The sequence below is a fragment of the Streptomyces dioscori genome, assembly GCF_003024195.1.
Taxonomy (GTDB): domain Bacteria; phylum Actinomycetota; class Actinomycetes; order Streptomycetales; family Streptomycetaceae; genus Streptomyces; species Streptomyces dioscori.
The window spans coordinates 1-56700 of sequence record NZ_KZ679058.1; the positions used below are offsets into that span (position 1 = coordinate 1).

Here is a 56700-nt window from a genome sequence, read left to right on the forward strand (position 1 = left end):
GGGGGCGGGGCAGTCATGGTGTGCGAGTGTCGACGAGAGAGGGAGTACGGGGATGGCGACCCAAGCCGGTGCGGGCCGCACCAACCAGAAGCAGCGCACGCGGACGGCGATCCTGGCGGCCGCACGGGAGGTGATCGACGCGGGCACCGAGGTGACCATGCCCGCGATCGCCCGCGCCGCCCTCGTCTCCGAGGCCACTGCCTACCGGTACTTTCCCGACCTTCCCTCGCTGATCAGCGAGGCGCTGGCCGGCGCCTGGCCGCCTCCCGCGGAGGCACTCGCCCCGGTGGCCGACTCCGCCGATCCCGTCGAGCGCATCGCGTTCGCCTGTGACTATCTGCTCCGCGGAATCCTCGCCAGGCAGGGCTCGGTGCGCGCGATGATCGCGGCCACCGTCACCCGCCCCGAGACGGTGGCCGCCCGTCCCGGCATCCGCTTCGGGCTCATCGACCAGGCGCTCCTCCCGCTGGAGGACACGCTCGGTGCGACCGACCCGGAGGCGCTCGCCCAGCTCAAACGCGGTCTGGCGGTCGTGGTGAGCGCCGAGGCCCTCTTCGTACTCACGGACCTGTGCGGGCTCGAAGCGGACGAGGCCGTCGCCAGTGCCGTGCGGACCGCGGTCTCACTCACCCGCGCCGCGACCCACTCGGTGGAGTGACGACCAGGCCGTTCAGTGGCGCACGACGCCATACCTGCCGCGCTCAGCCCTCAGTCCTCGGCGCGCGGCCCCGCATACCCCACCGTCCCGAGGCTGAGCAGCACATGCCGCTCGGCGACCTCCTCGGCGGTCAACGGGCCGTCCGCGCGGTACCAGTTGGCCACGCCCTGGCACATGATGAGGATCGCCCGCACCGCGTCGGCCGGGATCGGCGTGGTGAACGCGCCCTCGCGGATGCCGGCGCGGACGGTGTCCAGCAGCATGTGCTGCAGATAGTCGCGCAGCGCCACGTACCGGGCGCGGTTCTCGGGCTCCAGGCTGCGGATCTCCGTGTCCAGGAAGGCCATGCCCTTGCGGTTGGCCATGTAGAGCACGATCGACTCCACCATGCCCCGGAAACGTGACAGCGGATCGTCGCCCGCCTCGGCCGCCGCGGCCCGGCAGCGGTCCAGGACGTCCTTCATGGACGTCTCCAGGAGCGTGGTGAGCAGGGCCTGCTTGTTCTCGTAGTGGTAGTACAGCGCGGGCACGGTGACGCCGACCCGGGTGGCTATGTCACGCACCGAAGTGCCGTGATAGCCGTGCTCGTTGAAGGCCTCCATGGCGTGCAGGAGGATGGGGTGCAGATCGAGCGGACCGTACGAGCGCCAGTGCTGCGCGGGGGCGACGGTGGCCCGGCTCGGTTCGCTGCTCAACTGTGCTCCTCGCTCAACTGCGCTCCTCGGGCGGCCCGGTGGCGAAAGACATCGTATGTCGGCGGGATGCCGTGCGCGGGGAACGGCCGCTTATCGATCGATCAGTGGGAGAGACTGCGGAGAGGTCGGAGGGAATCCCGGGGAGGGGCCAGTGAGGGGCCAGGGGGAGGTCGGAGAGAGGTCGAGAGGGGCCGAAGAGGCCGTATATCGAGGATGGTCGCTCCCGAGGCGTTGACCGTTCCCTCCGCTCCTCCTACTGTCTTAGCGAACGCTCAGTAAGTTCTGGGTCTGGTTGAACCGGAGACCGTGTCGACCCCGCAGCCAAGGACGTCAACTGATGCATCTGTCCACACCCTTGACCTACGCCGGGGATCCGCGCGCCGCCGCGGACCGGGCCGCCGCCCTGGAGGCGGCCGGCCTGGACGCGGTCTGGGTCGCCGAGGCCTACGGCAACGAGGCGGAGGCCGCCGTCCCGGCCGAACTGTGCGAACTGGTCAGCCTGGCCGGACCCGAGAGCTGTGTACGGGACCGTGTCGAGGCGTTCCGGGAGTCGGGCGTCACCATGCTCAATGTGACGCCCGTGGGACCCGAACCCGCCCGTCTGGTGGAGCGCGTCAAGGAGTGGCTGTGACAACCGAACTGCCGGCACAACCCCCCGCCGAATCAGCACAATCTCTCACCGAACAGGTGCAATCCCCCACCGGACTGACCCTGCCGCTGCTGCTGGAACGCAACGCGCGTCTGTACGCCGAACTGCCCGCCCTCTCCTGGCAGGGACCGGGCGGAACCGGCCTGGATGACACCGGCCTGGACGGCGCTGAACCGGACAGTGCCGGGCCGGACAGCGCCGGACCGGACAGCGCCGGGCCGGACAGCGCCGGACCGGACACCGCCGGACCGGAGAACACCGGGCCGGACGACGGCGGCTGGGTGACGCTTACCTGGGCGCAGGTCAGGGAGCACACCACCCGCCTCGCGTCGGGCTACGCGGCGCTCGGCGTCGGCCGCGGCGACCACGTGCTGCTCATGATGGCCAACCGGCCCGAACACTGGCTCTCCGACCTGGCGTTGGTGCGTCTAGGTGCCGTACCCGTCACCGTCTACGGCACCTCCGCCCCCGAGCAGGTCGCCCACATCGCCCGCAACTGCCGGGCGCGGGTCGCCGTCGTCGAGGGGGCCGCTCAAGTCGCGCTCTGGGAGCCGCTGTTGGCGGACGGCGATGTCCCGCTGGACCGGATCGTCGTGGTGGAGGCCGGCGCGGAGGGCAGTCACTTCCCCTACGCCGCCCTGGGCCGTGAGGCGGTCCGGGAGCGGTTCGCGAAGACCCTGGACGCCGCACGGCCCGAAGACCCGCTGACGGTCGTCTACACCTCGGGCACCACCGGCGAACCCAAGGGTGTCGTCCTCAACCACCGCCATGTGCTGGCCAACGCGGCGGCACTGGACGAGGTGGTCGAACTGCCGCCGCACGTCGAGCACATCTGCTACCTCCCCTTCGCGCACATCGCCGAACGGATGCTCGGCATCTACCTGCCCTGTCACCGCGCCTCGCACGTCCATCTGTGCGCCGACCCGACGGGCGTGGCCGCGATCGTGCGCAAGGTGCGACCGGCCCAGTTCTTCGGCGTGCCACGTGTCTGGGAGAAGCTCGCCGCCGCCGTCCGGGCCGTACTGTCGCTGCTGCCGGCGGAACAGCGGGCGGCCATCGAGGAAGCCAACCGGGTGGCCCGGGAGCATGTCGGGCACCGGGAGCGGGGCGAGCGACCGCCCGCCGAACTGGCGGAGGCCTACGCCCGGCAACGGGCCGAGGTGCTGCTGCCGTTGCTGGCCGCGGGCGGACTGGACCGGATCAGCTGGGCGGCCAGCGCCTCGGCTCCCATGTCGATCGACGTGGTGCGGTTCTGGGCCGGATTCGGCATCGTGATCATGGACGCGTGGGGGCTCACGGAGACCACCGGAGTGGCGACCACCAACAGCCCGCGCACCGGTTTCCGGCTGGGTTCGGTGGGGCGCCCCGTCTCGTCCGTGGAGGTCCGCGTCGCAGGGGACGGCGAGATAGAGGTGCGCGGCTCGACCGTGTTCTCCGGCTATCTGCGCGAGGACGGCACGGTGGGGCCGGAGGTGGACGAGGAGGGCTGGCTGCGGACCGGTGACATCGGCCGGCTCGACGACGACGGCTATCTGTGGCTCACCGACCGCAAGAAGGAAATGATCGTCACGTCGACGGGCAAGAACGTCTCTCCGGCGCTGGTGGAGAACGCCCTCAAGGAGCACCCGCTGATCGGTCAGGCCCTGGTGCACGGCGACAACCGCTCCTACCTCGTGGCCCTGCTGGTGCTCGACGCGGAGACGGCCCCCGCCTGGGCCGAGGCCCATGGCATCGCCAAGGACACCGGCCTTGACGCCCTGGAGTCCCTGGCGGCGCATCCGCTCGTACGGGAGGAGGTGGACCGGGCCGTGACGGCGGCCAACGCGCGCCTGAACCGCACCGAGCAGGTCAAGCGGTACCGGCTGCTCGCGGAGGAGTGGGGCCCGGCCACCGGGGAGCTGACCCCGTCGCTGAAGATGAAACGGCGGGTCATCCGCGACAAGTACGCCGTCGCGCTGGGGGAGTTGTACGAGGACTGAGCTTGTTCTTCATGGTCCGAGCCTTCCGACTACAGGCCGTAGGTCTTGCCGATGATGTCCCGCTGGATCTCGCTCGTCCCGCCGTAGACGGTGGAGACGACCGCGGCGCGCAGGTGGCGTTCCATGTCGTACTCGGTGGCGTAGCCGTAGCCGCCCATCATCTGCATGCCTTCGAGGGCCGCTCGCTTGGCGGTCTCGGTTGCCTTGAGCTTGGCCATGGACGCCTCGCGCGGGAACAGCCGCTCCGGTTCGGCGTCGCAGTCCAGGGCCACCTCGCGCACCAGCAGCCGGGTGCACTCGATCTCCGTGGCGAGGTCGGCGATCCGGTGGCGCAGGGCCTGGAACGAGCCGACGGGGCGGCCGAACTGCTCACGCTCGCGTACGTAGCCGACGGCGTCGTCGAACGCGCGGCGGGCCAGACCGAGCATGGAGGCGGCCAGGAAGAGCCGCTCGTGGTTGAGGCCGGCCATCAACTGCCGCCAGCCGTCGTCGACCTCCCCGACGACGGCGTCGGCGGGCAGCCGGACCTCGGTGAGGTGGACGTCGTTCACCTCGCGCCCGCCCATGGTCTCGATGCCCCGGATCTCCACGCCGGGTGTGTCCGCCGGGACGTGGAACATGGTGAGCCCCGCGTGCCTGTCCCCGGAGGTCCGGGCCACGAGGAGGATGCTGTCCGCGATATGGGCGTTGGAGATCCACGTCTTCTGACCGTCGATCACCCAGTCCCCGCCGGGACCGCGCCGCGCGCGGCACGTGAGCGCCCCCACGTCGGAACCGGCGCCGGGCTCGGACATCGCGATCGCGAGGACCTGGCCCCGCCCGACCCCCGAGAGCACCTCCCGCTTCTGCCGTTCGGTGCCGAACCGTTCGTACGCCTTGGCGGTGATGACGCTGGTGACGAAACCGCCCGCCGGGACCATTCCGTACGACGTCTCCTCAAGGAACAGGCAGGCGTCGGCCAGTCCGCCGCCCGAACCGCCGTACTCCTCGGGCAGGCACACCCCGAGCCAGCCGAGTCCGGCGAGCCTGTCGTAGAGACCGGGGTGGTGCCGGTCGTGGCCGCCTCCGGTCAGCGCGTCCCGTTGCTCACGTGTGCCGCACTCGCGTTTGGCGAAGTCGCGGACCGCCGCGACGAAGTCGGACTGTTCCGGGGTGAGTCGACTGCCCATGAGATCCTCCGGGTTCCGGCTGGTTACAAAGAGATGGTAGTTGTTTCACAGTCTCTTCGGTGGATCTCGGCGGGTATCGTGAGCAGCACCATGACGACTTCTGCGAACGACTCCCTGCTCGCCCGGGCCATCGCCCGGCCCGAGACGGAGGAAAAGGTGGCGCGGCGCATCCTGGACGCCGCTCTGGAGCAGTTCACGACGTTCGGTCTGCGCCGCTCCTCCATGGACGACGTCGCCAAACGGGCCGGGGTCTCCAGGGTCACCGTCCACCGCCGCTTCCGGACCAAGGACGGACTGGTCGAGGCCTGCCTGTTGCGCGAGGGCAGCAGGTTCTTCCAGAAACTCGACACCGCGGTGGCGGGCCTGCCGACCATGGAGGAACGGGTCGTGGAGGGCTTCGTGGTGGCCCTGCGGTACACCAGGGCGCACCCTCTCTTCGGCGGTCTGCTGCGCCTCGAACCCGAGGTGGTGCTGCCCTATCTGACCGTCCAGGGAGGCCCCTCGCTGGAGGCCACCTGCGACTATCTGACGGCACATCTGCTCCGTGCCCAGCAGGTGGAGGGGCGCGGCGACTCCGATCCCCGGCCGGTCGCCGAACTCATGGTCCGCGTCGCCGTCTCCTTCCTGCTGAACCCGTCGAGCTGCATCGAGATGGAGGACGAGGACCAGGCCCGCGCCTTCGCCCGCCGCTACCTCGCCCCGCTCCTGAACGCCTGACGCCGCACGTCGCCCGGACCCGCTGGGCCGTCAGCGGTGCCGGTGCCGGTACCGGTGCCGGTACCGGTGCAGGCCCAGCCCCTCCGGGCCCTCAGTGGTGCCGGTGCAGCCACCTCGCCGCCGCGACCGCGCGTTCCCGGGCGGCGGCGGGAGTGCTGAAGGAGGTCAGGTTCACCGGCGGGGCGAAGCGCTGCACGGTGACCGACTGGGGCGCGGTGAACGCCCGGAGTCCGTCCGCGCCGTGGATGCGTCCGAAGCCGGACTCCCCGGAGCCGCCGAACGGCAGGGCCGGGACACCGGCGAAGCCGAGCACGGAGTTCACGGACACCGCTCCGGCCCGCAGCCGCGCGGCGATCGCGGCACCGGCCCGCCTGTCACGACTGAACACCGAGGCGGCCAGCGCGTAGGGCGAGGCATTGGCACGCCGCACGGCCTCGTCCACGCTCGCCACCGCGTTGATCGCCACGACCGGCCCGAACGTCTCCTCGGTCATCGCCGGCGAGTCCTCCGGCACGTCGGCGAGGACGACCGGCGTGACGAACGCACCCGAGGCCGGAATCGACGCCGAGTCACCCAGCAGGGCACGCGCACCGTCCGCCAGCGCCTGCTCCACATGCCGCCGCACGACGGCCGTCTGGGCGGACATCGTCATCGGACCGTAGACGGCGTCCGGTACGGGGCCGGTCCGCAGCGCACCGGCCCGCTCGACCACCTTGCGGCACAGCGAGGCGTGCACCTCCCGTACGGCGTAGACGCGTTCGACGCCCGCGCAGGTCTGGCCGGCGTTGCTCAGCGCGCCCCACACGACGGCGTCGGCCGCCGCGTCGAGGTCGGCGTCGGCCGTCACGATCGTCGCGTCCTTGCCGCCGCACTCGGCGAGGAGCGGCGTCAGTGACCGCGCGCACACGGCCATGACCTTGCGTGCGGTCCCGGGCGACCCGGTGAACGCCACCTTGTCGACGCCCGAGCGGGCCAGCGCCTCGCCCGTCGCCGCCGCACCGGTCACCGTGGTGAGCAGACCGGCGTGTTCGGGAACGGCCGAAGCCAGGAGTTCGGCCAGCAGTACGCCCGTACCGGGGGTGTGCTCGGAGGGCTTGAACACCACGGCGTTGCCGGCGGCCAGCGCGTAACCGATCGAACCCATCGGGGTGTAGAGGGGGTAGTTCCACGGTCCGATCACCCCGATCACGCCGAGCGGTCGATGGACCACGGAGGACCGCTGGTTGGCCGCGAGAAGGCCGCTGCGTACGCGGCGCCGTCGCAGCACGCGGTCGGCGTTGCGGGCGGCCCAGTTCAGGTGCTCCAGAGTGAGGACGACCTCCAGTACCGCGTCGCCGTGCGGCTTGCCCGTCTCCGCCGCGATCGTCTTCGCGACGGCGTCGAGCGAGGAGGCGAGTGCGTGCTTCCACCGCAGCAGGTGTGCGCGTCGGTGTCCCGCGGGGAGCGCGGCCCACCCGGCCGCGGCGGTCCGGGCCCGTTCCACGGCGCGGGCCACCTCCTCCAGGCCGTGGACCGGGTGCTCGCCGACGGGATCACCGGTGGCGGGGGAGCGGACGGTGAAGGTGGCGGGGCGGGTCGCCGCGTCCTGGTCCGTGCCGGTCATCGGAGCTCCTGGTGTGTGGGACCGCCACCGGCCGGTGGGGTGTGGTGTCCGTTCGTGTCGCAGGAGGGCCGGCCTGCGTCCTCGTCCGGCAGCGGCCGCAGCGGCCTGGAGTGGGCCCAGTGCGGACCGAGGTCGTCCAGCGTCCAGCCGAAGGGGTACGTACGGGCCTTGGGCCGGTACGGGTGCCAGGCGGGCCGGGGTGGCAGCCGGCGCACCAGGGCGGCCCGGGCCCGTAACGCGCGGTGCGTCGCGGTCCGCACCCGGCGCGGCTGCGGAGGGAAGCCCAGCGCGGTGAGCAACGGGTCGTCGAGTACGGCGAGGGAGGCGCGCGCCACCAACGGCCGCAGCCAGTTCGGGTACCACTGGGTGACGACCCTCAACGTGGCTGTCGCGACCCGCCTGTTGGCCGGGTCGTACGTGAACATCCGCTGCTCGTAGGAGTCGTGGAGGCGGGCGAACTCCGCGTAGTCGGCGGGCAGTTCGGCGATGCCCATCATCTCGCCCAGGCGCCGGCCGACGAGTGCGAGACTCTCGGTCTCGTGCGGTGACAACGGCCGCCAGCCGAATCGGTCGATCCAGCGCTTGGGCCCGACGACGGTGGTGGCCAGGACGTAGAGGTAGTCCTCGTTGGCTATGCGGTAGCGGCCGTGGATGCGGTTGAGGTGGCGAGCCGCTGCCCTGCCGTGCTCGGAGTCCATGCCGTCGCGCACGATCTCGTGGGCGATCAGCACGGTGTCGTCGTACCGCTTCTGTCCGGCGCGCTCGAACTCCTGCGTGTGGTCGAGGAGTCGGGAGATGCGGGGTACGCCGTAGTCGCGCAGGAAGGCGACCGAGACGCCCTGGAGGTAGTCCCAGGGGAACTCGTACGCGGTGATGAGGCGGAAGATCTCTTCGTAGTCCTGTTGCGGGTCCATCTGCTCGATGCGGTGGAGCCGGCTGTAGCGGCCCATGGGGAGTCCCTTTCGCCGGGCCTCGCGACGGTGAGTCGAAGATACAAAAACTATCGACTTGTTTCACGAGGCGCGTCAATACTCCCGACACGCCTACCGGGCGAACCACCGCCGCAGCAGCGCGGTTCAGATCAGTCCGGCCCGGATCGCATAGGACACGGCGTGCGCGCGGTTACGGGTCCGGGTGCGCTTCATGGCCCCGTACAGGATGTAGCGCACCGTGCGTTCGGAGTAGGAGAGCTCGACCGCGATCTCGTCGCACTGCTTTCCCTCCGCGATGAGACGCAGCACGTCCACCTCGCGGGAGTTCAGCCTGGGTGCCTGCACGGGTGTGGGAGCGCTCCCGTCTCCGGCCGCCACCGCCCGCACGGTCCGGGCGAAGACGTCGGGGCTGCAGAAGTCCCACCACACGACGGCGCGTACGCCCCGCTCCCGGGCCGCTGACAGGTCGGCCCCCCACCGCTTGCCCACGACCACGAGGAAGCGTGCGTCGGGTTCGTCGCTCAGGCGGGGAAGCAGGTCCAGGGCGGAGGCGTCCGCCGTCTCCACCGCGACCACGATCGCGTCGGCCTCACGGATCCTGTCCCGCGGCAGCTCGTGCAGACGGGGGTCCAGGGCGACGAAACCGGCCAGTCCGGCACGTACCAAGGGCGCGGGCGCGTGGATCGCCACGCCCACGGTCCCGGTGAGTACCTGCCGGGGCATGGGCCCTCCCGCCTCGCGCCTGTGGCCGCCCATGAGGAACGTGGTCGTCCAGATGGTTCCGGGGCTGATGCTGCCACCTGCGGAGATCGGACAGCCGTACCGAAGGCCCCTCGGCCCACAACCGAGGGAAACCTGGCGCGAGCACCCGGTGCGGGACGGCTCCGTGCAAGGCGGCTCGGCCGAAGGCGCGCAAGAACTTCCTGTACGGAACGGCAAGGTTCGCGAGGACGGCTTCACCCGGGCAGCCGGCCGCACGACGATGGGGTGAGAGCGCGTTCCGACGCACTCCGGTTGCCGGAGCGTGCGTACGGGATGCCGTGCGGCCCGTGACCACCCCTGGCCGCTCCGGGCAACTCCCGGCGGCGCCCCGCAACTTCTGGCACTTCTAGCAACAAAGGTAGCCCCATGATCGTGTCCCTTGTCCTGTTCGTGGTGCTCGGCCTGGTGCTGCTCGGGGCCGCCGCCGCACTCACCCGGCGGAAACTCGGTTCCTCCTCCGGACAGGCCCGTACCGCGGGGCCGGGCGCCGACCGGAAGGTACTGGAGACCGTCGCCCTGGGGTTGCAGGTACTTGCCGAGGGACGCGTGCGGGACGCGCGCCGACTGCCCGAGGTGCAGTCGGTCGTCCACTCGGGGCAGCGGCTCACCGTGCAGCTCGCGCAGGCCGACGCGGCGGCGCCCGCACCGTGGACGTCGGACGTCTCGGGCAAGGAGTGGTCGCTGGACCCCGCGAGCCTGCGGGCGGCCGGCACCTCCGGCGGCGGGCCCACACACCCGTACTCCCTGACCGTCACCCTCGGCCTGCACAGGGGGGACCGGGTGCTGGTCGACCTCGCGCAGTTGCCGGGGCCGATCGCGCTGACGGGTGACGACCACGAGGTGCTGCGGCTGGCGCAGGCCCTCATCACCGAGGTCGTCTCGGGGCCGGTCGGGCACCTCGCCACGGTCGTCCTGGTGGGTTCCGCGACCACCCCTCCGGTGACCGACGGACTGGGCACGCGGTCGGCCCGGCTGTATCCCGCGGCCACCCGGAAGGAGGCCCTGGCTCACAAGGAGGCGCCGGCCGACAAGGACAGCGGGAGATCCGCGGGGGCGTCCCGCCGGCTCTTCGTGGTCACCGCCGCCCAGTTCCGCGACGAGAGATGGGCCGACGCCCCGCTGCGCGAGACCGACGCGCTCCTGGTACTCGGCTGGATCACCGACGCGGAATGGCACATCGCGGTGCACACGGACGGCTCCCTGGACACCGGCCGCCTGGGTGTCCCCGTCGACACCCACACGGCCCGCTTCTCCTGACCCGTCCGGCCTGTTCGAAGCATCCTGCCCTCCGGTCAGCGGGTGGTGCCGGGCACTCCGTCCGGCACCAGGCCGCGGTCGGCGAGGCTGCCGTCCAGCCAGGCCGCGGCCAGCTCCGCCCGGGAGCGGCACCCGGTGCGCTGGAACAACTGCGTCAGCCGCCGCTCCACGGTCTTCTCGCTCGACGCCAGCCGCGCCGCGATCTGCCGGTTGGTCGCCCCGTCGCTGACCAGCACCGTCAGCCGGACGTCCGCCTCGCTCAGCCGGTCCCTGGCCGGCCGCAGCCTCGGCAGGACGAGACTCCGCCGCCGCGCCATGTGCCCGAGTGTCGTACGGGTCGCGCGCCCGATCCCCAGCGACTGCGCGAGGTAAGAGGCCTCGGCCAGCCGCCGGTCGGAGTCGTCGCCGATCTCCACCAGGATCAGCCGGCAGAGCAGGCCCAAGTACGCGTCACCCCGCCCTTCCACCGACCGCAGGGCGGCCCGCGCCCCGTCCGTCTCTCCGTGCACCAGGCCCCGGCCCAGCAACACGGTCTCGTACGTCATGGCGGAGCCCACTTCCTCGTGCAGCGCCTCCAGTTCGCCCAGCGTCCGGCGCATGGCCTGCGGCATGCCTTCCAGCAGGGCGTACGACAGGTACCGCAGCAGCACCTTCTCGATGCCCGACAGCAGACCGTCCCGGCGAGCCCGCCGTACGTCCTCGCGCGCTCCCTCCAGCGCCTGGGCCGCCTGCCCCGACCAGTACCGCAGGCTCATCCTGGCCCAGGCGACGAGCGGGTGGGTCACCGAGTCGGGAATCAGCTCCAGCCAGGTCCGGGCATGGCCCAACTCCCCGCGTGCGCAGTGAATCTCGGCCGCCAGCGCGCGGGCGCACTGTGCGGTGCCGGCCTCCGTGCCACGGGTCCGGCTGCGTGCCTCGATCCGGCGGGCGGCCGCGAGAGCCCGGTCCCAGTCGCCCTCCAGATAGGAGCGCACCAGGGCGTGGTGGAGCGCGGCGGTGCTGTCCCCCGCGCCCGAGTAGCGGTCGCCGAGCACGGCGGCCAGGGCGTCGGCGAGGTCCGCGTGGGTGGCCGCGTGCCGCAGCCGGTCCACGGTGTGCGCGGCGTTCGCCTCCGGCGGCAGGGCGCCCAGTGCCTCCAGCAGCTCGGCCCGCCCGCCCGAGGCGGCGGCCAGCAGCCGTAGTTCCGCGGGCGAGGGGAGCGGCCCGGAGCCGGGCCGGTGGCCGGCTGCCGGGTGGCGCGCGGCCGGGCGGGCCTCGCCCGCGGGAGGGCGTACGACCCGGCCGATCCCGTACGGACCGGCCAGCGCCGCGAATCCCTCCGCGGCGGCCAGGTGTTCCGGAGCACCGGTGTCCTGAACATCGGTGTCCTGAGCTCCGGAGCCGCCGGTGTACGGCAGTCGGTGTTCGTGCAAGGCCGCCAGCGCCCACACTTCGGTGACGTACGCCAGACGGTCCCGGTCCTGATCCGCGTCCCGGCCCCGGCCCCGGTCCCGGTCCCGGCCCCGGCCCCGGCCCCGGTCCCGATTCAGATCCGTGGCCCGATTCCCGTGCCGGCCGTCGCCTTCGTTCTCGGCTTCGCCTTCGTTCTCGGCTTCGCGTCCGTCCCGGCTATCGCGTCCGTCTCCGGTGGGGCGCTCGGTGGGTGGTGGGGGCAGGCAGGCGAGCAGGGGGGCGCCCAGGGCCAGCGCGCCGGGGTGGTCGGCGTGGCGCAGGCTCAGTTCGGCGGACTCGTACAGCACGCCGGGCGTCCTGCGGTCGTACGAAGCCAGGCGTCCCAGTGCCGAGAAGTAGGCGCGGACCGACCGCGGCCAGTCGGATCTGGCGTCCGTACGGGCCGCCGCCAGCAGTACGTCCACCGCGAGTGCGTCGTCCAACTCGGCCCCGGCGGCGCTCACATGGTCCGCCAGGCGGGGATGGCCACCCCCCGCCGTCTCCGCGCCGAGCCGGTCGCTCAGCGATCTGGTGATCAGGGCGTGCAACGACGACACGTCGTGATGGGTGGGCAGGGCGCGCAGCGCCGCGGCGAGCGCCGGGACGGCGAACGACGCCCGGCCGTCCTCGTCCACGGTCAGGATCCCGTCCCCGACCAGCGGTGTCAGGGCCCGGTCGACGAGGCCGGCCCGCCGGGGGCCTCCCGGCTTCAGCCGGTGCAGATCGTCGAACCGTGTCTCGGCGTGTTCCAGGGCGCGGGCCACCGCGGCGGCCGCGTCCAGGTCGGCGGCGTCCGGGGGCCCGCCGGGCCAGCAGAGCCGGGTCAGCCGTGCCACGTCCGTGGTGAGCCTCAGCGCCTGCTCCGGCTCGGTCAGGCAGACATGGCCGCCGAGTTCGAGGAGGCCGCCGCGCCCCTCCATCGAGTCCAGCACCGACAGCACGGCCTCGGGTGTGCCCGCCATCGGTCCCAGCGCGCGCAGTACGGCCGTCACCAGCGCGGGCTCGACCGGGCGGCCGAGCACGCGTTCCATCAGGGCCTCGGCGTCGGCGGGGCGCAGCGGCGGCAGTTCGAGCAACCGGTCGGCCGCCGCGGCCAGTCGGGAGGCTCCGCCGTCCTGCGGGTGCACGGGTCGGCCGGCCATCACCATCGGCACACCGGCCGGGCGGAAGACACGCAGGAGCAGGCCGAGGGCGGAGGCCGTGGCCGGCGGCAGGCGCTCGACATCGTCGATCACCAGCGCGAAAGGGGTGTCACGGGCGGCGTCCGTGAGCGCCTCGCCCAGTACGGCAAGCTGACTCAACTCACCGTACCGACCTGAGGGTTGCCGCGGCGTTCGACGGGTGCCGCTGATGCGGGCCGTGCTCCGGCGGTTGTGGACCTTGGTGAGTGCGCTGTGGACGCCGTCGGCCAGGGCGGCGGCGCCGGGCGTGCTCCCGCTGTCGTGGCAGCGCAGCCGCAGGACCCTGGCACCCTCCTCGACCGCCGCTCGCCGAGCGTGTTCCAGTACGGCGGTCTTGCCCGTGCCGGCAGCGCCGACGAGCAGCAGGACGCGTGCCGGGTCACCGGTGGACAGCAGGACCCGGGTCACCTCCCGGATCTCGCCGTCCCGGCCTATGACAGGTCCGCCGTCATACACGTCCACGCCTCCTGATCCGGTGCTCGCCGGACGGAAGCGACCAGCGGAAACGGCCACATGTAAACAGCCCCTGGCACATGACCATAATGGCTGTCGCCGGCCCGAGGGCCCGGACGAAGGGCCGGCCGACGGCGCTCTCCACGCGTGGGTGCGTCACCGCCCGCCCGGCACATGTCGTCGAGGAGAGCGCGGTGGACCATGACTGCTCCGTCCGGAACCCCCTGGCTGCTGCACGGGGGCACGGCCGTGAGCCTGGACCGTTCGGCCGGTCGACTGGTCGGCCGCGAACGGCAGTTGGACGAGGTCCATGGCCGGCTGAGCGATCCGGGCGGGCCGCGTCTGGTGCTCGTCCGCGGCGAACGAGGCGTCGGGCGCACCGAGTTCGTGCACGCCGTCGGTGAACTCCTCCGGGCGCGGGGGGCGACGGTGCTCGGCGTGAACTGCGTACCCGGCGACGAGGCACAGCCGTTCCTGCTGGCGCTGCGGTTGGTCATGGCCCTGGAGGAGCACCGCCCGGCCGGGGCACACCGACGGGCGACGCGGCCGGCCACCGAGGCCCTGCGGGCGGCCGAGCAGCGGGACGGGACGGCCATGGGGGGACTGCTGCGCGCCGCTCTCACGCACCCCGGGCCCGCATCCGCATCCGCATCCGCGCCCGTGCTCGTGATGATGGACGACATCCAGCATGCCGACGCCGGTTCGCTGGCCGTGCTCCGGGAGACCGACTTCACGCGAGTGCCGGACACCGTACGGCTGTTGGCCTCGGAAGCGGGACGCGGTACGCCGAGGGGGGCCGGGCCGGAGAGCGGCTGGACCCACACGCTCGTCCTGTCCCGGCTCGGACCGGAAGAGACCACCACCGTGGTGGCACGCCGGCTGCGCGCCACGCCCGACACGACGCTGGCCCGGCGGGTGCGGGAACTCACCCTCGGGGTCCCCGGCGCGGTCGACGCGCTGCTCACCGAGTGGACGCGGCAGGGCGCGATCAGGGTGGCCGACGGCCACGCCTTCGTCGGTGCGCGCAGACCGACGCCGGTGCCGGCGGACCACGACCGGTTCATGACGGCGCTGGACGCGCTGGGCGAGCCGTGCCGCACGGTGGCCGGGGCGCTCAGCATCCTGTGGCCGCTCGGCGGTCGGGCCGCGCGGCTGATCGCGGCGTCGACCGGCCTGTCCACGGACGAGGTGAACGACGCACTCCGCGCCCTGACCGACGCGGACATCATCGAAGTCCTCCCGGCGCCGGCCGACACGGAAATGATCAGGTCTCTTCCGGCACCGGCCGACGTGGACATCGCCGAAGTCCTCCCGGCACCGGCCGACACGGTGATGACCGGGTCTCTTCCGGCACCCGCCGACACGGATGCTCCCAACCGCGTGGACGCGGCCGTCGACGCCACGGCCACTTACGCCTCGCGAGACGCCACCCTCCCCGACCCCGACCTCGACCCCGTCCCCGACGACACCACCCCGCCCGGCCGGCGGTTTCGGTTGCCGGTCGTGGCGCATGCCGTGCGGGAGCGGCTCGGGCCGTTGGAGCGCAGCCGGCTGTCCGCCGCCGCGGTGGAGGCGCTGTGGGCGGAGCAGGACGCGGTGAGCGCAGCGAGCACGGAGGGCGCGGAGGGCGCGGAGGGCGCCACCCCGCACCCGCGAAGACCGGCGCTCACGGCCCTGCCCGACGAGGCGGACGCGGTGGCCTACCTCGCGGACCGCGTCGCGGAGGCCGGATCCCTCGTCGACCTCGACCGCGCGGTCGCCGAACTGACGGCCGCCGCGCAGAGACTGCACCCCGACTCCGAAGGCAGGGGCGTGCTCCGGTGGTGCCGGGCGGCCGGCCACCTCGCGGAGCGGCCGGCCGACCGCGTCGCGGCCCTGCACCAGTACGCCAAGGCCGCCTACAACGCCGGCGACCACCACACCGCCCGGACCATCGCGGAGTCGGTCCTGCGCAACCTGGCGGACGTCCTCGGCCCCCGGGCGCTGCAGGACACCGCCAGCCTGTTCACGGCGGCGACGGCCAACGACCTGGACTGGCGGGCCCTGTCCCGGCTGGCCACGGCACGCTGGTGGGACGAGCTGCGCCTGCCCGACCTGGCCGCCGTGACCGGCCGGGCCCTGGCGCTGAGCCAGTTGGAGCGGTGGCAGGAGGTACTGGACCTGCTGGCGCGGACCGAGCACGTGTGGGCGACCGACGCCCACGCACGGGCGAAGCCCGCCTACTTCCGGGCCGTGGCGGAACTGGCACTGGGCCGGCCGGAGCGCTTCCGCGAGTCACTGGCCTTCCCGGAGGCCTCGTACCTCGACGCCGGTCATGTGCACGCGCTCGCCACCACCATGTTCGACGAGCTGCTCAGCGGCCGGGACCTGCGCGCGGCAGAAGCCCTGCTGGACGCACAGGGTCTGACAGCCGACCTGCTGGCCCCACGCAGCCTGTTCCTCTGGCGCCATCTCCAGGGCCGCTGGGACGAGGCACTGGAGTCGGCCCGCTGGATGCTGGCGAACAACCAGACGAGCACCCCCGCGGCGGACAGCCATCTGATCCCGGCGCGGACCGCCGCCGTCCTGCTGGCCCGGGGCCGCCCCACGAGCGCCCGCCGCCTCCTCGACAGTGTGCGCGGGGACGCCGCGGGCGGTCACGGGGAGAGCCCGTTGGAGTACTCCCTGGACGCCGTCGAAGCGGAGGTGCTGCGCGTCCTCGGCGATCCGGCCGGCGCGGAGAAGGCGCTGCGCCGAGGCCTGGACGCGGCGGCGCTCCGCGGACAGATCGCCGGCACCGACGAACTGTGGGCCGCGCTCGCCGAGACGCACGCGGAGGAAGGACGTCCGGGTGAGGCGGCGGCCTGTCTGCGGCACCTGCGGCTGATCTCCGACCGCACGGGTGACGCAAGGACACGGCTGAGGTATCTGCTCGCGTCGGCCCACGTCCAGCGACAGCCCGGCCAGCCCGGCCAGATCGGTCCCGGCGGGTTCGGTGGGTTCGGCACTGTTCGTGGAAACCTTCGTGAAGCAGTGCGACTGGCCCGCTCCCGCAGTCAGCCGTTCGAGACCGCGGTGACCCTCGTCGCCGCCGCGGGCGCGGGCGCCGGCCCGCCCGCCCTGCTGCACGAGGCGTACGAACTGTTCGGCGGGACCGGCGCCGCCCTGCCCCGCTTCCACACCAGGACCGCCATGCGCGAGGCCGGAACCACCGTCCCCGGCCGCCGACAGGCCACCGCCGAGAACGAGCAGCTGCTCGCGACGCTGATCGCCGAAGGACTCACCAACCGGCAGATCGCCACGGTCCTGCGGCTCAGCGAGGACGCGGTCGCCAACCGCCTGACCCGGCTGTTCGCCCGCACCGGGCTGCGGTCCCGCACCGAAGTGGTCACCGCGGTCCTCACCAACTACCGCGTGTACCGAGGAGCGGCCGAGCAGGGCTGAGCACGGACCGAGCAGGGCTGAGCACGGACCGAGCAGGACTGAGCACGGACCGAACTGGACGGAGTACGGACCGAGCAGGGCCACGCACGGACCGAACCGAACAGCGAGCGTTAGCCTTACGTGTGATCGGACACCCCATACCCGCCCGGACCTCGCGCAGCCGGACCCCGCGATGAACGCCGTCGCCTCCTCGCCCCTCGGCGCCGCCACCACCCTCGCCGAACTCACCCGGGACCCCCACGCACGACTGGCGCGCCTGCGTGCGCACGAGCCCGTGTCCTGGCTGCCCGAACTGGACGGCTGGCTGGTGACCCGCCGGGACCTCGCGATGAGCGTGATGCGGGACGCCGAGACCTTCACCGTCGACGACCCCCGGTTCTCCACCGCGCAGGTCGTCGGGCCGAGCATGCTGTCCCTGGACGGCGCTCCGCACGCCCGCCACCGGGAGCCCTTCACCGCCCCGTTCCGCCCCCGGGCGGTCCATGACGGCTTCGCCTCGTTCATCGAGGGGGAGAGCGACCGGCTCATCACCGCACTGGCCCCGGCCGGTACCGCCGACCTGCGACGCGCCTTCGCCGGTCCGCTCGCGGTCGCCGTCGTCACCGAGGCGCTCGGGCTGGTCGGCACGAGCACCGCGACGGTCCTGTCCTGGTACGACTCCATCGTGGCGGCGGTCTCGGACATCACCGCCGGACAGGCGGCGGGTCCCGCCGGCACCGCGGCCTACGCCGAGCTGCGGGCGGCCGTGGAGGCCACCGTCGCCGACCGGGACGCGGCCTCGCTGCTCGTCTCCGCCGCCGGACGGCTGACACCGGCCGAGGTGGCGTCCAACGCGGCGGTCCTGATGTTCGGCGGCATCGAGACCACCGAGGGCATGATCACCAACGCGCTGCTGCATCTGCTGAGCCACCCCGACCAGCTCGCCCTCGTCCGGACCGACCCCGACCTGCTGGACGGCGCGATCGAGGAGTCGCTGCGCCTCGAACCGGGCGCGGCCGTCGTGGACCGCTACGCCACCCGCGACACCGTCCTCGGCCCGGTCACCGTCCGCCGCGGCGACCTGGTCACCGTGTCCCTCGCCGGAGCCAACCGCGACCCCGAGGTCTTCCCCGACCCCGACAGGTTCGACGTCCGCCGCGAGAACGCGCGGCTCCAGCTGGCCTTCGCCCACGGCCCGCACTACTGCCTCGCCGCCCATCTCGCGCGCCTGGAGACCCGTATCGCCCTGAGGCAGCTGCTCGAACGCCTCCCCGCCCTGCGCCTCGACCCCGCCCACCCCACCGCCCCGTACGGACTGGTCTTCCGCAAGCCGCTCAGCCTGCAGGTGCTTTGGGGCAGCGGGGACTGACCGGCCGTCGCTCCCACCGGTCGCCGTACCCGCTGGTCAGCGGAGTGCGATCGTCCGCCGAAGTCGTGCGGCCGACCCTCCCGCGGTGCATTGCGGCCCGCCCGGAACGGTCCGATGGTGGACGCACGTGCCGGGCTGTGAGGAGGACGGGTGATGACAACTGACAGGGGCGCACCGGACGTCGAGCGGCGGCGGCTGGCCGAGGCCGACGAGGGAGTGGCGCCCTGGCGGCGCTGGGGTCCGTATCTGAGCGAGCGGCAGTGGGGGACGGTCCGCGAGGACTACAGCTCCGACGGGGAGGCCTGGGCGTACTTCACCCACGACCAGGCGCGCTCGCGCGCCTACCGCTGGGGCGAGGACGGGATCGCCGGTGTCAGCGACGACGAGCAGCGGCTGTGCTTCGCCCTGGCCCTGTGGAACGGCCGCGACCCGATCCTCAAGGAGCGGCTGTTCGGCCTGACCAACAGCGAGGGCAATCACGGCGAGGACGTCAAGGAGTACTACTTCTACCTCGACAGCACCCCCACCCACTCGTACATGAAGTTCCTCTACAAGTATCCGCAGGGGGAGTTCCCCTACGGCGACCTCGTCGCCACCAACCGGGCCCGGGGCCGCAAGGACTTCGAGTACGAGCTGCTGGACACCGGTGTCTTCGACGAGGACCGCTACTTCGACGTGTTCGTCGAGTACGCGAAGGCGGGCCCGGAGGATCTGCTGGTCGAGATCACGGCGCACAACCGCGGCCCGGACGAGGCCATGCTCCATCTGCTGCCGACCCTGTGGTTCCGGCACACCTGGTCCTGGGCCGGTGGCACCGCCGTGCCGGGTCTGCGGCGGGCGCCCGGCGGAATCCGCGCCGACCACGAGGAGTTGGGCGCCCGCCGGCTGTACTGCGACACCGACGTCCCGGCGCTGTTCACCGGGAACGAGACCAACGACGAGCGCATCTTCGGCAGCCCGAACCCCACCCCGTACGTGAAGGACGGCATCGGACGTCATGTCGTGCACGGCGACACGGCGGCCGTCGACCCCGCCGGGACCGGTACCAAGGCGGCCCTGCACAGCGTGCTCAGCGTGCCCGGCGGCGGGAGCGCGCGCATCCGTCTGCGGCTGACCGACGCCCTCGAACTCATCGACCCCTGGGGCGAGTTCGGCCAGGTGATGGCGGCCCGCCGGTCCGAGGCCGACATCTTCTACGACGGCGTCACCCCGGACGGGACGAACGAGGACGAGCGGCGGCTGGTCCGGCAGGCCCTGGCCGGGATGCTGTGGAGCAAGCAGTACTACCACCTCGACGTCGAACGCTGGCTCGCCGAGCACGGCGTCGACCCGCTCGGCGCCGATCCCCGCCTGCGCAACAGCAGTTGGTACCACATGGTCAACGACGAGATCATGTCGATGCCGGACACCTGGGAGTACCCCTGGTACGCGGCCTGGGACCTCGCCTTCCACACCCTCGCCCTCGCGATGGTCGACATCGGGTTCGCCAAGGGCCAGCTGGACCTGCTGCTGCGCCGCCTCTATCTGCATCCCAACGGCCAGATCCCCGCGTACGAATGGAACTTCGGCGACGTCAACCCGCCGGTGCACGCCTGGGCGACCCTCTTCGTCTACGAGCTGGAGAAGCAGCGCACCGGACACGGCGACCGCGCCTTCCTGGAGAACGCCTTCCTCAAGCTGATGAAGAACTTCACCTGGTGGCTCAACCGCAAGGACGTCGACGGCAACAACGTCTTCCAAGGGGGCTTCCTCGGTCTCGACAACATCGGCGTCTTCGACCGCAGCGCGCCCCTGCCCACGGGCGGCCAGCTCGACCAGGCCGACGGCACCGCCTGGATGGCGCTGTACTGCCAGAACCTCCTGGAGATCGCCATCGAACTGGCCGTCGACAACCCGGTGTACGTGGAGCAGGCGCAGACCCTGTTCGAGCACTTCGCGTGGATCGCGGTCGCCACGAACCGCCTCGGCAGGGACAACGAGAGCCTGTGGGACGAGGAGGACGGCTTCTTCTACGACGTCCTGCGGCTGCCCGACGGCGAGGCGGTCCGGCTCAGGGTGCGCTCCCTGGTCGGGCTGATCCCGCTCGCGGCGACCAGCGTGGTCGGCGGCTGGGCCGATCAGCGGTTCCCCGAACTGGTCGCGGGGGCGCAGGAGTTCATCGGCCGGCACCCCGCCGTGCAGGCCGTCGTCTCCGCACAGCAGACCGCCGGACCCGGTGTCCGCGGACGGCATCTGTTCGCCCTGTTCGGCCCGGACCGGCTCCGGCGCGTCCTGGCCCGCATGCTCGACGAGAAGGAGTTCCTCGGCCCGTACGGCATCCGCTCGCTCTCCCGCCACCACGCCGAGCACCCGTACAGCTTCCAGGTCAAGGGGCAGACGTACGGGGTCGGCTATCTGCCCGCCGAGTCCGACTCGGGCATGTTCGGCGGCAACTCCAACTGGCGCGGCCCGGTGTGGTTCCCGGTCAACATCCTGCTGATCCGGGCCCTGCTGAACCTGCACGCGTATCACGGTGAGGAGTTCACCGTGGAGTGCCCGACCGGCTCGGGGCGGCGGATGAACCTCTACGAGGTCGCCCGGGAGATCTCCGGGCGGCTCACCGCGACGTTCCTGCGCGGCCCCGACGGGCACCGCCCGGTGCACGGCGCCCAGGCCAAGTTCGCCAAGGACCCGCACTGGAAGGACCTGCTGCTCTTCTACGAGTACTTCCACGGCGACAACGGGGCGGGCCTCGGTGCCTCCCACCAGACCGGCTGGACGGGCCTGGCCGCGGTCACCGCGACTCTCTTCCACCAGGTCGGCCCCGAGGACTGGGGCGCCCTGCGCGAGGAACCCCTGTCCTGAGTCCCCTTTCCTGAGTGCGGCGGGTACCCGGCCTCACCGGCGGCCCGGGGCCCCCGCGCGCAGCCCGTCCATGACGAAGTCCAGCAGGCGGGCCGCGCGCGGCTGCCAGTCCCCGTGGGGGTCGAGCTGCCAGAGCCCGGCGATGGCGAGGAGGAAGTCGTCCTCCGTCACGCCGGGGCGGATGGTGCCCGCCTCCTCGTTCGTGCGCAGCAGGAGCAGCGCCGCGGCGGCCACCGGAGTGGGTTCCGGTTTCGCCGGGCCGCCGGGTGCGCTGGTGGCCTGCCGGATCGCGTCCGCCAGACCCGCCTTCGTCATGGCGAACCGGGCCAGGTGGTCCATCCACTCGCGCAGCGCCCGCTCCGGCTCATGGGTGTGGAGCAGCTCGCACGCGGCGTCGGCGACCTGCTGCATCTCGTGGCGGTAGATCTCCAGGACCAGCGCCTCACGGTTGGGGAAATTGCGGTAGAACGTGCCCTGCCCGACGCCCGCCTTCTTGGCGATGACACTGAGCGGGGCGTCCGCGCAGAGCGTCAGCTCGGCCACGGCCACTTCCAGGATGCGTTCGCGATTGCGCTGCGCGTCCGAGCGCAGAGGTGCGTCCTTCTTGTGCCCCACGCGTCCTCCTCGCGGGTTCGTGGCCGAATCCCGTCCTTGCTAAGCGGACAGGTGTCCACTACGTTTTCTCGTGAGCGGACAGTTGTCCGGTTAGGTACACCTTACCGGCGAGCCGTCCTGCCTGGACAGATGGCGGTGGTCGGCCGCGGTCCTTCCTGCTTGCATCATGCACGCTTCCGGCCCGCCCCCGTCGCGCGGGGCGCCATCCCCCCACCCGACACCACTCCCGGTCCGTGTTCCGACGCCTCTCGGCGTCTCTTACGTCTATAGCGTTTTTCCGTTCTCTCTGCCTGCCGGACCGTCCTTGTGGGACGGCCCGGGAATGTGAAAGAAGGCTGATCATGGCCACAGCGCCCCCGTCGACGTACAGCGCCGTCACGTTGAACATCAACGGCGAGAAGCACGCTCTGACCGTCGACCACCGCACCACCCTGCTCGACGCCCTGCGTGAGCGCCTCGATATGACCGGCACCAAAAAGGGCTGTGACCAGGGGCAATGCGGGGCGTGTACCGTCCTGGTCGACAAACGGCGGGCCGTCGCCTGCCTGACCCTGGCGGTGGCGGCCGAGGGCCGGGAGATCACCACCATCGAGGGCGTCGCCGAGGGCGACCAGCTGCACGCCGTACAGCAGGCGTTCCTCGACCTCGACGGCTACCAGTGCGGCTACTGCACACCTGGCCAGATCTGTTCGGCCGTCGCGGTCATCGAGGAGCACGCCGCCGGCTGGCCGAGCGCCGCCACCGAGGACGTACGCCCCGAAGCGGGACCGCCGCCCCTGACCCCCGAAGAGATCCGTGAACGCATGAGCGGGAACCTGTGCCGCTGCGGCGCGTACGTGTCGATCGTGCAGGCGGTCGCCCGCGCGGCCGAGGCCGACGCCGCCGCACGGGCCGCCCAGGCCGAGCAGGGCACCGAGCACGAAGGGGCAGCGGCATGAAAGAGTTCGGATACCAGAGGGCCCTCGACGTCTCCGGAGCCCTCGCGCTCCTCGACGCCGACCCGGACGCCCGGTTCCTCGGCGGCGGCACCAACCTCGTCGACCTGATGAAGACCGGCGTCGAGCGCCCCGGCCGCCTCGTCGACGTACGCGAGCTGCCGCTGGACCGCATCGAGACGACCGAGGACGGCGGGCTGCGCATCGGCGCGACCGTCAGCAACAGCGACCTGGCCGCACACCCCGACGTGCGCCGCCGCTACCCGGCCCTGACCCAGGCGGTCCTCGCCGGCGCCTCCGGGCAGCTGCGCAACATGGCGACCGTCGGCGGGAACCTGCTGCAGCGCACCCGCTGCGGCTACTTCGCCGACGTGACCAAGCCGTGCAACAAGCGCGACCCCGGCAGCGGCTGCCCCGCCATCAAGGGCGAGCACCACAACCACGCCATCCTCGGAGCCTCCGACCACTGCGTGGCCACCCACCCCTCCGACCTCGGAGTGGCGCTCACGGCCTTCGACGCCGTCGTCACCTACGAGACGGCCGACGGACCGGGCGAACTGCCCCTCGCCGACTTCTACCTGCCGGTGGGCGACACCCCGCACCTGGAGACCGCCCTGCCGCAAGGGGCACTGATCACCGGTGTCGTCCTGCCGCCCGCCCCGGTGGCCGCCAACTCCCGCTACCGCAAGGTGCGCGAGCGGGCCTCGTACGCCTTCGCGATCGGCTCGATCGCCGCCGCGCTCGACGTGCAGGACGGCGTCGTACGCGAAGTGCGCCTCGCCTTCGGGGCCGTCGCGTCCCGGCCGTGGCGGGCCCGCGCCGCCGAAGCCGCCCTGCTCGGCGGACCCGTCGACGCCGCCGCCTTCGCCGCCGCGGCCGACGCCGAACTGGCGGCCGCCCGGCCGCTGCCGCACAACGGATACAAGGTGACACTCATGCGCAACCTCGTCGTCGCCGTGCTGAGCGAACTCGCCGAGGAGGCCGCCCGATGACCACCACCACGACCGGAATCAGGGCGGTACCGGCCGTCGGCACCGCGCACACCCGTGTGGAGGGCCGCGACAAGGTCACCGGAGCGGCCCGCTACGCGGCCGAGATCCCCTTCACCGAACTGGCCCACGGCTGGCTGGTCCTGTCCACCGTCACCCGGGGCCGCGTCAGCTCGGTGGAGGACGGCCCGGTCCTGGACATGCCGGGCGTCCTGGCCGTCCTGCACCACGGGAACGCCCCGCGCGTCGACACCGACTACGTCGGCATGCTGGGCATGCCGCCGGACCCGACCATCGCCGTCTTCCAGCACGACCGGGTGCCGCACGCGGGCTGGCCGGTGGCGCTGGTCGTCGCCGAGACCTCCGAGCAGGCCCGGGAGGCCGCCGAGGCACTGGTGGTGCACTACGAGGAGGAGACGCACGACGTCACCTTCGCCGGAGAACACCCCGACGCGTACTCGGTCCCCGGCCCCGGTGGACCCGCGGTGACGGAGAAGGGCGACCTCGAAGCCGAACTGGCCGCCTCCGCCGTCGTCCTGGACGCCGAGTACACCACGCCCGAAGAGCACCACAACTCCATGGAGCCCCACGCGGCGACCGCCCTGTGGGACGGCGGCCGGCTTGAGGTCGTGGACTCCAACCAGGGCACGATCTGGGTCGCGGCCGAACTCGCCAGCCTCTTCTCGCTCGACCCGGCCTCCGTGCACGTGCGCTCCGAGCACGTCGGCGGCGGTTTCGGCAGCAAGGGCGTCCGCGCCCACCAGGTCGCCGCGGTGATGGCCGCGACGATCCTGTCGCGCCCCGTCCGGGTCGTCATGACCCGCCGCCAGATGTTCTCGCTCGCCGGCTACCGCAGCCCCACGACCCAGCGGGTCCGGCTCGGCGCCGACGCCGAGGGACGGCTGCTCGCGCTGGAGCACAGCTGTCTGAGCCTGACCTCGACCGTGCACGAGTTCATCGAGTCGGGCGCCGGTGTGGCCCGCGTGATGTACGACGCCCCCGCCCACCACACCGCCAACCGGGTCGTACGGCTCGATGTGCCGAGCCCGACGTTCATGCGCGCTCCCGGCGAGGCGCCGGGCTCGTTCGCGCTGGAGTCGGCCCTCGACGAGCTCGCCGAGAAGCTCGGCATCGACCCGATCGAGCTGCGTACGCGCAACGAACCCGCGGTGGGTCCGGTCTCCGGGCTGCCGTTCAGCACCCGCAACCTCCCCGCCTGCTTCGAGGAGGGCGCCCGCCGGTTCGGCTGGGCCGACCGGGACCCGCGTCCGGGCGTGCGCCGGGAAGGCCGCTGGCTGATCGGCACCGGCACGGCGGCGGCCTCCTTCTTCGTGGGAGCGATGCCCTCCACGGCCGCCGCGACCGCCGAGGCCGACGGCACCTTCACCGTCCGGATCAACGCGGCGGACATCGGAACGGGTGCCCGCACGGCGCTCACCCTGGTCGCCGCCGACGCCCTTGAGGTGCCGACCGACCGGGTGCACGTGCGGATCGGCGACAGCGACTTCGGTCCGGCGATGATCGCCGGCGGGTCGATGGGCACCCGCTCCTGGGCCTGGGCGGTCACGGCCGCGGCCGCCGAACTGCGGGAGCGGCTCGCCCTGAGCGACGGCATCCCGCCGGAGGGCATCACCGTCCGGTCGGACACCACCGCCGCCGTCGGAGCCCTCGCGCAGAAGGAACGGCACTCCTTCGGGGCGCAGTTCGCCGAGGTCGCCGTGGACGTGAGCACCGGCGAGGTGCGGGTGCGCCGCATGCTCGGCATGTTCGCCGCCGGGCGGATCATCAACCCGCTCACGGCCCGCGGCCAGTTCACCGGCGGAATGATCTGGGGCATCTCCATGGCGCTGCACGAGGAGGCGGTCCGGGACCGGAACACCGGAGCCCTGTACGGCGCCGACCTCGCGGGCTACCACGTCGCCAGCAACGCCGACGTACCGCTCGTCGAGGCGGACTGGGTGGACGACTCGGACCCGGACGACCCGGTCGGGATCAAGGGCATCGGCGAGATCGGCATCGTGGGCGCCGCGGCGGCGATCGCCAACGCCGTCTGGCACGCGACCGGTGTCCGCCACCGCAACCTGCCGATCCGGCCGGACCGCGTCATCACGGCGGGCCCGCATGTTTGACATCGCCGACGAGCTGACCCGCTGGGTCGAGGAGGGCCGTGAGTTCGCCGTGGCCACGGTGGTGGCCGTCGGCGGCAGCGCACCGCGCGGTCCTGGCGCGGCCCTCGCCGTCGACAGCGAGGGCACGGTCATCGGCTCGGTCTCCGGCGGTTGCGTGGAAGGAGCGGTGTACGACCTGTGCGTACAGGCGCTCCAGGACGGCGAGAGCGTCCTCGAACGGTTCGGCTACAGCGACGAGGACGCCTTCGCGGTCGGTCTGACCTGCGGCGGGGTGCTCGACATCATGATCACCCCGGTCGGGGCTCAGGCACCGGTCCGTGAGGTGTTCCGCTCGGCGCTGTCGGCCGTCACCTCGGGCGAACCCAGGGCACTCGCCCGGGTCGTCCGGGGCCCGGCCGAACTCCTCGGCAGGGCCCTGCTGGTGCACCCCGACGGGACGTACGAGGGGTCGTACGGCAACGGCTCCGCGGAGCTGGACCGGACGGCGGCGGCCGAGGCGCGGGCGATGCTGGACGGCGGACGCACCGGCACCCTCGACCTCTCGGAGGACGGCAGCAACTGCCCCGGCGGGCTCACCCTGCTCGTCGAGTCGAACGTGCCGCCCCCGCGGATGATCGTGTTCGGTGCGATCGACTTCGCCGCGGCGCTCGTACGGGCCGGCAAGTTCCTCGGCTACCACGTGACGGTCTGCGACGCCCGTCCCGTGTTCGCCACCCGGGCCCGCTTCCCCGAGGCCGACGACCTGGTCGTCGACTGGCCGCACCGCTATCTGCGGGGCACCGCCACCGACGGGCGCACGGTGCTGTGCGTGCTCACCCACGACGCCAAGTTCGACATCCCGCTGCTGGAGCAGGCCCTGCGGATGCCGGTCGCGTTCGTCGGGGCGATGGGCTCGCGCCGCACCCACGCGGACCGTGACCGGCGGCTGCGCGAAGTCGGCCTCACCGAGGCCGAGCTGGCACGGCTGCGGTCGCCGATCGGCCTCGACCTCGGCGCCCGTACGCCCGAGGAGACCGCCCTGTCCATCGCGGCGGAGATCGTCGCGGCCCGGCGCGGCGGAACGGGCGCGCCCCTCACGGGGACGCACACCCCGATCCACCGCGACGGCGTGCGGCGGGAGGCGACGGAGGCCGCGGAGGCCGCCTGAAGGCCATGGGCCCGGGCCCGGCCGTCGATCACGACGGCCGGGCCCGGTGCCGGTTCAGGGCACGTCAGACGCGGTCGGCCACGATGAGCAGGTACTGGAAACTGCCGTTCCTGTACGCGTTCAGGAACGTTTCCTCGATGCCCGTGACCAGATGTCCGGCCTCCTGGCGCAGCTCCCAGTAGGGGATCGTGTCGGCGGTGAGGTCCTCCACGTGGACCGGCACGAGCCGGTTGCGGGCCATCGCGCGGAAGTACTCCGAGCGCGGATGGATGTCGCAGATGTAGTGCGCGTTGATGAGGGACACCTCGCGGGAGGCCCGCCCGTAGGCGTCGTTGTAGCAGCCGGTGATCGTCACATAGCGGCCCCCGCGGCGCAGCAGCCGGGCGTGCTCGGCGAAGAGCAGGTCCAACTCCACGTACATGGTGGACTCGTTGTTCCAGGAGGCCGCGTACGCGCCGCTCTCCAGGCCCGTGTCGAGCATGTTCCGGTGGTGGTAGCGCACCTTGTCGTCGATGCCCCGCTTACGGGCCTGCTCGTTGGCGAAGTCGGCCTGTTTCCGGGAGAGCGTCACCCCGTCGGCGTGGCAGCCGTACCGCAGATGGGCCACCACGCTGCCGCCGCCGCGCCCGCAGCCGGCGTCGAAGACACGGTCGGTGGGGGAGAGGTCGCCGAGCCGGGAGGCGAGCAGGTCGGCCTGGGCCTGCTCCAGCCGGTGCAGTTCGGCGGTGATCCGGTCGGGGCCCGAGCCGGGACCCTCGTCGAGAGCGGACCGGTCGACGGCTCCGATGCCGTAGTGGTGGTGGTACAGGTCGTCGATCTTCCCCAGTTCGAGGTTGACCGGGTTCTCCTCGGCGTTCCAGTACTCCGCGACGCGGCTCTGGTACGTGGACTGGCTCGGCACCGATGCTGCGGTGGTCTCGGTGTTGGTGATGGTCAAGTGGGGACTCCTCGTGGCGCTGTGACGGTGGGCCGGAACGGTGGGTGTTACCAGTAGTTGGGCAGGTGGTAGCGGTGGGAGTTGGTGGCGTGCCATTCGTGGTTTCCTGACACCCATGCGGCCAGGCCCTCGGCGTAGCGCGCGACGAGGGGGGAGGTGGCGGCCAGGACCGCCGACTCCTCCTCGAACGCTTCCATGATCCTGTTGTGGATCTCGACGGCCCGCAGATAGGCGGCCTTCAGTCCGCACCGCTCGTTGGCGGCGATGACCTGGGGCAGGTTCAGATGGGTGGGGTCGGAGGCCAGTTCCTTGGTGAAGGAGTACAGGTCGTTGACGATCGTGGTGGCGTTGCAGGCGAGCGCGGTGATCCGCTGGATCTCGGACCGGGCGTACAGCGCCGCGGGCAGTTCGTAGCCGTCGACGGCGTCGACGATCGACAGACAAGGCCGGAAGTTGTTGAACTGCCGCATCACCAGGTACTCCCAGACCCGCGGCACGTGCCGGATCTCGGACCAGGCGGCCTCCGCGAGGTAGCCCATGTGCAGCCGGGCCAGGTCGTGCACGATCCGGTCGCTCTGGCTGGGGGTGGCGAGCTCGCGGTAGTCCCGCAGGGCATGGTGGTACGAGCGCAGCGGCCCGTCCGCCTCCATGCCCTGCCGCCACTCCTCCTCCAGCTCGGGAGTGCCGTGGTACGGATCGAGCGCCGACTGGGCGATGACCAGCCGCCCGCCCAGCCCGCGGGCCGCGCCGCCCCTGCCCTCGACCTCCTCGCAGTAGCAGTCGTCGACGACGTTCTCGGCGAGCAGCAGTTTCCCGGCCGCCATGAGGTGGTCGAGGCTGATCGCGCCGGGGTGCTGGAGCACGACTGCCCGGCCGCACTGGAACCCCGCGAAGTCCCCCGTCCAGCTCTGCGGGAACAGGTCCAGGGAACGGGCCCAGGCCTCCAGCCTGCGGTCGATCTCCGCGGCCTTCTCCGGGTCGGCGGGCACGGCGGGCCGGTACCGTAGCCCGGGGACCGCGCCGCCGCGCGGGCGGGTGGTGGCGCGGGCGAGATTGGGCGGCCCGGGCAGTCGGGGAGCCGTGGGGGACACGGGCGGGGTGCTCACTCCGCGGTCCGCCCCACCTGGACGTTCTCCAGGATTCCCGCCGCGTCGGGAACGAGGATCGCCATCGAGTAGTAGGCGGTGACCAGGTAGTTCATGATCGCGGTGGTGTCGATGTTCATGAACCTGACGTTGAGTCCCGGCTGGTACTCCTCGGGAATGCCGGTCTGGTACAGGCCGACCACACCCTGGTCGGCCTCTCCGGTGCGCAGGGCGATGACACTGCTCGTGTGCTGCGGACTGATCGGGATCTTGCCGCAGGGCAGGAACGGGACCCCGCGCCACGCGGGCACTTCATGGCCGTCGATGGTGGTGGTGCCAGGCATCAGACCGCGCCGGTTGCACTGCCGGAAGAAGGCCGCGATCGCCTTCGGGTGGGCCAGGAACACCCGGGTCTTGCGGCGCATCGACAGCAGTTCGTCGAGGTCGTCGGGGGTCGGCGGCCCGGAGAAGGTGCTGACGCGCTGGGCGTGGTCGACGTTGTGCAGCAGGCCGAACTCGCGGTTGTTGACCAGCTCCCACTCCTGGCGCTCGCGGATCTCCTCGATGGCCAGGCGCAGTTGCTGCTCGGTCTGGTCCATCGGGCTGTTGTAGAGGTCCGCGACACGGGTGTGGACGCGCAGCACCGTCTGGGTGAGCGACAGCTCGTACTCGCGCGGGGAGAGGTCGTAGTCGACGAAGCCGCCGGAGAGGGTCGGCTCACCCACGTGCCCCGCCTGCATGGGGACGTCGGCCTCGCCCTTGCGGTTCATGGGCTTGCTCTGCCGCTCGGCGAACGCGGCGAGCTGCGCGGCGAGGGAGGGGGTGCGTTCCACGAACTGTTCGAGGCTGTCCCAGTTGAGCGTCAGCACCGTGCCCGCGGTGTCGGCCCGCACCGAGTGGTGCCAGCGGGGATCCTCCTGGCCGATGGCCTCGTCACCCAGCTGGGCGCCGTCCGTGACGACCCCGGTGACCTCCTCCTCGCCGTACTTGCCGGGGGTGTAGCGGGTGAACCGGCCGTGGACGACGAGATAGGCCTCCGTGACGGGCTGCCCGGCGTCGAAGAGGACCTGGCCGGCGCGGACCTCCCGCACCCGGAAGCGTGCGGCGATCTCCTGGAGGGCCGCCGTGTCGGTGTAGCCGCGCAGGGCCGGCAGTTCGGTGAGTGTCTCGGGGATGACCTTGATGTCGTCGGCGCCGTTGTGGTCGAACTGCACCCGGCCCCGGCCGACGCGGAGCTGCAGTCGCCGGTTGACCCGGTACGTGCCGCCCTTGACGTCCACCCACGGCAGCGTCTTGAGCAGCCACCGCGAGGTGATGGCCTGCATCTGCGGCGCGGACTTGGTGGTGGTGGCGAGCTGACGCGCGGCCCGGGTGCCGAGACTGGTGAACGGTGTTTCGGCGTCGGGCGGGGCGGCGGCGCTGTCGGGGGGACTTTCCGGGGCGGTCACATGTCCTCCGGGTACGTGATGCGAACAGGCGAGCGGTGCTGGACGGACGCGTTCGCCGACATACGGGGCGGTTGTCGGACGCGGCTCACAGGAGCGGTGGAGAGCGGTGGAGATCGGGGCGGTGGCTGTGGGGCGGTGTCTGTCGGGCCGTGAGGCCGTGGGTCTGGGCGGACGACTGGGCAGCGCGGGCTGCGTGTAAAGCCAAACAGCCACGGGTGGCGGCCGGGAACCGCGTGAAAGGGGCGTGTTCGCGCCTCTGACGTGGCGCTCCGGTGCACGAGGTGCGCCACTGCCGACGCCGCGCTCCCACGCCGGTCGCCGCCTCCGTGCGACCGGCGCGGGGGCGCACGGGTGGTTTGCGCCGGCCCGGGACGGGAGCGGAGGCCCGCGCCGACCGGCCCTTCGGTCAGGTGATCGAGCGTGGGTCTTGCCCGGTCGGTGGAAAGGCGGCACACTGGTACCGAACGAATGGTCGGTAGGGAAGCTGGTATCGATGACCACGACACACTCCGCCGGGACCCCCGTCCCGGAGCAGTTGTTGCAGGAGCACTTCGACGCGACGATCGCGCGGGACCAGCGGATCGAGCCCCGCGACTGGATGCCCGACGGTTATCGCAGGACCCTCGTCCGGCAGATCGCGCAGCACGCGCACTCGGAGATCATCGGGATGCAGCCAGAGGGCGAGTGGATCACCCGCGCTCCTTCGCTGCGCCGCAAGGCCATCCTGTTCGCCAAGGTCCAGGACGAGGCGGGCCACGGGCTGTACCTGTACTCGGCCGCCGAGACACTGGGCGCCGACCGCGCGGACCTCACCGAGCGGCTGATCGAGGGCCGCCAGAAGTATTCGTCGATCTTCAACTACCCGACCCCGACCTTCGCCGACGTCGGCGTGATCGGCTGGTTCGTCGACGGTGCGGCGATCTGCAACCAGGTCCCGCTGTGCAGGAGTTCGTACGGGCCCTACGCGCGCGCGATGGTGCGGATCTGCAAGGAGGAGTCCTTCCACCAGCGGCAGGGCTACGAACTGCTGCTGACCATGATGCGCGGCACCGAGGCCCAGCGGGACATGGTCCAGGACTCCGTGAACCGCTGGTGGTGGCCCTCCCTCATGATGTTCGGCCCGCCCGACGGCGACTCGCCCAACTCCGCGGCCTCGATGGCCTGGAAGATCAAGCGGCACACCAACGACGAACTGCGTCAGCGGTTCGTCGACATGACCGTCCCGCAGGCCGAGAAGCTCGGCGTGACCCTTCCCGACCCGGAACTGCGCTGGAACGCGGAGCGCGGCCGGCACGACTTCGGCACCCCCGACTGGTCCGAGCTCAAGCGGGTCATCGGCGGCGACGGACCCTGCAACGCCGAGCGGGTGCAGCGCCGCAGGTCCGCCCACGAGGACGGCGCCTGGGTACGGGAGGCGGCCACGGCCCACGCGGCCAAGCAGGCACGGCGCGCACAGGCGCGGACGCAGGAAGGGGCGACGGCATGAGCGACTCCACCCCGGACCCGACGGCGGAGACCGCCAGGGGCGACTGGCCGCTGTACGAGGTCTTCGTGCGCGGCAAGCGCGGACTCAACCACGTCCACGTGGGCTCCCTGCACGCCGCCGACGACACGATGGCCCTCACCCACGCGCGCGACCTCTACACCCGCCGCAACGAGGGTGTCTCGATCTGGGTGGTGCGCTCCGAGCACATCGCGGCCTCCACCCGCGACGAGAAGGACCCGTTCTTCGCGCCGAGCGCCGACAAGGTCTACCGCCACCCGACCTTCTACGACATCCCCGAAGACGTCCCCCACATCTGAGGAGCAGGGCATGAGCGACGACCATGTCTATCTGTCCCTCGCCGAGGGACACGAGGACGACACCCGCTGGGCGTACGGCACCGGCTTCGAGGACCCGCTGCACGGCGTGGACACCACCGTGCTGGAAGGCGTCGCCGCCGACCTGCTGGCCGCCGACTGCGTGGCCCTCGCCGACGACGCCCTGGTGAGCGCCCAGCGGCTCGCCGAGTGGACCACCCGCGCGCCCGAGCTGGAGGAGGAGGTCGCCCTCGCCAACATCGGCCTCGACCTCCTCGGCCAGGCCCGCCTGCTCTACGCCCGCGCCGGGCAGGTCGACGGCACCGGGCGCGGCGAGGACGCGTACGCCTACTTCCGGGACGCGGACGACTTCAGGAACGTGCGGCTGGCCGAACTGCCGGTCGGGGACTTCGCGTTCTCGGCCGTGCGGCTGCTGGTGCTGTCCAGCTGGCGGCTCGCCCACTTCGAGGAACTGTCGTCGCACCCCGACCCCGTCCTGGCGGCCGTCGCGGCGAAGGGTGTCAAGGAACTGACCTACCACCGGCAGTACGCGGCCGAGTGGGTCGTGCGCCTGGGCGACGGCACGGACGAGTCGCACCGTCGTACGCGCAGGGCGATGGAGCAGGTCGCCCCGTACTTCGGCGAGCTGTTCACGGCGTACGACGTACGGGACGAGGTGGTCGCCGTCCTGCGGCAGGTCACCGAGGCGGCCGGGCTGCCCATGCCGGTGTACCGGCCGCTGACCGGCACCGGCAGGGACGGGGAGCACACCGAGCATCTCGCGCCGCTGCTGGCCGAGTTGCAGAGCGTGGCCCGCGCGCACCCGGGGGCGACATGGTGACCGCCGTGCGGGACGTGCAGCGCGCCTGGCACATCGCCGAACAGGTGCCGGACCCCGAACTGCCCATGCTCACCCTGGCAGACCTCGGCGTCCTGCGCGGCGTCGAGGTCGGCGGGGACGGCACCGTGGTCGCGCGACTGACGCCCACCTACTCGGGCTGCCCCGCGATGGCGGAGATGCGCGCGGACGTGGCGGCACGCCTGCGCGACGCGGGATACGCGCGCGTGGAGATCCGTACGGTCCTCGACCCGCCCTGGACCAGCGACTGGATCACCCCCGAGGGCCGCCGCAAACTCACCGAGAACGGCATCGCACCGCCGGGAGCCGCGCCCCGGCGCGCAGCCGGTCCGGTGCCCCTCGTACTGACCCCCACCCGCCGCACGGTGGCCTGTCCGCGCTGCGGCGCGGCGGACACCGAGGAGACGTCCCGCTTCTCGGCCACCTCCTGCAAGGCGCTCCACCGCTGCCTCGCCTGCCGCGAACCGTTCGAGTACGTCAAGGAGATCTGATGGAAGGCCTGAGGCAAGAGCCGGCGGGAGACACCACGGACCCGGCGGCCCCGACCCCGGCCACAGCCGCCGTGGCGACGGCTCCCGCACCGGCGGTGCCGGTGCGTGTCCGCCGGCGCCCCGCCTTCCACACCCTGCGCGTCGCCGCCGTACAGCCGCTGTGCGAGGACGCGGCGGCCGTGAGCTTCGAGATCCCGGCGGAGCTGGCGGGGGAGTTCGCCTTCGCGCCCGGTCAGTCGCTGACGCTGCGGCGCGTGGTCGACGGACGGGACGAGCGGCGTTCGTACTCGATCTGTTCGCCGGCCGGTTCGGTGCCGCGCATCGGGGTGCGGGTGGTGCCGGGCGGCCTGTTCTCGGCCTGGCTCGTTGGCGAGGTGCGCCCCGGCGACACGGTCGAGGTGATGGCCCCCACCGGCACGTTCACGCCCGACCTCGCCGAGCCCGGCCATCACGTGCTGGTCGCGGCGGGTTCCGGCGTCACGCCGATGCTCTCCATCGCCGAGTCCGTCCTGGCGGCCCACCCGCGCTCGACGGTCACCCTCTTCTACGGCAACCGCCGCACGGACACGGTGATGTTCGCCGACGAGCTGGCCGATCTGAAGGACCTGTATCCCGCGCGGTTCCAGCTCGCCCATGTGCTCTCCCGTGAGCCCCGCGAGGCCGAGGTGCTGTCCGGCCGCCTCGACGCGGAGCGCCTCTCGGCACTGGTCGGTTCGCTGGTCGACGTGGGGTCGGCGGACCACTGGTGGCTGTGCGGGCCGCACGGCATGGTCGTCGACGCCCAGCGGGTCCTGGCCGGCCTCGGCGTGCCCGGCGACCGCGTCCACCGGGAGCTGTTCTACGCCGAAGACGAGCCCGTACGAGAGGTGCGTCACGAGGAGGCGGCCGTGGAAGGGCCCGTCAGCCAGGTCACCGTCACCCTCGACGGTCGCTCCACCACCTCCGCCCTGGTCAGGGACCGGAGCATCCTGGAAGGCGCCCAGCGGAGCCGTCCCGACCTGCCCTTCGCCTGCAAGGGTGGCGTCTGCGGCACCTGCCGTGCTCTGATCACCGACGGCAAGGCGGACATGCGCCGCAACTTCGCCCTGGAGGACGCCGAGGTCGACGCGGGCTACGTGCTGACCTGCCAGTCGTACCCGGTCTCGGAGACGCTGACCGTGGACTACGACAGCTGAGGCGGGGGGCGTACGCCTGAGGGGCCGTACGTCGGAGGCGGCACCGGCTGAGGGGCACCGGCGGACATCCACTCCATCCACTCATAAATCAGGGTTATGAGGTCATAGATCCAGCCCGGCTACAGACTTAGGATAGCCTTAGTTTAGGCTCCCGGTGAGTACTCCTGATCACCGCTCGAAGGGAACCTGATCATGCCTCGCCCCCTGCGGGTAGCCATAGTCGGAGCCGGCCCCGCCGGGATCTACGCCGCCGACGCGCTGTTGAAGTCCGCAGTGGCAGTCGAGCCCGGTGTCTCCATCGACCTCTTCGAGCGGATGCCGGCCCCCTTCGGGCTGATCCGTTACGGCGTGGCCCCCGACCACCCACGCATCAAGGGCATCATCACCGCCCTGCACCAGGTGCTCGACAAGCCGCAGATCCGCCTCTTCGGCAACGTCGACTACCCGGGAGACATCAACCTCGACGACCTGCGCGCCTTCTACGACGCGGTGATCTTCTCCACCGGGGCGACGGCCGACCGGCACCTCGACATCCCCGGCATCGGGCTGGACGGCTCGTACGGCGCGGCGGACTTCGTGTCCTGGTACGACGGCCACCCGGACGTGCCGCGCACCTGGCCGCTGGAGGCCGAGAAGGTCGCCGTCCTCGGCGTCGGCAACGTGGCGCTCGACGTGGCCCGCATCCTCGCCAAGACCGCCGAGGAACTGCTCCCCACCGAGATCCCGCCGAACGTCCACGAGGGGCTCAAGGCCAACAAGGCCCTGGAGGTCCACGTCTTCGGCCGCCGCGGCCCGGCGCAGGCGAAGTTCAGCCCGCTGGAACTGCGGGAGCTGGACCACTCCCCGAACATCGAGGTCATCGTCGACCCCGAGGACATCGACTACGACGACGGCTCGATCGCGACCCGGCGGGGCAACAAGCAGGCCGACATGGTCGCGAAGACCCTGGAGAACTGGGCGATCCGCGACGTCGGCGAGCGGCGGCACAAGCTGTTCCTGCACTTCTTCGAGTCGCCGACCGAGATCCTCGGCGAGGACGGCAAGGTCGTCGGTCTGCGCACCGAGCGCACCGAGCTCGACGGCACCGGCAACGTCAAGGGCACCGGCGAGTTCAAGGACTGGGACCTCGGCGCGGTCTACCGCGCCGTCGGCTACCTCTCCGACAAGCTGCCCAAGCTGCCCTGGGACGTCGAGTCCGGCACCGTTCCGGACAAGGCCGGCCGGGTGATCGAGGAGACCGGCGAGCACCTGACATCCACGTACGTCACCGGCTGGATCCGGCGCGGTCCGGTGGGCCTCATCGGCCACACCAAGGGCGACGCCAACGAGACGGTCGCCAGCCTGCTCGACGACCACGGGAACGGCCGGCTGCAGACGCCCGCCTCGCCGGAGCCCGAGTCGGTGGACGCGTTCCTCACCGAGCGGAACGTCCGCTTCACCACGTGGGAGGGCTGGTACCGCCTGGACGCCGCGGAGAAGGCGCTCGGCGAGCCCCAGGGGCGCGAGCGCGTGAAGCTCGTGGAGCGCGAGGACATGCTCGGCGCCAGCGGCGCGTAGCCTCCGCGGGAGGCGTTCGACATACCCGTCGACGGGAGTGGCCCCAGCTGTGACAGCTGGGGCCACTCCCTTTTTCGCGTCCGGCGTCCGGCGTCCGGCGTCTGTTGTCCGTTGTCCCTCTTCCGTCCGTACGGCTTGCATTGTGAAACCGATCGGTTTACCTTCATGGGGAAGGGAAACCGATCGGTTTCCATGTCGGGTCTGCTGAGGTTCGGAGAGAGTCATGACCGCAATCGAGGGTTCCGTCGTCCTGGTCACCGGTGGCGGCAGGGGAATCGGCAAGGCACTGGTGGACGGGCTGTTCGAGCGAGGCGCGAAGAAGGTGTACGCCACCGCACGCGACCCGCGGACCGTCACGGACACCCGCGCCGTACCGCTGGCCCTGGAGGTCACCGACCCCGCGTCCGTCGCGGCCGCCGCGGAACGGGCCGGCGACATCACCGTCCTGATCAACAACGCGGGTGTCTCCATGCACACGTCGTTCCTGGACTCGCCGGTCGACGACGTCCGCAAGGACTTCGAGACGAACTTCTACGGGCCGCTGCTCACCGCCCGCGCGTTCGTCCCCGTGATCGAGCGCAACGGCGGCGGCCACATCCTGAACGTCCACTCCGTGCTGTCGTGGATCGGCCTGGCCGGCTCGTACAGCGCGTCCAAGGCGGCGCTCTGGTCCCAGACCAACTCCCTGCGGCTCGACCTCGCCCCGCGCGGGATCAGCGTCACCGGGCTGCACGTCGGTTACGTCGACACCGACATGACCGCGGCGATCGACGCGCCCAAGTCCTCGCCCGTGGATGTGGCGGCGCAGGCGCTCGACGGCATCGAGAGCGGAGCCTTCGAGGTGCTCGCCGACGATCTGACCCGCCAGGTCAAGTCCGGCCTGTCGGCCGACCTCTCGGTCCTGTACCCGCAGCTGGTCGCCTGACCGGCACGCGGCACGCGGCATGCGGCGCACGGCGCACGGCATGCGGTACTCGGCGGACGCGGTAGAACGGTCGGTTTCTGCCGACCGGGCGACGGAGGTAGCCTCGCCCCATGGTCACCACCACGGACAAGACATCCACGAGGGACCGGCTGCTCGACGCGGCCACGGAACTCTTCTACCGCGACGGCGTCTCCCTCGGCGTCGAGGCGCTGTGCCGGGCCGCCGGGGTGTCCAAGCGCTCCATGTACCAGCTCTTCGCGAGCAAGGACGAGGTGCTGGCGGCGAGCCTGGAGCGGCGGGCACCGGAGTACGGGCGGATGCTGCACGTCGGTCCCGAGGACCCGCGGTCGCCCCGGGAGCGGATCCTGTACGTCTTCGAGCAGCTGGAGCGGGTGGCTGCGCAGGACGACTACCGGGGATGTCCGTTCCTGTCGGCGCTGGTCGAACTGAAGGACCCCGGGCATCCGGCCAGTGTCGTGGCCCTGCGGGTCAAGGGCGCCCTGGTCGAGGCGTTCCGCGTGGACGCGGAGCGGGGTGGTGCGCGTGATCCGGAACTCCTGGCCCGCCAGCTCACGCTGATCTTCGACGGGGCGAGTGCGCGGGCGGGCGCGAAGGCGGAAACGCTGTCGGGCCTGACGACGACCACGGCGGCGGCGCTGCTGGATGCGGCGGGCATGTAGCTCTCTGCGGGCCGGTGGGGCGGGCCGCGTGGTGCCCCCGAAGGCCCGGTGGGGGCGGGCCGCGCAGTTCCCCGCGCCCCTGAAAAACGGGGCTGCGCCCCAGTTTTCAGCCCCGCAGCCCCGCAGCCCCGCCGGGTGCTTGGGGGCGCGGGGAACTGCGCAGTCTTTTGTCTTCAGGGGCGCGGGGAACTGCGCGCTCAGCCCCCACCGGCCCGCAGCCGCACGCCAACCCAGGTTGCCAATGGTCAGCTCCGGGCCGAACGGCCGATCGACTCCACGAGCGGCAGCACCCGCTGCGGCACCCGTTCCCGCAGCGCCACCTCCGTCCGCGTACGGACGACCCCCGGCAGACTGATCAGCGCCTGGATCACATCTTCGAGGTGGCCGTTGTCCCGCGCCACGACCCGCGTCAGCAGATCCCCGCCACCGGTGATCGAGAACGCCTCGATGATCTCCGGAACGGCGGCCAGCGCGTCCCCCACGTCGTCGAGATGGCCCTGGGTGACCTCGATGTGCACGAACGCGAGCACCGGGTGACCGAGCGAGGCGGGGGAGAGCGAGGGGGTCGTCCCGGTGATCACACCGTCCCGTTCCAGCCGGTCGAGCCGCGCCTGCAGCGTGCCGCGGGCCACCCCGAGGACACGGGCGTACTCCCGCACGCTGGTGCGCGGCTGCTCCAGGAGCAGCCGGAGGATACGGGTGTCGAGCTCGTCCACGGCCATGGTCCGTTGGTCTCCCTGTGGTCCGGAGTGATCGTTCCCGACTGTACCAATGGCACAGTGGATCAGCCGCCTGTTGAGCCATTACCCCTCCCATGCTTAACGTGGCCGTATTGATGGCGTCGTGAAGCGCCGGACGGCAAGGAAGCCGCACCGGACACACGGCGCCATTGCCATGCCTGTGGACCGTGTCCGCGGGCCATGTGCGCAAGGTGTCATCGACGCGGAACGGGGGCGGGCAACCGACGGTGAAGAAGATGTTCATGGCTCCGGATCCGGGCCTGCTACGGCTACGGCTCTCGCTGCGCGCGGTGCTCGGCATCGGTCTCGCGGTGGCCCTGTCGGAGCTCGCCGGACTCTCGCTGCCCGCCTCGATCACCGGGGGCCTCACCGCGCTCCTCGCGCTGTTCACGGTCGGGGACGCGACCGTGCGGGGCCAGGCGGTCACCACCGCCCTGCTGCCCGCCGTCGGCTTCCCCGTACTCGCCCTCGCGGCCGTCCTGCACGCGGTGCCGACCGTCCGCGACGCCGTCTGGCTGGCCGTCGTCCTCGGCGGGGTGTACGCCCGCCGCTGGGGCCCCCGAGGTCACGCGCTCGGCATCTTCGCGTTCATGACCTTCTTCATCACCCAGTTCCTGCACGCCGTCCCGGCCCAGCTTCCCCAGCTGTACGCCGCGATGACCCTGTCGCTGGCCGCGTCCTCGGCGGTGCGGTTCGGCGCGTGGTGCATCGAGCGGCGCACTCCCGCCCCGGTCGCGCCCGCGCCGCCCACCGGCCGCGGCCTCGCCCGGCCGACCACCCGCCAGGCCTTCCAGGCGACGGCCGCCTGCGCGTTCGCCATCGCCGCGGGCCAGATCCTGTCGCACGAACGCTGGTACTGGGCCGTCGGCACCGCCTGGTGGATCTTCGTGAACACCTCCTCGCGCGGCGAGACCCTGGTGCGGGGCTTCCGACGGGTCCTCGGCACCGTCATCGGTATCGCCGTCGGCCTGGTGATCGCCGTCCCGCTGGACGGAGCCGCCGCTCCCACCGCGGGGCTCGTCGCGGTGTGCGTGTTCGGCATCTTCTACGCGGCCGCGGTGTCCTACACGTGGATGATGCTGGCCGTGACGGTGATGGCGGGCCTGCTGTACGGGCTGCTGGGCGTGCTCGACCCGGGGCTGCTGCTGCTGCGGGTGCTGGAGACGGGGGCGGGGGCGCTCGGCGCGGCACTCGCCGTCCTGCTGGTCCTGCCGGTGACCACGCACGCCACCACCGACGCCTGGATCGGGCGGGCGCTGCACTGCGTCCACGCATGCACCTCCGAGGCCGCCGCCCGCCTGGCCGGGTCCCCGGCCGCCGACCCGGCCCGCCATGTCGCCGAGCTGGAATCGCTGCTGGGCCGGGTACGGCTCTCGCTGGCCCCGCTGGTCCATCCGCTCGCCCCGCTGCGGGCCCGCAGGACGAGGGCTCGCCAGGTCGTCGAACTGCTGGACCGGTGCGCGCTGGAGGTGCGCGGCCTGGCGTCGGTCGCCGCGGATCCCGACGCCTCCCACGACGAGCGGCTCGCCGCCGCCTGCTCACGGGTGGAAGCGGCGGTGGAGGCCCTGACCGGGCCCGCCGCGGCCCGCGCCGGGATCGACGTGCCCGCCCTCGCGGCGCACCCCGCCGTAGGTGAGCAGGCGCTGACACATCTGCATGGTCTTGAGCAGGCGCTGAAGGCACTCGCCGAGCCCTTGCGCAGCCGCTCGATCACTGTCGCCTGACGGCGCCCCGACCTCCTACAGGGCTGTCGCCTGACGCCGTCCCGACCCCCTACGGGCCGAGGCCCGCCCGCTCGCCCCGCCCACGCGTCCGAAGGCCTGCGACTGGACACCGGTATCGGTGCCGGTGCCGGTGGAGGAGGGGTGGGCGGCTGGCTCGACCGCGTACGGGCGGGCCGTCAGGGAGTGGCCGAGCGGCACGACCGCGGGCCCGTTCCCGAAACCGTCGCCGGCCGCCTCGTCGAGCAACCGTCCCGGGCGAGCAGCCTGCGCGGGATGCGCCCGACGCCGGGTCGACGGCCGCCGCCACGCCGGTGTTCCACCGCACCTACGAGGGGCCGGCACAGCATCCCGCGTACGTGCGCCATCCGGAGGCGGCCGCGCGGGCGCGCGGCGAGACGCCCGGGGAGCCCGGCCGCTCCAACCGTTTGGTCTAGGCCATTCGCTGCTACCGTCGCCCCCAGGAACCTGACTGACAGGAACCCGAGAAGGGCGTGGCAATGACGTGGCACCGAGAGGGGACGCAGTGACGGACGGCGGCGGCGGACGACAGCGACGGGCGTACATCGGCTCCTTCACGGCGGCGGGAGGGCTGGGCGTGCTCACCGCCGCCGTGGACGGTGACACCGGCGCGCTGACGCTGCTGAGCGCCGTGAACAGCGTCGCCGACCCCTCCTACCTGGCCCTGTCGCCCGGCGGAGACATGCTCTACGCGGTGAGCGAGACGACCCAGGGCGCGGTCGCCGCCTACCGGGTGAAGGGCGACGAGCCGGCCCTGGCCGGCCCGCCCACCCGGGTCGGCGGCAGCGGACCCACGCATCTGAGCCTCTTCGACGGCCATGTGCTCACCGCCAACTACGGCTCCGGCAGTGTCAGCGCCGTACCCGTGCGCCACGACGGGAGCCTCGGCGCCGTCTCAGGGGTGCTGCAGCACGAGGGCGCGGGCCCGCACACCCAGCGCCAGCAGGGCCCGCACGCCCACCAGGTCCAGCCCGATCCGAGCCGCCGGTGGGCGGTGAGCGTCGACCTCGGCACCGACTCGGTCCGGGTGTGCGCGCTGCGCGACGGCACGCTCGCGCTGCACCGGGAGATCGCGCTGCGGCCCGGTTCGGGCCCCCGCCACCTGGCGTTCCACCCGGACGGCGAGCGCGCGTACGTCCTCAACGAACTCTCGCCGACCGTCACCGCGTGCCGCTGGGACGCCGTCAAGGGCGCGCTCAAGCCGGTGGGGGAGACCGCCGTGCTGGCCGATCTCCCGGACGGGGACGCCTATCCGTCCGGCATCGTGGTGTCGCCCGACGGCCGCTTCGTATGGACCGCCACGCGCGGCCAGGACGTCGTCTCCGTGCTCGTGCCCGGCACGCCCGACGAGGGCCTGAGACTGGTCGCCACGGTCCCGTGCGGCGGCATCTGGCCGCGCGCCCTGGCCCTGGACCCGACAGGCCGCTTCCTGTACGTGGCCAACGAGCGGTCGGGGCATGTCGCGTGGTTCCCGGTGGACCCCGACACGGGCATCCCGCAGCGTGGCGGGTCGGTCAAGGCCCCCGCGGCGTCCTGCGTGGTGCTCGACTGACAGTTCCGCGGAGAGGCTGCTGAGGGGCCGCTGAGGGGCCCTCCGGAAGGTTCGGCAACCCCGAAGGGCCCGGCTCCGGAGACGGAGCGGGCCCTTCGGGGTTGGTGCCTGTGCGGGACCGCGCGGTCGGCGCGTCAGCGGACCGGCGCGCCCTGCGGCTGCGGCGGCGCGATACCGAGCGCCGACGTGTACTTGGCGAGCGCCAGCTTGCCGATCGCGGGGTACGGGCCCAGCGCCTCGGCGGCGGAACAGCCCGCCTCCTTCGCGGCCTCGTCGAGCAGACCCGGGTCGAGCTCGGGGCCGATCAGATACGGGGCGAGCGCCAGCTGCTGGGAGCCGGAGCTGCGCAGCTGCTCCGCGGTGGCCGCGATCGAGCCCTCCTCGTCCAGCGCCGCCGCCATCACGGGCACGGCGAGTCTCGCGGCGAGCAGCATGCCGGTGATCCCGGCCGCCTGCACCGCCTCGTCCCCGCCCACGGACGCCAGGATGATGCCGTCCGCGGCGGTCGCCACCGTGAACAGCCTGGCCCGGTCGGCGCGCGCGAGGCCCGCCTCGGACAGGCGCACGTGCAGCGCCTCGGCGAGCAGCGGGTGCGGGCCGAGCACGTCCGTCAGGTCGGCCGCGACACGGCTGTCCATGACGGCCTGGCGGACGCGGCGCAGCAGCGCGTTGTCCGGGCCGGCGAGCAGCGGCACGACCACGGCGACGGGCCCGTCGGGCTCCACCACGTCCACACCGGCCGCGCGGGCCTGCTCGAAGCGCTGCGCACGCTCCTCGGAGGCGTGCGCGAGCACCGACTGGAGGGTGGGGAACTCGGCGTCGTCCCCGTCGAGGTACCCGATCCTGGCGTCGAGGCCGGGGAGCTCGGAGCGCGCGATGCTCACGACCTCCTCGACGAGGCTGCGGGTGGCGGTGCTGGGCGTGCCCGGCACCGCGAGGACGAGCGCGGGCGCGCCCTCGGGAGCCGCCAGCGGTTCCGGCCGGCGGTGCCGACCGGGCTGGCGGGGTCGCGGCATTCGTACTGGCAGGCCGGACGCGGGCCCAGTGGGGGAGCTCATGGCGCCGAATGTTACTGGTTTCCGGGGCTCCCCTGTTCGGGGAGGGTGCAGGTGAGCGGTATCCGTCCGGTTTTGTCTGATGAGTTACGCGCGGAGCGATCTCCCTGGTTATCTGTGGATCACGGAGAGCGATCTTGTGAACGGATGTCCGAGGTCCCCGCGGCATCCGGGATGTCCCGTACGACGAACAGCATGCTGTCGTCGCGCGGCAGCGTGAGCCGGTCGTCGGCCAGCTCGACGGCGATGCCGACTGCCCCGTCGAGCGGGTCGCCCGCGGCCGGCACCTCCCGCACGTACGGCAGCCGCTCCGCCAGCGCGGCCCGCAGCGGTACGAGGAGGGGGTCGCCCATCCTGAACAGGCCGCCGGTGAGCGCGAGGCGCACCTCGCCCGCCTCGCCGGCCCCGCCGGGGGGCACGTCCGCCTCCGTGGGGCACACCGCGGCGGCCGAGTCGGCGATGTGCCGGGCCGCGGCGGCGAGGACACCGATCGCGGCCGGGTCGCCGCCGTCGGCGCAGGCGGCGACCTCGGGTGCGAAGGCCGCCAGCACGGCCGGCCGGTCCGGGCGCGGATAGAGCCGGCCCGGCACCGCCGGAGCGGAGCCGAACACCGCCTCCACGCGGGCCAGGAGCGGCGCCGAGCCGCCCGGCCGCCCGTCGTAGGCGCGCAGGGCCGCGTCGAGCCCGGCCTGGCCGATCCAGGCCCCGCTGCCGCTGTCGCCGAGCAGATGGCCCCAGCCGTCCGCCCTGCGCCACTCACGCAGGTCCGTGCCGATCGCGATCATCCCCGTACCGGCGGCGACCACCGCGCCCACCCGCTGCCCCAGCGCGCCCGTGTACGCCGCGACGGCGTCGGCGACCAGGGCCAGCCGCCGTACGCCGAGTTCACGGGCCAGCGCCGACGGCAGCTCGGCGCGCAGCGAGTCACCCAAAGTGGTGAGGCCGGCGGCCCCGACGGTGACGGCCCGGAGTGTGCCGACCCCGGAGTCGGCCATCAACTGCCGTGCCATCGGCAGCAGTTGCCCGAGCAGATGTCCGGCGTCGATGCCGCGCGGCCCGGTGCGCACCGGCTCCCCGGACGTCAGGGGAGCCGTGACGCGGCCCCCGTCGACGGCCAGGACGGCCCGCAGCCCCGACCCGCCGGAGTCCACCCCGAGGACGCCGGACCCACCGCCGGGCCCGCTGTCCGGCCCGCTGCCGGGACCGGTCACGGCAGCCGCCAGTCCACCGGTTCGCCGCCCTGGCGGGTCAGCAGGTCGTTGGCCCTGCTGAAGGGCCGCGAGCCGAAGAAACCGCGGTCCGCCGACATCGGCGACGGATGCGCGGACTCCACCGACGGCAGATCACCGAGCAGTGGCCGGGCGTTGCGGGCGTCGCGCCCCCACAGGATCGACACCAGCGGTCTTCCCCGGGCGGCCAGGGCCCGGATCGCCTGTTCGGTGACCTCCTCCCAGCCCTTGCCGCGGTGCGCGGCCGGTTTGCGCGGGGCCGTGGTGAGCGCCCTGTTGAGCAGCAGCACGCCCTGCCGGGTCCAGGGGGTCAGATCGCCGTTCGACGGCGGGGGCAGGCCCAGGTCGGTGCTCAGCTCCCGGTAGATGTTGATGAGGCTGCCGGGCAGCGGACGCACCTCGGGCGCGACCGAGAACGACAGCCCCACGGCGTGCCCCGGGGTCGGATAGGGGTCCTGGCCGACGATGAGGACCCGGACGTCGTCGAAGGGCTGTTGGAAGGCGCGGAGCACGTTCGGGCCCGCGGGTAGGTAGGTGCGGCCCGCGGCGATCTCCGCGCGCAGGAAGTCCCCCATCTCCGTGATCCGTCCGGCCACCGGTTCGAGGGCCTTGGCCCAGCCGGGTTCGACAATCTCATGCAACGGTCGTGGTGCCACGGCGTCACCCTACTGCCGTACACGGGCCGTCGATCAACCCGAGGCCGCCGCCTGCCCCGCGGTGACATGTGCGGTGCCACGGGCGGGTGTTGACGCACAGCAGGACGTCAACACCCGTACAACCGCCACCGGCCGGCCGTGTGCGAGGGCTCAAGCGATCACCGCGGCCCGTACGCACAGGACGTCCGGCAGGTGCGAGGCCAGTTGCTGCCAGGTGTCGCCGTCGTCGGCCGACGCGAACACCTCGCCGTTGCGGTTGCCGAAGTACACACCCGCCGGGTCCGCGCCGTCCGTGCACAGGGCGTCCCGTAGCACCGTGCCGTAGTGGTCCTCCCGCGGCAGCCCCGCGGTCAGCGGCTCCCAGCTCTTGCCCGCGTCCGCCGTGCGGAAGACACGACATCGGCGGTCCGCCGGGACCCGGTCGGAGTCGGCGGCGATGGGAAACACGTACGCGGTGTCGCCGCGGTGGGGGTGCGTGGCCGCGGCGAAGCCGAACGTGGACGGCAGACCCGCGCCGATGTCCGTCCAGTGCGCCCCGGCGTCGTCGCTGCGGTACACACCCCAGTGGTTCTGCAGATAGAGCCGGTCGGCCGTGACCGCGTCCTGTGCGACCTTGTGGACGCACTGGCCGAACTCCGGGTTCGGATCGGGCAGGAACACCGCCGAGACCCCGGAGTTGGACGGCGCCCAGCTCTCCCCGCCGTCCTTCGTACGGAAGACGCCGGCCGTGGACACGGCGACCGTCACCGCCCGCGGATCACGGGCGTCGGTCAGGATCGTGTGCAGACCCTCACCGCCGCCGCCCGGCACCCACCGTGAGCGGGTGGGGTGCTCCCAGAGCGGGCGGACCAGCTCGAAGGACTCGCCCCGGTCCGTCGAGCGGTACAGCGCGGCGGGCTCGGTGCCCGCGTACACCACGTCCGGCTCGGCCGCCGCCGGGTGCAGCTGCCAGACCCGCTCCAGCGAAGCATCCGTGTCCTGGGGGAACTTGACGGCGGCCTTGGCCGGTTCGGTCCAGGTGCGCCCCAGGTCGTCGGAGTGGAACACCGACGGGCCCCAGTGCGCGCTGTCACCTCCCACGAGAAGTCTCGGCACGTCACGACGGGTGTCGATCGCGACCGAGTAGACGGCCTGGGCGTTGAAGTACGGGCTGTCGTCGAACTCCCACGCGCCGCCGCGCCGCCGCCCGACGAAGAGTCCTTTGCGCGTGCCAACCGTGAGCAGAACCTCGGTCATGCCGATCCACCTCCGGACGTCGTTGTCTCAGATGTCGGCCAGTCTGCACCCCACCACTGACAGTCACCCCCGGACGCCATATCGGTGCAGGTCAGGGCGATTCCCAAGATGTACCACCGGGGTGCCACCGCCGTATCCGCGGCGGACCGGCGAGGTGCCGGGGAGGTGCCGCGGATTGTGCCGGGGATGTGGGGCAGGTCTCGTGAGCAGCCGGGCCGCCGCTCCCGTATGGGAGGGGGTCCGGTGTGCGCGTGTGGAGAGGGGCCCCGATGGCGGCTTTGCGTGGTCCGAGGGCGTTGCTGTGGCGTTGGTGGCCCAATCCGCTGCGGCGGCGCAGCGACAGGATCGAGGCCTGGACCATGCTCACCGCCGGGCTGCTGGCCCTGCTCGCCGGAACGCTCGGGGGTCTGTGGGCGACACGGTCCGTCGAGCTGAATCTCGCGCGGGAGCGTGACGAGTGGCGTCCCGTGATCGCGGTGCTCACCGAGCGCGCGCCGGGTACGGCCTCCGGTCCGAAAAGGTGTGGGCCGAGGTCCGCTGGCCCGCCGCGGACGGCCCCGCCCACCGGGGGCAGACCCGGGTCGACCCGGGCAGCGCGGCGGGAACCCCGGTCACCGTGTGGACCGATCCCCAGGGGCGCATGGTCACCCGGCCCGCCACGGAGGCCCAGGCGAGTTTGCGGGCCGGACTGATCGGCGTGCTGGTGGGCACGACCGCGGCCCTCGTACCCCTCGCGGGCGGGCGGCTGGCCTCGGAGCGCCTGCAGCGGCAGCGGCTGGACCAGTGGGACACGGAATGGGAGCGGGTCGGTCCGCAGTGGAGGTGGAAGACCGGCTGAGGTGGAAATCCGGCCTAGGTGACGCGTGCTGTCACGGATCCGGACCCGGCCCGGTCAGCATGGTGAAGACGTCCGCTTCCGACGGACGAAACCGGAAAGGTCGCAGCATGAAGATCGTAGTGATCGGCGGTACCGGGCTCATCGGGTCGAAGCTGGTGGACACGCTCCGGGCGGACGGCCACGACGTCCTCCCGGCCTCCCCGAACACCGGCGTCAACAGCATCACCGGCGAGGGCCTCGACGAGGCGCTGAAGGGCGCGCAGGTCGTCGTCGACGTGTCCAACTCGCCCTCCTTCGAGGACAGCGCGGTACTGGAGTTCTTCCGCACGTCCACGGGCAACCTCGTCACGGCCGAGGCGGCGGCGGGCGTGGGACACCATGTCGCCCTGTCGGTCGTGGGCAGTGACGCGCTGCCGGACTCGGGCTACCTGCGCGCCAAGGTCGCCCAGGAGGAGCTGATCAAGGGGTCCGGAATCCCGTACTCCATCGTGCGTGCCACGCAGTTCTTCGAGTTCGTGAAGGGCATCGCGGCCGGGTCCACCGAGGGCGACACGGTCCGGCTGCCCTCCTCGCTCCTGCAGCCCCTCGCGTCCGACGACGTGGTCGCGGCGGTCGCGAGGGTGGCGGTGGCGGCTCCGCTGAACGGCACCACCGAGGTGGCGGGCCCCGAGGAGCTGCACCTCGACGCGTTCGTCCGTACGGGCCTGGCGGCCGAGAAGGACCCGCGCGAGGTCGTCACCGACGAGTCCGTCGGCTACTTCGGCGCGAACCCCCGGGGGCGCGAGCTGCTGCCCGGCCCCGGGGCCCATCTCGCCGAGACCCGCTTCGCGGACTGGCTCGACAGCCGGCGGTAGCCCCTGCGGGAGCCGGGAGCCGGGAGCCGGGAGCCGGGAGCCGGGAGCCGGGGTCGAACTCGCCAGTCAGGCGCCGGTGACCGGACGCCGGGAGCCGCCAGTCAGGCGGTCGGTGACCGGACGCCGGCTCGGTCAGACCGAGCGGTGGTACTGGTCCGGCACGTGCACGGAGTCCCCGAGTTCGCGGGCGGCGTGCCGGGCCCATGAAGGGTTGCGCAGCAGTTCCCGGCCGAGCAGCACGGCGTCCGCCTCGCCGTTGGCGAGGATCTTCTCGGCCTGCTCGACCTCGGTGATGAGACCGACGGCGGCGACGGCCATGGAGGTCTCGTTCTTGATGCGGGCGGCGAAGGGAACCTGGTAGCCGGGGCCGACCGGGATGCGTACACCGGCCGCGTTGCCGCCCGTGGACACGTCGACCAGGTCGACCCCATGGGCGGTCAGCTCGGCGGCGAGGCGGACCGTGTCGTCGGCCGTCCAGCCGTTCTCCTCCAGCCAGTCGGTGGCCGAGATGCGGAAGAACAACGGCTTGTCGTCGGGCCACACCTCGCGCACGGCGTCCACGACCTCAAGGGCGAAGCGCACCCGGTTCTCGAACGAGCCGCCGTACGCGTCCGTGCGCCTGTTGGAGTGCGGGGAGAGGAACTCGCCGATCAGGTAGCCGTGCGCGCCGTGGACCTCGGCGATCTCGAAGCCCGCCTCCAGCGCCCGCCGTGCGGCGTCGGCGAACTGGCCGACGACCTCGCGGATCCCGTCCACCGTCAGCTCGGTCGGCACGGCGTGCTTCTCGTCGAAGGCGAGCGGGCTCGGCGCGAGCGCCTGCCAGCCGTGCGCCTCGGGTCCGACCGGCGCGCCGCCCGTCCAGGGGCGGTCCGTCGAGGCCTTGCGGCCGGCGTGCGCGAGCTGGATCGCCGGGACCGTGCCCTGGGACACCAGGAAGCGCGTGATCCGCCGGAACGCCTCGACCTGGGTGTCGTTCCAGATGCCCAGGTCGTACGGCGAGATCCGGCCCTCGGCGCTGACCGCGGTGGCCTCGACGATGATCAGGCCCGCTCCGCCGGCGGCACGCGCCCCGTAGTGCTGGAGGTGCCAGTCGTTCGGCGCGCCCACCTCGGGGCCCTCCGGCGCGGCCGAGTACTGGCACATCGGCGGCATCCAGACCCGGTTCGGGACGGTCAGCTCGCGCAGGGTGTAGGGCTCGAAGAGCGCGCTCACGGCGGGACTCCAATCATGGCGGGGCGGGGTTGCCGACTCGTACGATAGGCATCGTATTACGGTGGATGTCAAACTACGAGAGTTCTCGTACAATGGGGAGCTCCGGGGAGACCTCCGGACCCGACGTACTGGAGCCGCCGTGACGATCGCCGCCCCGACCGGCAGCAGCCGCGACCTGCCGCACCCCCAGCGCGCGGAGATCCGGCTGGAGGCCGTGCTGCACGCGCTCTCCGACCCGCTGCGGCTGCAGGTCGTGCGGGAGCTCGCCGCCGACGGCGACGAGCTGTCCTGTTCGCACTTCGACCTGCCCGTCACCAAGTCCACGACCACGCACCACTTCCGGGTGCTGCGCGAGGCCGGGGTGATCCGGCAGATCTACCGGGGCACCGCCAAGATGAACGGGCTGCGCCGGGACGACCTGGACGGTCTCTTCCCGGGACTTCTCGACAGCGTCCTCGCCGCGGCGGCCCGCCAGGCCGTCCGGCTCGGGAGCCGCTGAACCGCCCCGCGCGGGAATCCCGGGTGCCTCCGAATCGCCCACCGGTGAACCGCCTGCCTCCGAACCATCCACCTCCGAATCATCAACCTCCGAACCGCCCTTCGCGGCGCGGTGGTTGAAGAGCAGGTTCAGTGCGATCGCCGTGAGGCAGCCCGCGCTGATTCCGCTGTTCATCACGGTCTTTCGTGCCCCGCGGGCCGGTGGGGCCGCTCGCGCCGTTCCCCGCGCCCCTAAAGGGGCTGGGCCGCATCCATCAGTGCCTGCCAGTCGGGGAGTTTGACCACGTGCCTGCCCAGGGACGCGCCCAGGGCCGCCTCCGCCCGTTCGATGGACTGCCAGCCCGACCAGTCCACCGGGTGCAGTCCCGCGGACCGCAGGGCGGCCAGCGGGTCGGACGGGACCTTGCGGTGCACGAGCGCGGGAGCGTCCTCCAGGAGCGAGGTCACCGTCTCCTTCGCGCAGGGGCGGTTGGTGCCGATGACGCCGGTCGGGCCGCGCTTGATCCAGCCGGCCACGTACTCGCCGGGCGCGACCGAGCCCGCCCGCAGGACGCGGCCCGCGAGATGCGGGACCGTGCCGCGGTCCGCGTCGAACGGCAGGCCCTCCAACGGAACCCCGCGGTAGCCGACCGAGCGCAGGACCAACTGGGCCTCGATGTCCTCGTACCGCCCCGTGCCCGTCACGCCGCCGAGGCCGTCCGGGAGGGTCCGTTCGAAGCGGACCGCGCCCACGCGCCCGCCGCCGTCCGGGAGCAGTTCGACCGGGCGCAGGAAGAAGCGGAGCCGGATCCGCCGTGAGCCGGCGGTCGGCGGGCGTTCGGCCCACCCGCGCAGCACCTCGACGTTGCGTCGCTGCGCGGCGGGCAGGGCGGACGGATCCAGGTACGCCGGGTCCAGCGCCAACTCCGCCGGATCCACGACGACCTCGGTGTCCGGCAGAGCGCCCAGCTCCCGCAGCTCCTTGGTGGTGAAGCGGGCTTGAGAGGGGCCGCGCCGACCCACCATCTGTATCTCCCGCACCTGACTGGCGGACAGCGCGTCGAGCGCGGCCTGGGGCATGTCGGTCGGGCTCAGTTCCGCGGCGCAGCGGGCCAGGATCCGGGTCACGTCCACCGCCACGTTCCCCACGCCGACGACGACCGCCACCCGCGCGCCCGCCACGAAACCGTCGGCCCCGAACCTGTCGGAGACGACGTCCGGGTGCGCGCTGTACCAGGACACGAAGTCGGTCGCCGACCAGCTGCCCGGCAGTTCCTCGCCCGGCACTCCGAGATGCCGGTCGGTGGCGGCGCCCACGCAGTACACGACCGCGTGGTAGAGGTCCCGGAGCCGGGTGGCCGGCAGTCCTTCCGGGCCGATCCGGACTCCGCCGAGGAACCGCACCCGCTCGTGCTCCAGGACCGTGCGCAGCGTGCCCTGCAACGACTTGATCTTCTCGTGGTCGGGCGCCACTCCATAGCGCACCAGGCCGTACGGGCACGGCAGCCGGTCCAGCACGTCCACCCGGATCCCGGGCACCCGCTCCTGCTGGACGAGACCCTGTGCGGCGTACACCCCACTCGGCCCTGAACCGACGACGGCGACCTGCAGCACGGCACGACCCCTTCCCCGAGGAGAACGAGAAGCTCGCTGGCGCTTCCAGCATCCCATCGCACCGCGCGCCGGGGGAGGGGCGGGAAAGGGCCGGGATGCGGCGAGGATGTGGCCGGGGCGAGGTCGGGGCGAGGTCGGGGCGAGGTCGGGGCGAGGCGCTGCGCCGACCGTGTGCCGCGAGGGCCACGCGCGCGTGCCTGGCCGTAATGAATGTGATCATGCGGTTACGTTGCGTATGTGCTGGAAACATCCTTTCTTAATCTTTCTGATCGTGATGAGCCGGACGGGGCGGTGTCCGTACGGCGCGCCTGGGAAGTGCGGGAGAACGACACCGCCACGACGTGGTGCGACGTCCGGCTGAGCTTCGCCGACGGGGCCGGTGTCGACCTGCTCGCGGCGGTGTGCGAGGGGTGCGTCTGCATCGAGGACGTACGGGCCCGGCCCGCGCTCTCCCTCGACGACCTGGCCGTGCTCGCCGACTGGATCGAGGGGCCGCTTCTTGAGGCGTGCGGGGGCGCGTCGGTGGTGGCGGGCGCCGTGGGTGGTGACGGGAGCCCCGACGCGCGGCACGCGCGCCCTGTGCTGCCGCGCGGTGTCGAGAGCCGGCGGCTGGTCGCGGGGGAGTATCTGGCGGCGCAGCGGGCGGGGCGGGATCCGGTGCTCGCGGTGATGTCCGCGACGGGGTACAGCCGGCGGCGGTCGCTCCGGTTGATCGCGGGGGCGCGCGATGCGGGGCTTTTGGCGCCGCGGCATGTTCGGCGTTGACGCCAACTGGTACGTCTGTGCCTGCGGCGGGGCTGTCGGTTGTGTGTCGGGTGCGGGTTCGTTGTGGCCGGCCGCGCAGTTCCCCGCGCCCCTTTGGGGCGCCCCTGCGGGGCGTTCCCCGCGGGGGCGTTTCCCGTAGCGGCCCGCGAAGCGGATGCGTCACATCTCGCGCATCCTGCTGATCTCGCTCGTCTGTTGGGCGATCACGTCGTCGGCCATTTCGCCTATCTGGATGTTGTTGCCCTGGGAGAGGACGTCCGTGGCCATGGTGATCGCCCCGTTGTGGTGGGTGATCATCAGCTTCAGGAAGAGTTCGTCGAACGCCTTGCCCTTCGCCGCGCGCAGTGTCTTGAGCTGTGCGTCGGTCGCCATGCCCGGCATCACGTCGTGGTGGTGTTCCCCGGACCCCTTGTCGCTCTTCTTGTCGCCGCCGTGGTTCTTGAGCCACGCCTTCATCGTCTCGATCTCCGGCCCCTGTGAGGCGGCGATCCGCTCGGCGAGGCGCTTCACCGGCGTCGACGAGGCGTGCTTCGGGGCCAGTTCGGTCATCTCGATGGCCTGGGTGTGATGCTCGATCATCATCCGGGCGTAGTCGAGGTCCGCGGAGTTGGGGGTGTCGTCGTCGGAGCGCTGCTTCGCGGCGTCCTCGGCCGAGAGCGTCTCGGCGGCCTCTCCCGGTTTGCCGGGCGCGATCACCGAGGGGCCCGTGCCCGGCGCGGACTTGGCGTCGTCGTCGGAGCCCGTGCAGCCGCCCAGCGCGAGGACGGCAACCGTCACGGACGCCGTGATCAGACGGCGAAACGTACGGCGGGACATGCGGCGAGCGAGCACAGTGACCTCCTGTGGCACATGAATCGACCTACACCTGACGAGTGCGGACACCTTGTGAGTGTCGATGACCGTCCTAGCACGCTTCCGCACGCCAATGATCAAAAACATTCATTACGAATGCGTTGCCACCTGTTGATCTGTGCATGCTGAAGACGATACTGCGGTGGTACCTGAACCGTTCGACTTCGAACGGCCACTAGGGAGGACGCAGTGACCCTGTTGAACAATCACCGAACGCGGCGCAGACGTCTGGGAGTTGCCGCCACCGCGGCCGGTCTGCTGGCCGCCCTGCTCACGGCAGGACCCGCGGTCGCGACCCCCGACCCCGGGGACGCTCCGGTGACTTCGGAGAAGGTCTCCAAGAGCGAGGCGGCCGAGGCCCGAGCGGCGATCGCGAACGGCGAGATACCCGGGCAGGACGAGATCGTCCACTCGGACAACATCCAGCACCTCGCGAACATCCCCAAGGACGCGTTGCCCGGCACCAACTCGGACCTCGCCTTCCAGGGCAAGTACGCGTTCGCCGGCAACTACGACGGCTTCCGCATCTTCGACATCAGCAACCCGAAGGCCCCGAAGACGGTCTCCCAGGTGCTCTGCCCGGGTTCGCAGAACGACATCACCGTCTCCGGCGACCTGCTCTTCCTGTCCACGGACTCCTCGCGCAGCGACAACTCGTGCAGCAGCACCACGCAGCCCGCGACCGAGAAGTCCTCCTGGGAGGGCATGAAGGTCTTCGACATCAGCGACAAGAAGAACCCGAAGTACGTCGCCGCCGTCGAGACCGCCTGCGGCTCCCACACCCACACGCTGGTGCCGGAGCGCAAGAACGTCTACATCTACGTGTCCTCGTACTCGCCGAGCGCCACGTTCCCCGACTGCCAGCCGCCGCACGACGGCATCTCGATCATCAAGGTGCCGCGCAAGGCTCCCGAGAAGGCGGCGGTCGTCAACTTCCCCGTCCTGTTCCCCGGTGAGGGCGCGGACGGCGGCGGCAACCCCGGTGGTCCGACCAACCCGGGTGTCTCCAAGACCACCGGCTGCCACGACATCACCGTGCTGCCCTCCAAGGACCTCGCCGCGGGCGCCTGCATGGGTGACGGCATCCTGTTCTCCATCAAGGACCCGGAGAACCCGAAGATCATCGACCAGGTCCAGGACAACGTGAACTTCGCGTTCTGGCACTCGGCGAGCTTCAACCAGAAGGCGAACAAGGTCGTCTTCACGGACGAGCTCGGCGGCGGCGGTGCGGCCACCTGCAACGAGACCGTGGGTCCGAACCGCGGAGCGGACGGCATCTACGACATCGTCGGCAAGGGCGACAAGCGCAAGCTCGTCTTCAAGAGCTACTTCAAGATCCCGCGCCACCAGGCCGACACCGAGAACTGCGTCGCCCACAACGGCTCGCTGATCCCGGTCAAGGGCAAGGACATCATGGTCCAGGCCTGGTACCAGGGCGGTATCTCCGTCTGGGACTTCACGAACTCCTCGAAGCCCAAGGAGATCGCCTTCTTCGAACGCGGTCCGCTGAGCACCACGACCATGGTCACCGGCGGCTCCTGGTCCGCGTACTACTACAACGGCTACATCTACTCGAACGACATCGCCAAGGGCTTCGACGTTCTGAAGATCAACGACCGTCGTACGGACCCGGCGAAGAAGAACCGGCTGGGCGAGCTGAACGTCCAGACGCAGCCGGACTACTTCGACTGACCGGCCGCGTCCGTCTCCTGGTTCGCCACGCCACCGTGACCGCGGCCTTCCGCCGGCTCGCGGCTCCCGGGAGCGAAGAACCGTGAGAGGTCCTCGTGGTACGTCCCGCCGGGTGCTTCGGCGCCCGGCGGGGCACCCCGCTCCCAGTCCAGCCCGTACCGCCTGAACAGCTCGGCCCGCAGCACCGGCACCGGCATCGGGACCCCGGGCACCAGGGCCGCGTACACCGCGCCCATCAGCAGCGCCCGCAGCATCGGGTAGTCGGCGGCGGTGTCCGGTGAGCCGTAGCGGGACATGGTGTCGCTCAGCAGCTCAGCCAGCCGGCGCTGCTCCGGACACTGCTTGAAGCCCTCGCCCTGCAGGATGCCCGCCATGTGCTGGCGCATCACCACCGGATGGTCCCGGGCGAGGCCCAGGATCGCGTCGATGGCCCGCGCCATCCGCTCCTGCCCGTCCTCGGTGCGCGGCTCGCGCTCCAGCGCCTCGTCCAGCGTGCGGTGCATCAGCCGGTGCACGGCGGACTGGACGAGCAGGCGCTTTCCGGGGAAGTAGTACGAGACGAGACCCCGGGCGGAGCCCGCGCGGTCGGCGATGTCGCCCAGCGTCGTGGCGTCGTATCCGCGCTCGCCGACGAGCTCCAGAGCCGCCTGCAGAAGCCTCTCGCGGGAACGTCGCCGCAACTCTTCATTGACCGATGCGCTGCGAGGGGACATCCTATGTACTCCTGCGTTGACTGGCTGCCAGCCAACTATACTCAGCGCGTCCGGGCCGGTCCCCTCGGGGATCACTTCCGGGCTGCCGTCCGTCCGGGGCGACGCGGGGGATCGTCCCGGGCGGTCGGTAAGGGAACGGCCTGCTCCGGGTTGTCGAAGCGGAGTCGTGGTCCGAGGGACAGGCGGCGGATCGGGTGCGGATCAGCCGGGGACCAGGTCCAGCACCGGTCGCAGACCGTTCGGCCGGTCCGTCACCGGCAGATGGTCGACGAAGTGCACGCGGCACCCCAGAGCCGCCGCTCCGCCGTCCGCCAGCCGGTCGTCCCCGACCATCAGGGTGTCGCGCGGATCGGCCCCGAGCGCGTCGCAGGCGGTCGCGAAGAGCCTGGCGTCCGGCTTCTGGACACCGTGCTCGTACGACAGGACGTAGGCCCCCACGTACGCGTCGAGGCCGTGCTCGCGGAACACGGGCCGCAGATCCCAGCCGATGTTGCTGACCACCCCGATCGCGACCCCGCGGTCGCGAAGCGTGTGCAGTACGTCGATCGCGTCGGCGTACGGACGCCAGGCCACCGGGTTCATGTGCCGGTCGTACAGCGCGTCGTACAACTCCTCGGCGGGCAGCGCCACCTGGCGGCAGGCCCCCGTGTACGCCGCCCGGTGCGCCTCGGCGCTCTCGTCGCGGACGCCCCACAGCGCGGTCAGCTCGGGCGGCACCGGACCGCTGTGCGGCGCTCCGCCGGGCAGCGCACCCGCCGCCTCCAGTTCCTTCGCCGTCCGGAGCAACTCCTGCTCCGGCACGGACATCTCGGCGTCGGCCAGTACGGCGCGCAGCCAGGTCTCGGTGGATTCGATACGGAAGAGGGTCCCGGAGAAGTCGAACAACACGGCAGCCATGCGGGAGGACATACCCGCACCGCGATCCGGGTATGTCGTCCCGCGGGCCTCCGCCCCTGGTCAGAGCGGTGCCGTTCCGGCAGCCGTTGCCGCCGGGCGCTCAGGGCCTGCGGCCCCGGAACGTGCGGCGCAGATCGCTCACCCAGGCGTCGGGGTTCTCCCACGGGATGAAGTGGCCGCCGTGGTCATGGGCGTTGACGTTGACGTGGTTGAACCAGGCCGCCTGCGGGCCCGTCTCGAACGCCCGGACGCGTTCCTCGGCGGCGTGGACGCCGGGCGGGTTCTCGTACGTGACGAAGGTCAGGCCGACCGGGGCCTGCACGACCGGGGTGCGGTCGTGGGCCGGTGACCACGGGTGGCGGTTGGCGTTGGCGTAGTAACGCATCGACGTGGCGATGGAGTTGTTCACCCAGTAGATCGTGGCGTGGGTGAGCAGATCGTCCTTGGAGAAGACGGACTCGACGTCACCGCCGTTGTCGCTCCAGGAGTTCCACCGCTCCAGCAGCCAGGCGAGCAGTCCGGCGGGCGAGTCGCTCAGCCCGTGGGCCAGGGTGGCGCCGTCGAGCATGTGCACGGTGAGGTGGGACGCCGAGCGGTGGTCCAGCTCGACGACACGGGCGCGGACGTCGGCGGGCTGGTCGTCGGTGAGGGGCCGGTTCCGGGCGAAGTCCCAGGCGCGGGGGCCGGTGAAGAAGTCCAGCGG

47 protein-coding genes and 2 pseudogenes (1 of these 49 only partly in view) are annotated in these 56700 nt (G+C 72.0%); 27 read left to right on the forward strand and 22 right to left on the reverse strand.

The window, feature by feature from the left end; genetic code table 11:
- Positions 1–52: 52 nt before the first annotated feature.
- Entirely contained in the window at positions 53–658 is a 606-nt protein-coding gene (locus tag C6Y14_RS38715; protein ID WP_107021602.1) for a TetR/AcrR family transcriptional regulator, read from the forward strand.
- A 50-nt stretch (positions 659–708) separates the two neighbouring features.
- Here the strand turns inward: C6Y14_RS38715 and C6Y14_RS38720 are convergent, their stop codons facing one another.
- The gene (locus C6Y14_RS38720) at positions 709–1353 is read right to left on the reverse strand and encodes a TetR/AcrR family transcriptional regulator (RefSeq protein ID WP_107021603.1); all 645 of its coding nucleotides are present in this window, start codon (positions 1351–1353) and stop codon (positions 709–711) included.
- A 454-nt stretch (positions 1354–1807) separates the two neighbouring features.
- Here C6Y14_RS38720 and C6Y14_RS38725 point away from each other — a divergent pair.
- Both C6Y14_RS38725 and C6Y14_RS38730 read left to right on the forward strand, forming a co-directional pair.
- Positions 1808–1984: pseudogene (locus C6Y14_RS38725) on the forward strand (LLM class F420-dependent oxidoreductase); the annotation flags it as partial.
- Positions 1981–3981 (forward strand): AMP-dependent synthetase/ligase, encoded by a 2001-nt coding sequence (locus C6Y14_RS38730; protein ID WP_225891501.1) that lies wholly within the window; start codon positions 1981–1983, stop codon positions 3979–3981. The pseudogene C6Y14_RS38725 and the gene C6Y14_RS38730, both read left to right, overlap by 4 nt.
- A gap of 29 nt (positions 3982–4010) precedes the next feature.
- Here the strand turns inward: C6Y14_RS38730 and C6Y14_RS38735 are convergent, their stop codons facing one another.
- Positions 4011–5150, reverse strand: a complete 1140-nt coding sequence (locus C6Y14_RS38735) for an acyl-CoA dehydrogenase family protein (protein ID WP_107021604.1) — start codon at positions 5148–5150, stop codon at positions 4011–4013.
- Between the two features lie 90 nt (positions 5151–5240).
- On the opposite strand from C6Y14_RS38735, the gene C6Y14_RS38740 reads away from it, so the two are divergent.
- On the forward strand, positions 5241–5867 hold the full coding sequence (locus C6Y14_RS38740) for a TetR/AcrR family transcriptional regulator (protein WP_107021605.1): 627 nt from the start codon (positions 5241–5243) through the stop codon (positions 5865–5867).
- A gap of 91 nt (positions 5868–5958) precedes the next feature.
- Here C6Y14_RS38740 and C6Y14_RS38745 read toward each other — a convergent pair whose 3' ends face one another.
- The 3 genes from C6Y14_RS38745 to C6Y14_RS38755 form a co-directional block, all read right to left on the reverse strand.
- Positions 5959–7470, reverse strand: coding sequence for an aldehyde dehydrogenase family protein (locus C6Y14_RS38745; RefSeq protein WP_107021606.1), 1512 nt, complete (start codon positions 7468–7470; stop codon positions 5959–5961).
- Positions 7467–8420 (reverse strand): oxygenase MpaB family protein, encoded by a 954-nt coding sequence (locus tag C6Y14_RS38750; protein WP_107021607.1) that lies wholly within the window; start codon positions 8418–8420, stop codon positions 7467–7469. Before C6Y14_RS38750 ends, C6Y14_RS38745 begins: the two co-directional genes overlap by 4 nt.
- 126 nt (positions 8421–8546) lie before the next feature.
- Positions 8547–9125, reverse strand: a complete 579-nt coding sequence (locus C6Y14_RS38755) for a helix-turn-helix transcriptional regulator (protein WP_225891502.1) — start codon at positions 9123–9125, stop codon at positions 8547–8549.
- Between the two features lie 405 nt (positions 9126–9530).
- Here C6Y14_RS38755 and C6Y14_RS38760 point away from each other — a divergent pair, with 405 nt between their 5' ends.
- Positions 9531–10421 (forward strand): hypothetical protein, encoded by an 891-nt coding sequence (locus tag C6Y14_RS38760; RefSeq protein WP_107021608.1) that lies wholly within the window; start codon positions 9531–9533, stop codon positions 10419–10421.
- A gap of 35 nt (positions 10422–10456) precedes the next feature.
- On the opposite strand, the gene C6Y14_RS38765 is transcribed toward C6Y14_RS38760, so the two are convergent.
- Complete coding sequence (locus C6Y14_RS38765; protein WP_159074395.1) at positions 10457–13495, reverse strand: helix-turn-helix transcriptional regulator; 3039 nt, start codon at positions 13493–13495, stop codon at positions 10457–10459.
- A gap of 192 nt (positions 13496–13687) precedes the next feature.
- On the opposite strand from C6Y14_RS38765, the gene C6Y14_RS38770 reads away from it, so the two are divergent.
- The 3 genes from C6Y14_RS38770 (at position 13688) to C6Y14_RS38780 (ending at position 21101) form a co-directional block, all read left to right on the forward strand.
- On the forward strand, positions 13688–16909 hold the full coding sequence (locus tag C6Y14_RS38770) for a helix-turn-helix transcriptional regulator (RefSeq protein ID WP_107021610.1): 3222 nt from the start codon (positions 13688–13690) through the stop codon (positions 16907–16909).
- 172 nt (positions 16910–17081) lie between these two features.
- Positions 17082–18257, forward strand: a complete 1176-nt coding sequence (locus C6Y14_RS38775) for a cytochrome P450 (RefSeq protein ID WP_107021611.1) — start codon at positions 17082–17084, stop codon at positions 18255–18257.
- 153 nt (positions 18258–18410) lie between these two features.
- Positions 18411–21101, forward strand: a complete 2691-nt coding sequence (locus tag C6Y14_RS38780) for an MGH1-like glycoside hydrolase domain-containing protein (protein ID WP_107021612.1) — start codon at positions 18411–18413, stop codon at positions 21099–21101.
- A 33-nt stretch (positions 21102–21134) separates the two neighbouring features.
- Here the strand turns inward: C6Y14_RS38780 and C6Y14_RS38785 are convergent, their stop codons facing one another.
- Positions 21135–21716, reverse strand: a complete 582-nt coding sequence (locus C6Y14_RS38785) for a TetR/AcrR family transcriptional regulator (RefSeq protein WP_107021613.1) — start codon at positions 21714–21716, stop codon at positions 21135–21137.
- 341 nt (positions 21717–22057) lie between these two features.
- Between C6Y14_RS38785 and C6Y14_RS38790 the strand changes: the two genes are divergently transcribed.
- Genes C6Y14_RS38790 through C6Y14_RS38805 form a run of 4 tightly spaced genes read left to right on the forward strand, consistent with a single transcriptional unit; the run spans position 22058 to position 26916 of the window.
- The gene (locus C6Y14_RS38790) at positions 22058–22654 is read left to right on the forward strand and encodes a 2Fe-2S iron-sulfur cluster-binding protein (protein WP_107021614.1); all 597 of its coding nucleotides are present in this window, start codon (positions 22058–22060) and stop codon (positions 22652–22654) included.
- A complete protein-coding gene (locus C6Y14_RS38795; RefSeq protein ID WP_107021615.1) occupies positions 22651–23643 on the forward strand; it encodes an FAD binding domain-containing protein in 993 nt (330 codons plus the stop codon). The genes C6Y14_RS38790 and C6Y14_RS38795 overlap by 4 nt, the downstream gene beginning before the upstream one ends.
- A complete protein-coding gene (locus C6Y14_RS38800) occupies positions 23640–25769 on the forward strand; it encodes a xanthine dehydrogenase family protein molybdopterin-binding subunit (RefSeq protein ID WP_107021616.1) in 2130 nt (709 codons plus the stop codon). Before C6Y14_RS38795 ends, C6Y14_RS38800 begins: the two co-directional genes overlap by 4 nt.
- Complete coding sequence (locus tag C6Y14_RS38805; protein ID WP_107021617.1) at positions 25762–26916, forward strand: XdhC family protein; 1155 nt, start codon at positions 25762–25764, stop codon at positions 26914–26916. The genes C6Y14_RS38800 and C6Y14_RS38805 overlap by 8 nt, the downstream gene beginning before the upstream one ends.
- A 64-nt stretch (positions 26917–26980) precedes the next feature.
- Here the strand turns inward: C6Y14_RS38805 and C6Y14_RS38810 are convergent, their stop codons facing one another.
- Genes C6Y14_RS38810 through C6Y14_RS38820 form a run of 3 tightly spaced genes read right to left on the reverse strand, consistent with a single transcriptional unit; the run spans position 26981 to position 30386 of the window.
- A complete protein-coding gene (locus C6Y14_RS38810) occupies positions 26981–27853 on the reverse strand; it encodes a geranyl diphosphate 2-C-methyltransferase (RefSeq protein WP_107021618.1) in 873 nt (290 codons plus the stop codon).
- A gap of 47 nt (positions 27854–27900) precedes the next feature.
- Positions 27901–28959: a family 2 encapsulin nanocompartment cargo protein terpene cyclase gene (locus C6Y14_RS38815; protein ID WP_107021619.1), complete on the reverse strand. Its 1059-nt coding sequence runs from the start codon at positions 28957–28959 to the stop codon at positions 27901–27903.
- Complete coding sequence (locus C6Y14_RS38820; protein WP_199855013.1) at positions 28956–30386, reverse strand: family 2B encapsulin nanocompartment shell protein; 1431 nt, start codon at positions 30384–30386, stop codon at positions 28956–28958. Before C6Y14_RS38820 ends, C6Y14_RS38815 begins: the two co-directional genes overlap by 4 nt.
- Before the next feature lie 493 nt (positions 30387–30879).
- Between C6Y14_RS38820 and paaA the strand changes: the two genes are divergently transcribed.
- From paaA to C6Y14_RS38860, 8 genes are all read left to right on the forward strand, one after another.
- On the forward strand, positions 30880–31872 hold the full coding sequence (gene paaA / locus C6Y14_RS38825) for a 1,2-phenylacetyl-CoA epoxidase subunit PaaA (RefSeq protein ID WP_107021620.1): 993 nt from the start codon (positions 30880–30882) through the stop codon (positions 31870–31872).
- Positions 31869–32189, forward strand: a complete 321-nt coding sequence (paaB, locus tag C6Y14_RS38830; RefSeq protein WP_107021621.1) for a 1,2-phenylacetyl-CoA epoxidase subunit PaaB — start codon at positions 31869–31871, stop codon at positions 32187–32189. The genes paaA and paaB overlap by 4 nt, the downstream gene beginning before the upstream one ends.
- Before the next feature lie 10 nt (positions 32190–32199).
- A complete protein-coding gene (paaC, locus tag C6Y14_RS38835) occupies positions 32200–33027 on the forward strand; it encodes a 1,2-phenylacetyl-CoA epoxidase subunit PaaC (protein ID WP_107021622.1) in 828 nt (275 codons plus the stop codon).
- A complete protein-coding gene (paaD, locus tag C6Y14_RS38840; RefSeq protein ID WP_107021623.1) occupies positions 33021–33536 on the forward strand; it encodes a 1,2-phenylacetyl-CoA epoxidase subunit PaaD in 516 nt (171 codons plus the stop codon). The genes paaC and paaD overlap by 7 nt, the downstream gene beginning before the upstream one ends.
- On the forward strand, positions 33536–34711 hold the full coding sequence (paaE, locus tag C6Y14_RS38845) for a 1,2-phenylacetyl-CoA epoxidase subunit PaaE (RefSeq protein ID WP_107021624.1): 1176 nt from the start codon (positions 33536–33538) through the stop codon (positions 34709–34711). Before paaD ends, paaE begins: the two co-directional genes overlap by 1 nt.
- A gap of 192 nt (positions 34712–34903) precedes the next feature.
- Positions 34904–36268 carry an FAD-dependent oxidoreductase gene (locus C6Y14_RS38850; RefSeq protein ID WP_107021625.1) on the forward strand — a complete coding sequence of 455 codons (1365 nt, stop codon included), beginning with the start codon at positions 34904–34906 and terminating at the stop codon, positions 36266–36268.
- Between the two features lie 223 nt (positions 36269–36491).
- Entirely contained in the window at positions 36492–37193 is a 702-nt protein-coding gene (locus C6Y14_RS38855; RefSeq protein ID WP_107021626.1) for an SDR family oxidoreductase, read from the forward strand.
- A 110-nt stretch (positions 37194–37303) separates the two neighbouring features.
- The gene (locus tag C6Y14_RS38860; protein WP_107021627.1) at positions 37304–37873 is read left to right on the forward strand and encodes a TetR/AcrR family transcriptional regulator; all 570 of its coding nucleotides are present in this window, start codon (positions 37304–37306) and stop codon (positions 37871–37873) included.
- Between the two features lie 245 nt (positions 37874–38118).
- On the opposite strand, the gene C6Y14_RS38865 is transcribed toward C6Y14_RS38860, so the two are convergent.
- Entirely contained in the window at positions 38119–38595 is a 477-nt protein-coding gene (locus C6Y14_RS38865; protein WP_107021628.1) for an Lrp/AsnC family transcriptional regulator, read from the reverse strand.
- 254 nt (positions 38596–38849) lie between these two features.
- Here C6Y14_RS38865 and C6Y14_RS38870 point away from each other — a divergent pair, with 254 nt between their 5' ends.
- Positions 38850–40337, forward strand: a complete 1488-nt coding sequence (locus C6Y14_RS38870; RefSeq protein ID WP_107021700.1) for an FUSC family protein — start codon at positions 38850–38852, stop codon at positions 40335–40337.
- A gap of 15 nt (positions 40338–40352) precedes the next feature.
- Here C6Y14_RS38870 and C6Y14_RS38875 read toward each other — a convergent pair whose 3' ends face one another.
- On the reverse strand, positions 40353–40583 hold the full coding sequence (locus C6Y14_RS38875) for a hypothetical protein (protein WP_107021629.1): 231 nt from the start codon (positions 40581–40583) through the stop codon (positions 40353–40355).
- Positions 40584–40860: 277 nt separating this feature from the next.
- On the opposite strand from C6Y14_RS38875, the gene C6Y14_RS38880 reads away from it, so the two are divergent.
- The gene (locus C6Y14_RS38880; RefSeq protein ID WP_107021630.1) at positions 40861–41907 is read left to right on the forward strand and encodes a lactonase family protein; all 1047 of its coding nucleotides are present in this window, start codon (positions 40861–40863) and stop codon (positions 41905–41907) included.
- Between the two features lie 134 nt (positions 41908–42041).
- Here the strand turns inward: C6Y14_RS38880 and C6Y14_RS38885 are convergent, their stop codons facing one another.
- The 4 genes from C6Y14_RS38885 to C6Y14_RS38900 all read right to left on the reverse strand — a co-directional run bounded on the left by C6Y14_RS38885 (position 42042) and on the right by C6Y14_RS38900 (position 46083).
- Positions 42042–42965, reverse strand: a complete 924-nt coding sequence (locus C6Y14_RS38885; RefSeq protein ID WP_107021631.1) for a sirohydrochlorin chelatase — start codon at positions 42963–42965, stop codon at positions 42042–42044.
- Between the two features lie 119 nt (positions 42966–43084).
- Positions 43085–44173 (reverse strand): N-acetylglucosamine kinase, encoded by a 1089-nt coding sequence (locus C6Y14_RS38890; RefSeq protein WP_107021632.1) that lies wholly within the window; start codon positions 44171–44173, stop codon positions 43085–43087.
- The gene (locus C6Y14_RS38895; protein ID WP_107021633.1) at positions 44170–44847 is read right to left on the reverse strand and encodes a uracil-DNA glycosylase; all 678 of its coding nucleotides are present in this window, start codon (positions 44845–44847) and stop codon (positions 44170–44172) included. Before C6Y14_RS38895 ends, C6Y14_RS38890 begins: the two co-directional genes overlap by 4 nt.
- A gap of 150 nt (positions 44848–44997) precedes the next feature.
- On the reverse strand, positions 44998–46083 hold the full coding sequence (locus C6Y14_RS38900; protein WP_107021634.1) for a WD40/YVTN/BNR-like repeat-containing protein: 1086 nt from the start codon (positions 46081–46083) through the stop codon (positions 44998–45000).
- A 269-nt stretch (positions 46084–46352) separates the two neighbouring features.
- Between C6Y14_RS38900 and C6Y14_RS38905 the strand changes: the two are divergent.
- Together C6Y14_RS38905 and C6Y14_RS38910 are read left to right on the forward strand one after the other, a co-directional pair.
- Positions 46353–46921, forward strand: a pseudogene (locus C6Y14_RS38905) (Rv1733c family protein).
- 107 nt (positions 46922–47028) lie between these two features.
- Positions 47029–47775: an SDR family oxidoreductase gene (locus C6Y14_RS38910; RefSeq protein ID WP_107021635.1), complete on the forward strand. Its 747-nt coding sequence runs from the start codon at positions 47029–47031 to the stop codon at positions 47773–47775.
- A 132-nt stretch (positions 47776–47907) separates the two neighbouring features.
- On the opposite strand, the gene C6Y14_RS38915 is transcribed toward C6Y14_RS38910, so the two are convergent.
- Positions 47908–48987, reverse strand: coding sequence for an NADH:flavin oxidoreductase/NADH oxidase (locus C6Y14_RS38915; RefSeq protein WP_107021636.1), 1080 nt, complete (start codon positions 48985–48987; stop codon positions 47908–47910).
- Positions 48988–49126: 139 nt separating this feature from the next.
- Here C6Y14_RS38915 and C6Y14_RS38920 point away from each other — a divergent pair, with 139 nt between their 5' ends.
- Entirely contained in the window at positions 49127–49486 is a 360-nt protein-coding gene (locus C6Y14_RS38920; protein ID WP_404828898.1) for an ArsR/SmtB family transcription factor, read from the forward strand.
- A gap of 230 nt (positions 49487–49716) precedes the next feature.
- Here the strand turns inward: C6Y14_RS38920 and C6Y14_RS38925 are convergent, their stop codons facing one another.
- On the reverse strand, positions 49717–51078 hold the full coding sequence (locus C6Y14_RS38925) for an FAD-dependent oxidoreductase (RefSeq protein ID WP_107021637.1): 1362 nt from the start codon (positions 51076–51078) through the stop codon (positions 49717–49719).
- Positions 51079–51369: 291 nt separating this feature from the next.
- On the opposite strand from C6Y14_RS38925, the gene C6Y14_RS38930 reads away from it, so the two are divergent.
- Positions 51370–51843, forward strand: coding sequence for a DUF6214 family protein (locus tag C6Y14_RS38930; protein WP_107021638.1), 474 nt, complete (start codon positions 51370–51372; stop codon positions 51841–51843).
- Positions 51844–52002: 159 nt separating this feature from the next.
- Here the strand turns inward: C6Y14_RS38930 and C6Y14_RS38935 are convergent, their stop codons facing one another.
- The gene (locus tag C6Y14_RS38935; RefSeq protein WP_107021639.1) at positions 52003–52659 is read right to left on the reverse strand and encodes a DUF305 domain-containing protein; all 657 of its coding nucleotides are present in this window, start codon (positions 52657–52659) and stop codon (positions 52003–52005) included.
- Between the two features lie 225 nt (positions 52660–52884).
- Between C6Y14_RS38935 and C6Y14_RS38940 the strand changes: the two genes are divergently transcribed.
- The gene (locus C6Y14_RS38940; RefSeq protein WP_107021640.1) at positions 52885–54387 is read left to right on the forward strand and encodes an LVIVD repeat-containing protein; all 1503 of its coding nucleotides are present in this window, start codon (positions 52885–52887) and stop codon (positions 54385–54387) included.
- Here C6Y14_RS38940 and C6Y14_RS38945 read toward each other — a convergent pair.
- From C6Y14_RS38945 to C6Y14_RS38955, 3 genes are all read right to left on the reverse strand, one after another.
- On the reverse strand, positions 54375–55100 hold the full coding sequence (locus tag C6Y14_RS38945) for a TetR/AcrR family transcriptional regulator (RefSeq protein WP_107021641.1): 726 nt from the start codon (positions 55098–55100) through the stop codon (positions 54375–54377). The two genes, C6Y14_RS38940 and C6Y14_RS38945, sit on opposite strands and share 13 nt — an antisense overlap.
- Before the next feature lie 201 nt (positions 55101–55301).
- Positions 55302–55997 (reverse strand): HAD family hydrolase, encoded by a 696-nt coding sequence (locus C6Y14_RS38950; protein ID WP_107021702.1) that lies wholly within the window; start codon positions 55995–55997, stop codon positions 55302–55304.
- Positions 55998–56097: 100 nt separating this feature from the next.
- Positions 56098–56700, reverse strand: partial view of an epoxide hydrolase family protein gene (locus tag C6Y14_RS38955; protein WP_107021642.1) — the 3' portion only. The gene runs 633 nt beyond the window's last position; only the last 603 of its 1236 coding nucleotides appear in the window; the start codon falls outside the window, past its right edge; its stop codon occupies positions 56098–56100.

Bases quoted from the DNA above. Each gene is read 5' to 3' on its own strand.
- C6Y14_RS38715 (WP_107021602.1), top strand. From the start codon at position 53: ATGGCGACCCAAGCCGGTGCGGGCCGCACCAACCAGAAGCAGCGCACG.
- C6Y14_RS38735 (WP_107021604.1), bottom strand. From the start codon at position 5,150: ATGGGCAGTCGACTCACCCCGGAACAGTCCGACTTCGTCGCGGCGGTC.
- C6Y14_RS38740 (WP_107021605.1), top strand. From the start codon at position 5,241: ATGACGACTTCTGCGAACGACTCCCTGCTCGCCCGGGCCATCGCCCGG.
- C6Y14_RS38745 (WP_107021606.1), bottom strand. From the start codon at position 7,470: ATGACCGGCACGGACCAGGACGCGGCGACCCGCCCCGCCACCTTCACC.
- C6Y14_RS38750 (WP_107021607.1), bottom strand. From the start codon at position 8,420: ATGGGCCGCTACAGCCGGCTCCACCGCATCGAGCAGATGGACCCGCAA.
- C6Y14_RS38755 (WP_225891502.1), bottom strand. From the start codon at position 9,125: ATGCCCCGGCAGGTACTCACCGGGACCGTGGGCGTGGCGATCCACGCG.
- C6Y14_RS38760 (WP_107021608.1), top strand. From the start codon at position 9,531: ATGATCGTGTCCCTTGTCCTGTTCGTGGTGCTCGGCCTGGTGCTGCTC.
- C6Y14_RS38770 (WP_107021610.1), top strand. From the start codon at position 13,688: ATGACTGCTCCGTCCGGAACCCCCTGGCTGCTGCACGGGGGCACGGCC.
- C6Y14_RS38775 (WP_107021611.1), top strand. From the start codon at position 17,082: ATGAACGCCGTCGCCTCCTCGCCCCTCGGCGCCGCCACCACCCTCGCC.
- C6Y14_RS38780 (WP_107021612.1), top strand. From the start codon at position 18,411: ATGACAACTGACAGGGGCGCACCGGACGTCGAGCGGCGGCGGCTGGCC.
- C6Y14_RS38790 (WP_107021614.1), top strand. From the start codon at position 22,058: ATGGCCACAGCGCCCCCGTCGACGTACAGCGCCGTCACGTTGAACATC.
- C6Y14_RS38795 (WP_107021615.1), top strand. From the start codon at position 22,651: ATGAAAGAGTTCGGATACCAGAGGGCCCTCGACGTCTCCGGAGCCCTC.
- C6Y14_RS38800 (WP_107021616.1), top strand. From the start codon at position 23,640: ATGACCACCACCACGACCGGAATCAGGGCGGTACCGGCCGTCGGCACC.
- C6Y14_RS38805 (WP_107021617.1), top strand. From the start codon at position 25,762: ATGTTTGACATCGCCGACGAGCTGACCCGCTGGGTCGAGGAGGGCCGT.
- paaA (WP_107021620.1), top strand. From the start codon at position 30,880: ATGACCACGACACACTCCGCCGGGACCCCCGTCCCGGAGCAGTTGTTG.
- paaB (WP_107021621.1), top strand. From the start codon at position 31,869: ATGAGCGACTCCACCCCGGACCCGACGGCGGAGACCGCCAGGGGCGAC.
- paaC (WP_107021622.1), top strand. From the start codon at position 32,200: ATGAGCGACGACCATGTCTATCTGTCCCTCGCCGAGGGACACGAGGAC.
- paaD (WP_107021623.1), top strand. From the start codon at position 33,021: ATGGTGACCGCCGTGCGGGACGTGCAGCGCGCCTGGCACATCGCCGAA.
- paaE (WP_107021624.1), top strand. From the start codon at position 33,536: ATGGAAGGCCTGAGGCAAGAGCCGGCGGGAGACACCACGGACCCGGCG.
- C6Y14_RS38850 (WP_107021625.1), top strand. From the start codon at position 34,904: ATGCCTCGCCCCCTGCGGGTAGCCATAGTCGGAGCCGGCCCCGCCGGG.
- C6Y14_RS38855 (WP_107021626.1), top strand. From the start codon at position 36,492: ATGACCGCAATCGAGGGTTCCGTCGTCCTGGTCACCGGTGGCGGCAGG.
- C6Y14_RS38860 (WP_107021627.1), top strand. From the start codon at position 37,304: ATGGTCACCACCACGGACAAGACATCCACGAGGGACCGGCTGCTCGAC.
- C6Y14_RS38865 (WP_107021628.1), bottom strand. From the start codon at position 38,595: ATGGCCGTGGACGAGCTCGACACCCGTATCCTCCGGCTGCTCCTGGAG.
- C6Y14_RS38870 (WP_107021700.1), top strand. From the start codon at position 38,850: ATGTTCATGGCTCCGGATCCGGGCCTGCTACGGCTACGGCTCTCGCTG.
- C6Y14_RS38885 (WP_107021631.1), bottom strand. From the start codon at position 42,965: ATGAGCTCCCCCACTGGGCCCGCGTCCGGCCTGCCAGTACGAATGCCG.
- C6Y14_RS38900 (WP_107021634.1), bottom strand. From the start codon at position 46,083: ATGACCGAGGTTCTGCTCACGGTTGGCACGCGCAAAGGACTCTTCGTC.
- C6Y14_RS38910 (WP_107021635.1), top strand. From the start codon at position 47,029: ATGAAGATCGTAGTGATCGGCGGTACCGGGCTCATCGGGTCGAAGCTG.
- C6Y14_RS38935 (WP_107021639.1), bottom strand. From the start codon at position 52,659: ATGTCCCGCCGTACGTTTCGCCGTCTGATCACGGCGTCCGTGACGGTT.
- C6Y14_RS38945 (WP_107021641.1), bottom strand. From the start codon at position 55,100: ATGTCCCCTCGCAGCGCATCGGTCAATGAAGAGTTGCGGCGACGTTCC.
- C6Y14_RS38950 (WP_107021702.1), bottom strand. From the start codon at position 55,997: ATGGCTGCCGTGTTGTTCGACTTCTCCGGGACCCTCTTCCGTATCGAA.